52 protein-coding genes and 1 riboswitch (1 of these 53 cut by a window edge) are annotated in these 57,391 nt (G+C 67.5%); of the genes, 22 read left to right on the top strand and 30 right to left on the bottom strand.

The window, feature by feature from the left end; translation table 11 throughout:
* Positions 1-285: the start of an IclR family transcriptional regulator gene (locus tag MHN80_RS17705; RefSeq protein WP_239402828.1), read on the bottom strand. 477 nt of this gene lie to the left of the window's left edge; only the first 285 of its 762 coding nucleotides appear in the window; its start codon is at positions 283-285; its stop codon lies off the left edge, out of view.
* 117 nt (positions 286-402) lie between these two features.
* Between MHN80_RS17705 and MHN80_RS17700 the strand changes: the two genes are divergently transcribed.
* Together MHN80_RS17700 and MHN80_RS17695 are read left to right on the top strand one after the other, a co-directional pair.
* Positions 403-1,677, top strand: coding sequence for an aldolase/citrate lyase family protein (locus MHN80_RS17700; protein ID WP_101820281.1), 1,275 nt, complete (start codon positions 403-405; stop codon positions 1,675-1,677).
* Positions 1,674-2,489, top strand: coding sequence for a bifunctional allantoicase/(S)-ureidoglycine aminohydrolase (locus tag MHN80_RS17695; RefSeq protein WP_064571290.1), 816 nt, complete (start codon positions 1,674-1,676; stop codon positions 2,487-2,489). Before MHN80_RS17700 ends, MHN80_RS17695 begins: the two co-directional genes overlap by 4 nt.
* 12 nt (positions 2,490-2,501) lie before the next feature.
* Here MHN80_RS17695 and MHN80_RS17690 read toward each other — a convergent pair whose 3' ends face one another.
* From MHN80_RS17690 to MHN80_RS17640, 11 genes are all read right to left on the bottom strand, one after another.
* Positions 2,502-2,708, bottom strand: a complete 207-nt coding sequence (locus MHN80_RS17690) for a ferredoxin (RefSeq protein WP_239402827.1) — start codon at positions 2,706-2,708, stop codon at positions 2,502-2,504.
* Positions 2,709-2,736: 28 nt separating this feature from the next.
* Positions 2,737-3,210 carry a group 1 truncated hemoglobin gene (locus MHN80_RS17685; protein ID WP_086535395.1) on the bottom strand — a complete coding sequence of 158 codons (474 nt, stop codon included), beginning with the start codon at positions 3,208-3,210 and terminating at the stop codon, positions 2,737-2,739.
* 11 nt (positions 3,211-3,221) lie between these two features.
* A complete protein-coding gene (locus tag MHN80_RS17680) occupies positions 3,222-4,295 on the bottom strand; it encodes a phenylacetaldoxime dehydratase family protein (RefSeq protein WP_239402826.1) in 1,074 nt (357 codons plus the stop codon).
* A 62-nt stretch (positions 4,296-4,357) separates the two neighbouring features.
* Entirely contained in the window at positions 4,358-5,194 is an 837-nt protein-coding gene (locus MHN80_RS17675; protein ID WP_239402918.1) for a CbtA family protein, read from the bottom strand.
* A gap of 20 nt (positions 5,195-5,214) precedes the next feature.
* On the bottom strand, positions 5,215-5,445 hold the full coding sequence (locus MHN80_RS17670; protein ID WP_239402825.1) for a CbtB domain-containing protein: 231 nt from the start codon (positions 5,443-5,445) through the stop codon (positions 5,215-5,217).
* Between the two features lie 46 nt (positions 5,446-5,491).
* The gene (locus MHN80_RS17665; protein WP_239402824.1) at positions 5,492-5,908 is read right to left on the bottom strand and encodes a nitrile hydratase accessory protein; all 417 of its coding nucleotides are present in this window, start codon (positions 5,906-5,908) and stop codon (positions 5,492-5,494) included.
* Positions 5,905-6,510 carry a nitrile hydratase subunit alpha gene (nthA, locus tag MHN80_RS17660; protein ID WP_086535295.1) on the bottom strand — a complete coding sequence of 202 codons (606 nt, stop codon included), beginning with the start codon at positions 6,508-6,510 and terminating at the stop codon, positions 5,905-5,907. Before nthA ends, MHN80_RS17665 begins: the two co-directional genes overlap by 4 nt.
* Positions 6,507-7,238 (bottom strand): nitrile hydratase subunit beta, encoded by a 732-nt coding sequence (gene nthB, locus MHN80_RS17655; RefSeq protein ID WP_239402823.1) that lies wholly within the window; start codon positions 7,236-7,238, stop codon positions 6,507-6,509. Before nthB ends, nthA begins: the two co-directional genes overlap by 4 nt.
* A gap of 82 nt (positions 7,239-7,320) precedes the next feature.
* Positions 7,321-8,880 carry an amidase gene (locus MHN80_RS17650; RefSeq protein WP_239402822.1) on the bottom strand — a complete coding sequence of 520 codons (1,560 nt, stop codon included), beginning with the start codon at positions 8,878-8,880 and terminating at the stop codon, positions 7,321-7,323.
* 341 nt (positions 8,881-9,221) lie between these two features.
* Positions 9,222-10,595 (bottom strand): ABC transporter substrate-binding protein, encoded by a 1,374-nt coding sequence (locus tag MHN80_RS17645; RefSeq protein WP_239402821.1) that lies wholly within the window; start codon positions 10,593-10,595, stop codon positions 9,222-9,224.
* Between the two features lie 48 nt (positions 10,596-10,643).
* The gene (locus MHN80_RS17640; protein WP_239402820.1) at positions 10,644-11,018 is read right to left on the bottom strand and encodes a helix-turn-helix transcriptional regulator; all 375 of its coding nucleotides are present in this window, start codon (positions 11,016-11,018) and stop codon (positions 10,644-10,646) included.
* 118 nt (positions 11,019-11,136) lie between these two features.
* Between MHN80_RS17640 and MHN80_RS17635 the strand changes: the two genes are divergently transcribed.
* From MHN80_RS17635 to MHN80_RS17610, 6 genes are all read left to right on the top strand, one after another.
* Complete coding sequence (locus MHN80_RS17635) at positions 11,137-11,799, top strand: response regulator transcription factor (protein ID WP_239402819.1); 663 nt, start codon at positions 11,137-11,139, stop codon at positions 11,797-11,799.
* A 3-nt stretch (positions 11,800-11,802) separates the two neighbouring features.
* Positions 11,803-13,248: a HAMP domain-containing sensor histidine kinase gene (locus MHN80_RS17630; RefSeq protein ID WP_239402818.1), complete on the top strand. Its 1,446-nt coding sequence runs from the start codon at positions 11,803-11,805 to the stop codon at positions 13,246-13,248.
* 115 nt (positions 13,249-13,363) lie between these two features.
* Positions 13,364-14,755 (top strand): MFS transporter, encoded by a 1,392-nt coding sequence (locus MHN80_RS17625; RefSeq protein WP_004020228.1) that lies wholly within the window; start codon positions 13,364-13,366, stop codon positions 14,753-14,755.
* Between the two features lie 9 nt (positions 14,756-14,764).
* Positions 14,765-15,703 (top strand): TAXI family TRAP transporter solute-binding subunit, encoded by a 939-nt coding sequence (locus MHN80_RS17620; protein WP_239402817.1) that lies wholly within the window; start codon positions 14,765-14,767, stop codon positions 15,701-15,703.
* Positions 15,704-15,735: 32 nt separating this feature from the next.
* Positions 15,736-16,392: an LGFP repeat-containing protein gene (locus tag MHN80_RS17615; protein ID WP_239402816.1), complete on the top strand. Its 657-nt coding sequence runs from the start codon at positions 15,736-15,738 to the stop codon at positions 16,390-16,392.
* Positions 16,393-16,407: 15 nt separating this feature from the next.
* Complete coding sequence (locus MHN80_RS17610; RefSeq protein WP_239402815.1) at positions 16,408-17,367, top strand: alpha/beta hydrolase; 960 nt, start codon at positions 16,408-16,410, stop codon at positions 17,365-17,367.
* Here MHN80_RS17610 and MHN80_RS17605 read toward each other — a convergent pair whose 3' ends face one another.
* The gene (locus MHN80_RS17605; protein ID WP_239402814.1) at positions 17,368-18,771 is read right to left on the bottom strand and encodes an HNH endonuclease signature motif containing protein; all 1,404 of its coding nucleotides are present in this window, start codon (positions 18,769-18,771) and stop codon (positions 17,368-17,370) included.
* A 169-nt stretch (positions 18,772-18,940) separates the two neighbouring features.
* Entirely contained in the window at positions 18,941-19,333 is a 393-nt protein-coding gene (locus MHN80_RS17600; protein ID WP_239402917.1) for a helix-turn-helix domain-containing protein, read from the bottom strand.
* Positions 19,334-19,430: 97 nt separating this feature from the next.
* On the opposite strand from MHN80_RS17600, the gene MHN80_RS17595 reads away from it, so the two are divergent.
* Both MHN80_RS17595 and MHN80_RS17590 read left to right on the top strand, forming a co-directional pair.
* Positions 19,431-19,835, top strand: coding sequence for a hypothetical protein (locus tag MHN80_RS17595; RefSeq protein WP_239402813.1), 405 nt, complete (start codon positions 19,431-19,433; stop codon positions 19,833-19,835).
* Between the two features lie 162 nt (positions 19,836-19,997).
* Positions 19,998-20,405, top strand: a complete 408-nt coding sequence (locus tag MHN80_RS17590) for an STAS domain-containing protein (protein ID WP_239402812.1) — start codon at positions 19,998-20,000, stop codon at positions 20,403-20,405.
* A 28-nt stretch (positions 20,406-20,433) separates the two neighbouring features.
* Here the strand turns inward: MHN80_RS17590 and MHN80_RS17585 are convergent, their stop codons facing one another.
* From MHN80_RS17585 to MHN80_RS17570, 4 genes are all read right to left on the bottom strand, one after another.
* Positions 20,434-21,198 carry an alpha/beta fold hydrolase gene (locus MHN80_RS17585; RefSeq protein WP_239402811.1) on the bottom strand — a complete coding sequence of 255 codons (765 nt, stop codon included), beginning with the start codon at positions 21,196-21,198 and terminating at the stop codon, positions 20,434-20,436.
* Between the two features lie 91 nt (positions 21,199-21,289).
* Positions 21,290-21,982, bottom strand: coding sequence for a hypothetical protein (locus MHN80_RS17580; RefSeq protein WP_239402810.1), 693 nt, complete (start codon positions 21,980-21,982; stop codon positions 21,290-21,292).
* The gene (locus MHN80_RS17575) at positions 21,979-23,028 is read right to left on the bottom strand and encodes an alpha/beta hydrolase (protein WP_239402809.1); all 1,050 of its coding nucleotides are present in this window, start codon (positions 23,026-23,028) and stop codon (positions 21,979-21,981) included. Before MHN80_RS17575 ends, MHN80_RS17580 begins: the two co-directional genes overlap by 4 nt.
* Positions 23,025-24,557, bottom strand: coding sequence for an NAD(P)/FAD-dependent oxidoreductase (locus tag MHN80_RS17570; protein ID WP_239402808.1), 1,533 nt, complete (start codon positions 24,555-24,557; stop codon positions 23,025-23,027). Before MHN80_RS17570 ends, MHN80_RS17575 begins: the two co-directional genes overlap by 4 nt.
* Before the next feature lie 305 nt (positions 24,558-24,862).
* On the opposite strand from MHN80_RS17570, the gene MHN80_RS17565 reads away from it, so the two are divergent.
* Together MHN80_RS17565 and MHN80_RS17560 are read left to right on the top strand one after the other, a co-directional pair.
* Positions 24,863-25,723 (top strand): phytanoyl-CoA dioxygenase family protein, encoded by an 861-nt coding sequence (locus MHN80_RS17565; protein WP_239402807.1) that lies wholly within the window; start codon positions 24,863-24,865, stop codon positions 25,721-25,723.
* 55 nt (positions 25,724-25,778) lie between these two features.
* Complete coding sequence (locus tag MHN80_RS17560; protein WP_239402806.1) at positions 25,779-27,017, top strand: CdaR family transcriptional regulator; 1,239 nt, start codon at positions 25,779-25,781, stop codon at positions 27,015-27,017.
* A 27-nt stretch (positions 27,018-27,044) separates the two neighbouring features.
* Here MHN80_RS17560 and MHN80_RS17555 read toward each other — a convergent pair whose 3' ends face one another.
* From MHN80_RS17555 to MHN80_RS17540, 4 genes are read right to left on the bottom strand one after another with little or no spacing between them, the layout of a single operon-like run.
* Complete coding sequence (locus MHN80_RS17555; RefSeq protein WP_239402805.1) at positions 27,045-28,166, bottom strand: Zn-dependent alcohol dehydrogenase; 1,122 nt, start codon at positions 28,164-28,166, stop codon at positions 27,045-27,047.
* 49 nt (positions 28,167-28,215) lie between these two features.
* Positions 28,216-29,571 (bottom strand): NAD-dependent succinate-semialdehyde dehydrogenase, encoded by a 1,356-nt coding sequence (locus tag MHN80_RS17550; protein WP_239402804.1) that lies wholly within the window; start codon positions 29,569-29,571, stop codon positions 28,216-28,218.
* Positions 29,568-31,130: a class I adenylate-forming enzyme family protein gene (locus tag MHN80_RS17545; protein ID WP_239402803.1), complete on the bottom strand. Its 1,563-nt coding sequence runs from the start codon at positions 31,128-31,130 to the stop codon at positions 29,568-29,570. Before MHN80_RS17545 ends, MHN80_RS17550 begins: the two co-directional genes overlap by 4 nt.
* A complete protein-coding gene (locus MHN80_RS17540) occupies positions 31,127-32,281 on the bottom strand; it encodes a saccharopine dehydrogenase family protein (RefSeq protein WP_239402802.1) in 1,155 nt (384 codons plus the stop codon). Before MHN80_RS17540 ends, MHN80_RS17545 begins: the two co-directional genes overlap by 4 nt.
* 124 nt (positions 32,282-32,405) lie before the next feature.
* Here MHN80_RS17540 and MHN80_RS17535 point away from each other — a divergent pair, with 124 nt between their 5' ends.
* Both MHN80_RS17535 and MHN80_RS17530 read left to right on the top strand, forming a co-directional pair.
* Positions 32,406-33,029, top strand: coding sequence for a TetR/AcrR family transcriptional regulator (locus MHN80_RS17535; protein WP_239402801.1), 624 nt, complete (start codon positions 32,406-32,408; stop codon positions 33,027-33,029).
* A 148-nt stretch (positions 33,030-33,177) separates the two neighbouring features.
* Positions 33,178-34,656, top strand: coding sequence for an amino acid permease (locus MHN80_RS17530; RefSeq protein WP_239402800.1), 1,479 nt, complete (start codon positions 33,178-33,180; stop codon positions 34,654-34,656).
* On the opposite strand, the gene MHN80_RS17525 is transcribed toward MHN80_RS17530, so the two are convergent.
* Together MHN80_RS17525 and MHN80_RS17520 are read right to left on the bottom strand one after the other, a co-directional pair.
* Positions 34,631-35,353: an aspartate/glutamate racemase family protein gene (locus MHN80_RS17525; RefSeq protein WP_239402799.1), complete on the bottom strand. Its 723-nt coding sequence runs from the start codon at positions 35,351-35,353 to the stop codon at positions 34,631-34,633. The two genes, MHN80_RS17530 and MHN80_RS17525, sit on opposite strands and share 26 nt — an antisense overlap.
* A 16-nt stretch (positions 35,354-35,369) precedes the next feature.
* Positions 35,370-36,881, bottom strand: a complete 1,512-nt coding sequence (locus MHN80_RS17520; RefSeq protein ID WP_239402798.1) for an NCS1 family nucleobase:cation symporter-1 — start codon at positions 36,879-36,881, stop codon at positions 35,370-35,372.
* A gap of 248 nt (positions 36,882-37,129) precedes the next feature.
* Between MHN80_RS17520 and allB the strand changes: the two genes are divergently transcribed.
* The 4 genes from allB (at position 37,130) to MHN80_RS17500 (ending at position 43,680) form a co-directional block, all read left to right on the top strand.
* Positions 37,130-38,503 carry an allantoinase AllB gene (gene allB, locus MHN80_RS17515; protein ID WP_004020244.1) on the top strand — a complete coding sequence of 458 codons (1,374 nt, stop codon included), beginning with the start codon at positions 37,130-37,132 and terminating at the stop codon, positions 38,501-38,503.
* A 96-nt stretch (positions 38,504-38,599) separates the two neighbouring features.
* Entirely contained in the window at positions 38,600-40,948 is a 2,349-nt protein-coding gene (locus tag MHN80_RS17510; protein WP_239402797.1) for a helicase-associated domain-containing protein, read from the top strand.
* Positions 40,949-41,004: 56 nt separating this feature from the next.
* Entirely contained in the window at positions 41,005-41,934 is a 930-nt protein-coding gene (locus MHN80_RS17505; RefSeq protein ID WP_064571303.1) for an oxygenase MpaB family protein, read from the top strand.
* Positions 41,935-42,009: 75 nt separating this feature from the next.
* On the top strand, positions 42,010-43,680 hold the full coding sequence (locus MHN80_RS17500; RefSeq protein ID WP_338085706.1) for a DNA repair helicase XPB: 1,671 nt from the start codon (positions 42,010-42,012) through the stop codon (positions 43,678-43,680).
* Between the two features lie 21 nt (positions 43,681-43,701).
* On the opposite strand, the gene MHN80_RS17495 is transcribed toward MHN80_RS17500, so the two are convergent.
* A complete protein-coding gene (locus MHN80_RS17495) occupies positions 43,702-45,396 on the bottom strand; it encodes a protein kinase (protein WP_239402796.1) in 1,695 nt (564 codons plus the stop codon).
* A gap of 16 nt (positions 45,397-45,412) precedes the next feature.
* Positions 45,413-45,964: a pyridine nucleotide-disulfide oxidoreductase gene (locus MHN80_RS17490; RefSeq protein ID WP_239402795.1), complete on the bottom strand. Its 552-nt coding sequence runs from the start codon at positions 45,962-45,964 to the stop codon at positions 45,413-45,415.
* Positions 45,965-46,057: 93 nt separating this feature from the next.
* Between MHN80_RS17490 and MHN80_RS17485 the strand changes: the two genes are divergently transcribed.
* The gene (locus tag MHN80_RS17485; RefSeq protein WP_239402794.1) at positions 46,058-47,224 is read left to right on the top strand and encodes a pyridoxal phosphate-dependent aminotransferase; all 1,167 of its coding nucleotides are present in this window, start codon (positions 46,058-46,060) and stop codon (positions 47,222-47,224) included.
* 95 nt (positions 47,225-47,319) lie between these two features.
* On the opposite strand, the gene MHN80_RS17480 is transcribed toward MHN80_RS17485, so the two are convergent.
* Genes MHN80_RS17480 through MHN80_RS17465 form a run of 4 tightly spaced genes read right to left on the bottom strand, consistent with a single transcriptional unit; the run spans position 47,320 to position 53,135 of the window.
* Complete coding sequence (locus MHN80_RS17480; protein ID WP_239402793.1) at positions 47,320-48,303, bottom strand: LLM class F420-dependent oxidoreductase; 984 nt, start codon at positions 48,301-48,303, stop codon at positions 47,320-47,322.
* A complete protein-coding gene (locus MHN80_RS17475; protein WP_239402792.1) occupies positions 48,264-50,543 on the bottom strand; it encodes an ATP-binding cassette domain-containing protein in 2,280 nt (759 codons plus the stop codon). Before MHN80_RS17475 ends, MHN80_RS17480 begins: the two co-directional genes overlap by 40 nt.
* Complete coding sequence (locus MHN80_RS17470; RefSeq protein WP_239402791.1) at positions 50,540-51,514, bottom strand: ABC transporter permease; 975 nt, start codon at positions 51,512-51,514, stop codon at positions 50,540-50,542. Before MHN80_RS17470 ends, MHN80_RS17475 begins: the two co-directional genes overlap by 4 nt.
* Positions 51,515-51,524: 10 nt before the next feature.
* Positions 51,525-53,135 carry an ABC transporter substrate-binding protein gene (locus MHN80_RS17465; protein ID WP_239402790.1) on the bottom strand — a complete coding sequence of 537 codons (1,611 nt, stop codon included), beginning with the start codon at positions 53,133-53,135 and terminating at the stop codon, positions 51,525-51,527.
* A gap of 10 nt (positions 53,136-53,145) precedes the next feature.
* A riboswitch (cobalamin riboswitch) is annotated at positions 53,146-53,282 on the bottom strand.
* 62 nt (positions 53,283-53,344) lie between these two features.
* Between MHN80_RS17465 and MHN80_RS17460 the strand changes: the two genes are divergently transcribed.
* The 3 genes from MHN80_RS17460 to MHN80_RS17450 are packed head-to-tail and all read left to right on the top strand — an operon-like array spanning position 53,345 to position 57,187.
* On the top strand, positions 53,345-53,926 hold the full coding sequence (locus MHN80_RS17460; RefSeq protein WP_064572139.1) for a TetR/AcrR family transcriptional regulator: 582 nt from the start codon (positions 53,345-53,347) through the stop codon (positions 53,924-53,926).
* Positions 53,919-55,472 (top strand): NAD(P)/FAD-dependent oxidoreductase, encoded by a 1,554-nt coding sequence (locus MHN80_RS17455; RefSeq protein ID WP_239402789.1) that lies wholly within the window; start codon positions 53,919-53,921, stop codon positions 55,470-55,472. The genes MHN80_RS17460 and MHN80_RS17455 overlap by 8 nt, the downstream gene beginning before the upstream one ends.
* Positions 55,469-57,187 (top strand): GMC family oxidoreductase N-terminal domain-containing protein, encoded by a 1,719-nt coding sequence (locus MHN80_RS17450; RefSeq protein ID WP_239402788.1) that lies wholly within the window; start codon positions 55,469-55,471, stop codon positions 57,185-57,187. The genes MHN80_RS17455 and MHN80_RS17450 overlap by 4 nt, the downstream gene beginning before the upstream one ends.
* Positions 57,188-57,391: the final 204 nt, after the last annotated feature.

The raw sequence follows: 57,391 nt of genomic DNA, 5'->3' as shown, positions 1-57,391 counted from the left end.
GGTGACCAACGACGCGAGGACGGGTGCGGCCACTGCGCCGAGCTGCCGGTTGGCCACCTCACCGAGACGGATCAGCCGGGGGCCGAGGGCGTACGACCGGTTCGGCAGCTGACGGACGTATCCGATGCCCACCAGCGTCCGCAGGAGCCGGTGAATGGTCGGCGGCGGCAACGGCGATTCCGCCGACAGATGACTCAGCGAACACTCGCCACCGGCGCGTCCGATGAGTTCGAGCAATTCGAAGGCCCGCTCGACGGACTGCACACCGCCCGAGTTCCCTGGCATCGCCACCTCCATATTTCGGCCTCACGCTACGTTCCATCATGTGAAACCACAATCAGGGTGTAAACTCCGCCTTGCGGAATAGTTTTTCCACAATCCAGCGGATGGAGGGAACGCGTCGTGAGCGTGCAACCCGGTCGCCTCGGTGCGGCCTTCCTCGCCGGCGTCGACGCCGCCCTGGCACCGGCGGACGCCATCCTGTCCGATCGGTATCCGGGTGACGACGGCAGTCGGCAACCGGTTCACACGGTGTACGTCCCCGCCGACCGGTACACCGCGGACCTCTCCCAGAGATGGGGCCGTGCGGCGCTCGACACGGCCGCCTCGCACGGCGGGCTCGCCGCGATCGCGCGGGCGACCGTCGCCCACACCGACTCGACAGCCTCCGCGCTCGCGGATCTGGTGGAGGGCAAGCTGCGCTCCGAGCCCATCGAGGACCTGCGTATCGACTTCGAGGACGGCTATGGCGTCCGGCCCGACGACGAGGAGGATGCGGCGGTCGCCGCTGCCGTCGCCGCGGTCCGTCAGGCCGGTGACGCCTCGCCACCGTTCCTCGGCATCCGGTTCAAGTGCTTCGAGGCCGACGTCCGCGCGCGCGGCCTGCGCACCCTCGACCTGTTCGTCACCGGCCTGGCGGAGACCGGCGACCTCCCGGCGGGGCTGACGCTCACGCTGCCGAAGGTCACCTCGACCGATCAGGTCGCCGCGATGGTCACCGTCGCCCGCGAACTCGAGCGGGTCCACGGACTTCCGCAGGGACGCATCGGTTTCGAGATCCAGGTGGAAACGCCGCAGTCGGTGATGAGCGCCGACGGCACCGCGGCCGTGGCGCCGATGATCCAGGCCGGCGAGGGCCGGGTGACCGCACTGCACTACGGCACCTACGACTACTCGGCCTCCCTGGGCATCGCGGCGGCCTATCAGTCGATGGAGCATCCGGTGGCCGACCACGCGAAGGCCGTGATGCAACTCGCGGCGGCGGGTACCGGCGTGCGGCTGTCGGACGGATCGACGAACATCCTCCCGGTCGGGGACGCCGAAGCCGTCGAGGCCGGTTGGGCCCTGCACGCGCGACTGGTCCGCCGCCACCTCGAACGCGGTTTCTACCAGGGGTGGGATCTGCATCCCGCTCAACTGGTCACCCGATTCCTGGCCACATACGCCTTCTATCGCGACGGATTCGATTCCGCCGCAGTGCGTCTGCGGAACTATGCGCATCGCATCGAGTCGTCGGTCCTCGACGAGCCGGCTACGGCCCGCGCCCTGGCCGGCTTCATCCGGCGCGGCGAGGTGTGCGGAGCGCTCACCGTCGACGAGGTCGAGACCGCGACCGACCTGCCCATCGCGGAGGTGCGCGAACTCGCACTCCCCCACTCACAGAGGACGGCCCGATGAACGCGACACCGTACTACACCCCCGCCGGCGGACTCCCGCCGCAGACCGACCTGCTGAGCGACCGCGCGGTCGTCACCGAGGCGTACACGGTGATCCCGCGGGGAGTCCTGCGTGACATCGTCACCTCCGTCTTCCCCGAGTGGACCGACACCCGCGCCTGGGTGCTCAACCGCCCCGTACCCGGTGGCGCGCAGACCTTCGCGCAGACCATCGTCGAGGTCGCCCCGGGCGGCGGATCGGATGCGCCCGAACCACAGTCGGAGGTCGAGGGTTTCGTCTTCGTCACCGCCGGTGCGCTGACCGTGACCGTGGACGGCGAGGAACACACGCTGACCGACGGCGGGTTCGGCTACCTTCCCGCGGGGACGCCGTGGTCGGCGCACAACCGGGGCGACGTCCCGGCGTCGTTCCACTGGATCCGCAAGCGCTACGAGCCGATCGCCGGCCATGAGCCTGCCCCGAAGTTCGGCAACGAGCGCGACATCGAGCCCACCGCGATGCCCGACACCGACGGCGCCTGGCGGACAACGAGAATGCTCGACCCGCAGGACCTCGCCTACGACATGCACGTCAACATCGTGACCTTCGAGCCGGGCGCCTCGATCCCCTTCGCCGAGACCCACGTGATGGAGCACGGCCTGTACGTCCTCGAGGGCAAGGCCGTCTATCGCCTCAACGAGGACTGGGTGGAGGTGCAGGAGGGCGACTACATGTCCCTGCGCGCCTTCTGCCCGCAGGCCTGCTACGCCGGCGGACCGTCGAACTTCCGCTACCTGCTGTACAAGGACGTCAACCGGCAGATCGTGCTCTGAGCCCGGCGGTCCTCAGATCTCCGACACGGCGATGGCGTGCGCGGGGCATGCTTGCGCGGCGTTGCGGACGACATCGACGGCTTCGGCGGTGTCGATGGAGTCCGTCGTGGTCTGCGCGCGACCCTCGGTGAACTCGAAATGAGCCGGGGCCACTGCGACGCAGAGACCCGCGCCGATACACCGCAGAGACACTTCCGCTTGCCACTGTCGACGACTCACGACCATCTCCCTCGTCCTGGTCGCGGTATCAGCCGGCCGCGGGTGCCGGCCAGTGCACGCCCACGCTCTTCATGCCCTGCATGACGTCCATGTCAGGGTGTTCCCTGAGGACGTCCTTGAACGACGGGCTGCCGACCACCACGGACTTGAACGAGCGCAGGAAGGCATCGACCTCCTCTGCTTCCCGTTGCGGGATACCGAATTCGGCGTAGGCGGGGGTGACGATGTCGTCGAAGAGAGCGTCCCAATACTCTTCGGTGATGCCCATCCCCCGGTGCGCGGTGGCCATATCGGGTCCGTGGTAGGTGTGCGGACCACCCCAGTGCATACCCAGGAATTCGACGAATCCGCTGATCTCCTCCTGGACTTCGGCCTCGGTCTTGTGATTCCAGATGTGGCCGATCGTCGGGTTCAACATCGCCCGCACCACCAGGGTCCGGGCCAAGAACTTCACCGATTCGAGTCCGCCCAGGCGGTCATAGAGGCTTGCTTGCTCTGTCATGTCGGTTTTCCTTACGCGTCGACGGTTGCCGCGACGACCGCGTCGCGCATCATTCCGGTCGCCGGATGGCAGTTGATGTACTCGAAGAGTTGGCTGGCGCCGTCGGCCACCGACACCTCGTGGTACAGCCGCAGCTTGTCCAGGTCGGTCGCCACTTTGAAGAACGTGGTGAAGATCCGGAGATGGGTGGGGTGCGATTCTGCCCAGCGTTCGAGCTTCTCCAGTGACCGCCAGTGCCCGATGTTGTAGGTCTCGTCGACGGGATTGCCGTCCAGATCGATGTTCTGGACGAGACGGTTGCTGTAACAGCCCACGTCGGCACCGTTGTCGCGAAGGAAGTCCATACCCGCCTGCAAGGTCGGTTGGATCTCGTCGAGGTAGAGATCTCGCTCGGCCTGTCCGGCCTCGCGCCAGTCCTGGCCGGAACGGATCAGGGCAATGTTGTCATGCCCTGCGACGACGACGCGGCCGCCGTGCGCGGGATCTCCGTGGACCACGCGCAGCGACTCGTCGCGTCGCGGTTGCATCCAATCGTTCTGCGACAACGGGATTCGTTCGCGCATCGACCCCCAGTAACCGTGCTCGTTGATGTCGCCGCTGATCCCGTTCATCAGAGCGCCCACGCCGGGCAGTTGTTCCTGAAAGGCGTACAGGGTCTCGAACTGGTCGACTCGCGGCGACACGATCTCTCGGAAGTACCCGAGGGGTCCGGTCTCGCGGTCGGTGGACGACCACCAGGAGTCGATGTCGGGGCTGCTCATCCACCTGCCGAAGGCACTGGGATCGCTCCAGTAGCCGACGATCATGAAGTTGTCGTAACCCTTGTTGTCGGCGTGGTGCGTGATGTCGTGATGGGCGGGTCCGTCGGCGTGCTCGAGGCTCGCCGCGATCTGCCGGACCGCCGCGAGCGCCTCGGTCCGGTGTTCGGCACCGGATGACTGCACACCCAGGTACGCCATGGTGACCTGTTGTATCCGGTGGTCGGCGCGGCCCACCCACATGGGGAAGGGCGGTTCGTAGTCGTCGGGTACTCGCCGCGAGATACTGCGCGGACAAGTGAGGTGGGTGTCGATCGCTGATTCCATCGGGGGCTGATCCTTTGGCCTGTGAGTCGGGTCGGATTGCGGTGTCGAGCTGAGTGATCGAGTCAGGAAAGCGGTGCTCTGCGGGCGCCGGTGGCCGCGTCGACGGAGCCGTGATCTCGGGGCGCGCGGAGAACTCGGTGGGCAAGCAGTGCGAACGATGCGGCCAGAGTGGTCCACAAGAGTGCGTGATCGGCGATGGTGTACATCCGGAAGTCCCCCAGTACATCGGCGGGAAAACCCGGATAGGCGATGCCGGTCCCGTCCATGAGCGGCCGGGGGACCTCGTCGAAGCTCGGCAGGGCGAGAGCGGCGACCACGACGGTCGTCAGGTACAAGAGGACACCGACCAGCGACGAGGTCAGTCCACCCAGCCGCGGTCGCAGCCACACGACGACCACGGCCACCGCCGCGATGGCGGCGAGGACCGACACCACCGTGATGGTGAGGAACGCGCTGGTGCGCGACCCGATGGTCTCGCCGCTGCCGACCGCGGGCGGGTTGGCGGGAAAGACGAGGAAGGGAACCGCGAACACCGAGGTGAACCCGATCGCGCCGACCGCTGCCGCCACCCACCGCGGGTCGGTGCCGGGGTAACGCTTGCCGACGAAGCTCCAGAGAACGGTGAAGGCGACCGCGAACACCGCGCCCATGCACAGAGCGAAGGCGGCGGTGCCCACGGCGGCACCCAGATTGGCCTGCATCGCCCGGCTGAAGACCTCGCCGTGATCGTGCGAGTGCCCGCCGGCACCCTCGAGTGCCTCGTGCGCGGCCGAGCGGCCCTCCTCGTAGGAGATCGCCGCACTCACCTGTGGCTGAAGGAAGATCCGGGCGAAGACGTAGGTCACGATTCCCGAGATCAGGCCGGCGCCGAGACCCGCGCCGATGAACTTCTTCTCCATGGTCTGATGTCCGAGTGTCGTCAGTGGCACGGGAAGCCGAGGAAGTGGCGGGCATCGTGCACGAACTCGTGAACATGGGTGTCGGACCCGAAGATCGACACCGCCCCCTGGTCGTAACCGATGAAGTAGTACACGAGCAGGGCCAGCGCCATGGTCAAACTCAGTGTGAGTGCGACACTGGCGGTCTCGAGATGGGGTACCGCCCAGCTGGGCGCGGCAGAGCGGGTGGTGGTGGTTGCGGTGGTGGACATGACGTTGCTTCCTTACGATCGAGCGGGTTGGGCGATGGCAGTGGACTCAGGGCGCGGAGGCCGGGTCGATCGCGACCGGTTCGAGAATGGCTTTGTGGTGGTTGCGATTCGGCGGCGCGGCCAGAACCCGGGCGGTGCGTCCGGCAACGTCGCCCGGATGCACCGCGCCGATCTCGGAGAGGACCTGTTCGAGTGCGGTGACCCAGTGCCGGTAGTAGGACCAGGATTCATCGGACAGGTCCTCGACCGAGCTCTCCCACTCCTGGATCGACGCGATCAGCGCACCCTGGAACTGCGCCCACTCGTACTGCCCGCCCTGGTGGGCGGCCACGGCGAGGGCGAAAGCCCTGATCTCCCAGGGGCTGTCGAACGCGAGATCCTCGGGTCGGCCACCGGGCAGATCGCAGACGAGATCCTCGACGATCTGCCGCTCCCGGGTCGTCGCCGGTGCGGTGGCGCTCATGACGCCGACACCTCTTTGACCGGTCCGACACCGATCATCGAGTCCCGGGTCACCAGCTCGGCGAGTTGGTCTTCGGTCCAGCCGTCGGTGCCGGCGGGTCGCTGGGGCAGCACCCAGTACCGCATTTCCGAACTCGAGTCCCAGATGCGGATCTCGGTGGATTCGGGGACGTCGTACCCGAAGTCCTCGGCCAGGACCTTGCGCGGCTCGCGCACGATTCGCGACCGGTACTGCGGTTCCTTGTACCAGTTCGGCGGCAGACCGAGGACCGGCCACGGATAGCAGGAGCACAAGGTGCACACGATCGCATGGTGCACGGAATCGGTGTCCTCGAGCACACGCATGTCCTCGCCCTGCAAGCCGCTGATACCCAACTCCTTACAGGCCTCGGTCGCGTCGTCGAGGAGGCGTGCGCGGTACTCCGGATCCGACCATGCCTTGGCCACCACCTTCGCGCCGAGCTGCGGGCCGACCTCGTTCTCGTAGATGTCGACGATTCGGTCGACCATGGACGTGGTCATCACGCCGTTCTCGATGAGCATCGACTCCAGCGCCTTGACGCGTGCGGCGATCTCTTCCTGGCTCGGTACTCCGTTGCTCATTGTTGTGCTCCTTCTGTGGCGGATCTTTCTGTGGCGAATCCTTCTGGGGCGAATTCGATGTAGGGGTCCCACACGTCGAAGTAGACCGAGCTGTTCGGGTCGGCGTAACCGGCTCCCCACAGTTCCTCGGCGGCGAACTTCACCGTGTAGACGTGTTCGGGGTCCTCACCCAGCCCGTTGCCTGCGGTGTCCGGGTAGATGAAGGAACCGTGGTGCGCGACAATGGTTCCGGTCTTTCCGCGCACGTATCGTGCCCGTCGGGTGTGACCGAGCGGGCTGACGTCGGTCACCGTGACCACGTCACCCGCCCGGAACCGAGCAACCTTGTCGGTCTCGCGGATGGCGGTCGCGCCCGCAGGGACGACAGCATTGACGAACTCGATGAGCTCCTCGGACTGCTCGTGCTCGGGCAGCGGGGCATCCGGGTTCGCGAGGTAGTACTCGGTGCGACGATCGAGTTCGGCCGGATCGATCGCTCCGGCCGCGATGGCATGGTTCTCGATCGAATACAGCCAGTGCTCGTAGTACGGGGCCTTCAGATAGACCGCGGGGTCCATCTTCTCCATGCCGTGGCGAAACGAGTCGACCCCGAAGTACCCGGCGCGGAAGCACGCCGGGAACATGGTGAACATCGGCTTCTCCCATTCGGCGCGGAACACCGGCTCGTCGTCGACCACGACGACCGCACCGAGACCGTCGGTCCCGCCCAGATCGAAAACACCGTTCATGCGAACTCCTCCTTGGTTTCTGGCGATGGCGACGGGTTCGCACACCGCTCGAGCGTTGCGGTCGGCGTAGCGGCTTGCCTGCTCACGACGGGGCACTGACCGATGTCATCCGTGGGGTCGGGAATCCACCGACCAGCTGCTCGAATGCATACCCCACGCGCAGCACGGTCGCATCGTCGAAGTGCTTGCCGATGATCGTCATCCCCACCGGCAACCCGCCGACCTCGCCGGCCGGAATCGACAGTGCGGGATGACCGGTCACATCGAGAGGTGCGGTATTGGCCAGCATCCCCAGCGCTTTGGTGACGTAGGTGGCGCGATCGACGCCCGGTTCCGGGAGTTCGGTGGCGACATACGGCAGGGTCGGCATCACCAGGACGTCGTAGTCGCGCAGGGCCGCGTCGTAGGCCGCTCGGATCAGCGGCACGAGGTTGCGGGCCTTGCCGTAACTGGCGCCCCCGAGAGCCGTAACGCCGTGGTGTCCGCAGAGCGCGACGAGTTTGACCGTCTCGGACAGATCGTTCGCGTGCTCGATGCGGCGCTGGGCGAAGTAGGCCATCTGTTCGGGATCATAGAGACCACTCGCATTGAGGCCGTACCCGTTGCCGTCGAGCATCTGGTAGGCACCGCCGTCGGTGGCGATCACGTTCCAGACATGGAATGCGTCGCGATGCCACGCGACGCTCGTCTGCTCGACGACCGCACCGGCGTCGGCGAACCGTCTCGCCGCGTCCTGCACCACCGCGTCGACCTCGAGCTGAGAGGCATCGTGTCCGAAACCCTCGGTTACCACACCGATCCGCAACCCCTGGACCCCGTCGGCGAGACCCGACATATAGTCGCTCGGAGTGATCCCTTCGGGTTGGCGGGGGTCGAGTCCGTCAGCACCGGCGATCACCGACAGCATCAGAGCCGCGTCGGCGACCGTGCGGGTGATCGGCCCCACGTGGTCGATGGTGCGCTCGATCGGGAACGCGCCCGTGTAGGGCACCAGACCGAACGTGGGCTTGTGCCCCACGACCCCGCAGAACGAAGCCGGTATTCGGATCGATCCACCCTGGTCCCCTCCGATGGCGAGATCAACGTCGCCGTTGGCGACCAGGGCAGCGCTGCCGCCCGAGGATCCGCCCGCCTCACGTCCCGGATCCCACGGGTTGCGCACCGGTCCGGTGGCGGGCGTGAAGCTCGATCCGGAGAAGCAGAGGTCCTCGCAGACAGCCTTTCCGGCGATCTCGGCACCGGCCTCCAGCAGCCTCGAGACCACGGTGGCGTCTCGTGCAGGGATGAACCCCTCCAGTGAGCGCGAGCCGTTCATCATCGGCACCCCGCCCACCGCGACATTGTCCTTGATCGCCACCCGCCGACCTGCGAGCCGCGCGTCAGCCGGCTCGTCGGCGGTGATCGAGGTCCGTATGTACCACGCGCCCAACGGATTCGACTCCGCGCCGGAGGCCGCGACATATTCCCTCGTCGGCGCGACCGGTGCCGCCGATGCGGCATACAGATCGTCGACCACGTCGTAGGACCCCAGGGCGCCGTCGACCAGCTCAGCGAACTCGGCACGATCCGCAGCAGTCAGACTCAGGCCGAAATGCGTTGCTGCAGTACTTATCTCATCCACACCAGGACGACGAACCGACATGCTCTCTCTCCTTTTCGAGGCGGAACGCGAGACCAACTCCCCGCCAGTGCGCCTTCTCGCTGATGAACGATCCCGAGTCTAGGAACCCGTGGATGAATGAGTCAATAGGTATCGACACATCGACTTATTAAGATCGTGTTTCGCCGATGTTCTCCACCTCCCGTGGGCCGCTGACCGACCCGATGCGACTGTGCGGCAGCACATTAAGACGCACCACCAGCCCTCACGAGCCCCTCGTCCGGAGGTCCGGTTCAGAAGCCACCGTGGCGCGCGTCACATGGTCAAAACGTAGTACCCCGGGACAGATATGTCAATGAGTGGCGACGCATAAACTCTTTGGACTAGCGCGGATGCAGGGTTCCGTGTCGCGACTCCGCCAGGAGAATGGGCCGGGAGGGCGAGTGCCCGGCAGTGGCGGCATCCGCAATGAGTTTGCGCCGCAGCCCGTCTCTGTCCATGTCGGGATCAGTCGACATCTCCTGCCCGTACGCCTTGATGGCTTCGTAGGTCGTCTCGGACAACGAGCTCATCGGTGGCATCAGGCCGTGCAGCTCGTGCTGGTAGCGACTCTCGAGATCGCGATGGGCGTCGAGAGCACCCTGGAAGTACGCGAATGCCGCCCAGACACCGTCGGCAGCCGTGTCACCGATCAGCTGCAACGTCGCCTCGTCGAGCACGAGCGCAAGCGTTCTGGTCCGGGCCCGCAGTCCTCGCTCGGCGCATTGCCGTTCGAAGACGACCTCGTCCCGCCCCACCAGCGACGACAGGATCAGCTCCGCGCCGGACGCCTCGATGGCGTCGATGGTCGCGGTGAAGTCCTGAGTCCCCAGGGGGAGGTAGGTGTCCCCTAGAACCGACCCGTGGTTCTCGGCAACCACGCGGCGGGCCGCCCAGTGCGCTCCATAGGACCACGAGTAGCGGTGACCGACGAAAAACCATCTACGGCTACCTGTTTCAGCCATCAGCGCAGGCATCGCGGCTCGCGCTTGCGCCAGCGGCCGCTCTCCCAGTCGCAGTGTCGTGGGGCTCGGCCTCCCACCTTCGTTCAGGACGGTGTGCACCAGCAACACATCTTTGCCCTGCAGGACAGAGGCAGCAGCATTGAAGGTCGCCGAGGTGACACATGCGAAGATCACCCGGCATCCGCTGCGCAGCAACCTGGTGGCGGCGGTTGCTCCCGCCATCGACTCTGAGGCATCGTCACCGACCAGCAACTCGACGGGAACACCGCCGACGCCACCCCCGGCATTGATCTCATCGACGGCCAACTGGGCCAACATCTCGGTGGCCTGGGCGAAGACCGCCGCGGACCCGGACTTGCTGACCAGCAATCCGATTCGGTGCCGGTCCGGCCGGAGCGGTTCGGGCGGACCGAACCCGCGCTTGTGGGCCAGCCAGGTCACGCCGTCCCGATCCAGACTGGACTCCACGACCACGCGCGAGCCACTGCCGTCGGCGAAGAATCGTACGGTGAGCCGACCGCGCCACGGCTGATGGTGCACGATCACCACGGCCTTGCCCCACCGAACCGACGCGAGATGTCCCAGCAGGGTGATGGGCATTCCCGCGACACCTTGGCCGCCGCCGACGGGGAGGGACACCGTCACCGCCGCACCCACTTCCAGCCTGGTGCATTCCAGATCGAGCAATCCGCCGGCGGCGAATCGGCCGAATGCGACGTCGGGCGGATCAGCGGTGGGAATCTGGGCAGTCACGGAAAGAGTCGGCACACAACACCCCCGGATAGCCGGAACAGCGCCAGGCTACGCTTGCCGCCGCGCCTTCGCCTCGTCCTCACGGATATCGGGGGCCGCGGCGTCGCCGGTGGCTTCCCCCGCACCGAGCGCCCGCTCCAGCACACCCTGCAGGAACTGCAGGGCGTCGTTGGCCGGGCCGGCCGGGTCGATGGAGAAGTAGCGGTTCCGCCCCGCACGCCGCTCGACGACGACCCCGGACATCTTCAGTGCCTTGAGATGAGTCGATACGGTGGTGCGACCGACCGAGGAGATCTGGTCACTGATGAACCCGGCACTGCATTCGCCGTGGGACGCGAGTGTGTCCAGGATCTGTCGGCGAACCTGGTCGGCCAGGGCAGCAAACACCAGCTCACGACTCTGCTGATCGTTTGTCGTGCTCATGGTCGTTCATCCGTCCGCCGAGGAACCAAATCCGTCAATAAGTATCAACATATCGTATCGACGGACTCTACGGCTAGTCACGGCAGCCGCGGTCTGGGCGCATCGTACCGTGGACGCGATGCGTATCGCGGTGGTAGAGGACGACGACGGGGTCGGTGATGCGCTCGTCGACGCCCTGACCGAGGTCGGTCACGAGCCCCGCCGGATGCGGCGCGGCGCCGATCTCCTACTCGGTCATCGAGATGTCGACCTCGCGCTGCTGGACCTGGGCCTGCCCGACGACGACGGTCTGACCGTGTTGCGCCGCTTGCGGACCGTCAGCGAGCTGCCGGTGGTGGTGCTCACCGCGCGGCACGACGAACGGTCCGTGGTGCGGGCACTTCGGGCGGGCGCCGACGACTATGTGGTCAAGCCGGCGCGGCTGGGTGAGTTGATGGCGCGCCTGGAGGTGGCCGCCCGCCGCCGCGTCGTCGATGCGCCTGCCGTCGCCGAGCGACGGATCACGACCGGCGACATCGTGGTCGACCTCGATGCGCGACTGGTCACCGTGGCCGGCGTCGACGTGGCCCTGACCCCGAAGGAGTTCGAACTCCTCGGGCACCTCGTCGCGCGGCGCGGCGAGGCGGTCAGCCGCGAACAGTTGATGGATGCGATCTGGGGCGACGCCCATGTCGCGATCTCCCGAAGCCTCGACGTCCACATGACCGCACTCCGGGCGAAGCTCGGCAGGCCGGGCGTGATCGAGACGATCCGCGGGTTCGGCTACCGGTGGGGTTCCTGAACGATGTGGCGGCGCGTGCTGCTCGTGCTCGTCGCCTACTCGGCGATCGTGGTCCTGGGCCTGGCGGTCCCCCTCGCGACGACTGTGAGTCGCGAACGGCTGCAACGGTTCACCGAGAGCCGGACCGCGTCTGCGATCTACTTCGCCGACCTCGCCGATCGGGAACCGGAGATGCGGGGTACCGAGTTGCAGCGGGCCGTCGAACGCTATCGCGATCTCTACGACGAAGGTGTCGTGGTGGTCGACCGAGCCGGCACGACGCGCGCCTCGGCCGGCCTCTCGGCCCGGTCACCGGAGGTCGCCGAGGCCGTGTCCGGGGCATTGCGCAATCAGCGCACCCGGATCGCGTCGGGACTGACACCGTGGTCACCCGAATCGGTACTGGTCGCCATGCCGATAGGTACGGGCACCCAGGTCGATGGTGCGGTCGTCATCCAGGCGTCGACGTCGGCGGCGACACGCGATGTCGCCAGGACGTGGGCCGTGATCGCCGGCGGAGCCGTCGCGATGCTCGTGATCGGTTCCCTCATCGCGGTTGCGTTGTCGCGGTGGATGGTTCGCCCACTCACCGCGTTGACGGCACGGGTGCGATCACTGCGCGCCTCGGTCATCGACGGCGGTCCGACACCGGTCGGACCGGCAGCGGATGAAACGCCCCAGGGCGGACCGCCCGATCACCGGCACACCGGCCCGCCGGAGGTCCGCGAGCTGTCCCGGATCTTCGACGCGATGGCAGCCGACGTCGAGAACGCCACCGGCGCCCAGCGCCGCCTGGTGGCCGACACCGCGCACGCACTTCGTAATCCGCTCGCGGCCGTGCGGTTTCGTCTCGACACCCTCGGGCTCGGATTGACCGGCCGCTCGCTCGAATCACATGAGAAAACCATCGTGGAGATCGACCGGCTCGACCGCATCGTCGACGACCTGCTCGTCCTGGCCACCGCCGAGTCGCGGCCCGCCGGCTCCACCACGGGGGTCTGCGACGTCGCCGCCGTACTGGTCGAACGGCACGACTTCTGGGCGGATGCGCTCGCGGATGCCGGGCTGTCGGCGTCGATCGTCTCGCCACCCCGACCGCGGTCGGTGATCGCCGCGCTCGACGAGGACGACCTCATCCGGGCGATGGACGTCCTGATGAGCAACGCGGTCAGCCACGCCGGGAAGGGAGCCCACGTGGAGTTGGGTTGTCGGTCCGAGGGCGCGCGAACCCGGATCTGGGTCGCCGACACCGGCCGCGGCGTGACGGACGACGAGTTGCCGCGCGTCACGGAGCGGTTCTTCCGCGCGTCGACCGGCGGCGTACCGGGGTCCGGACTCGGGTTGTCCATCGCTGCGGCCCTCGTCGACGCGGCCGGGGGCGAGCTGAGGGTTGCTGCCGGACGTCCCACCGGACTGCGGGTGGACCTCTGGATCCCGGCAGCGGAGGTCGACGTGGAGGACCTCTCCTAAGGGAGTGTTAGGAAACGTCGATCGGCTTCCGTTTCGCCTGTGACTGCATTCACAGTGTTAGGGGCACCGACGCCGGACCGGGTCGGGAGCACGTTCGACGATCTGGAGGACCCCGATGACCGACTCGCCCACCCGGCAGCCCGCGGACGCCCGGAGCGCACCGCCGACCTCGTCGGCCGCGGCGACGCGCCGTGCCGTGCTCAACACCCTGCGCGGGTCCTCCGGCAACCTCGTCGAGTGGTACGACGTCTACGTCTACACGGTGTTCGCGACGTACTTCGAGAGCCAGTTCTTCGACTCGGCCGACAAGAACTCGACCGTCTACGTGTACGCCATCTTCGCCGTCACCTTCCTGATGCGGCCGGTCGGCTCCTGGTTCTTCGGCCGGTACGCCGACCGTCGGGGCCGACGGGCCGCGCTGACCTTCAGCGTGTCGCTGATGGCGGCGTGCTCCCTCGTCATCGCGCTCACACCGGGTCGCGAATCGATCGGCGTGTGGGCGGCGGTCGTCCTGGTGCTCTGTCGTCTGGTGCAGGGATTCGCCACCGGAGGCGAGTACGGCGCGTCGGCCACCTACATGTCCGAGGCGGCCACCCGCGAGCGTCGCGGCTTCTTCTCGTCGTTCCAGTACGTCACGCTGATCGGCGGACACGTGCTGGCACAGCTCACCCTGCTGGTGATGCAGGTGTTCCTCGACAAAGAGCAGATCTCCGACTTCGGTTGGCGCATCGCGTTTCTCATCGGCGGTGTGGCCGCGGTGGTCGTCTTCTGGTTGCGCCGCAGCATGGACGAGTCGCTCACACCGGAGCAGTTGGAGGCCGTGCGCAGCGGGGCCGACTCCGAGTCCGGATCGATTCGCGAACTCGTCGTGAACTACTGGCGTCCCCTGCTGGTCTGCTTCCTGGTCACGATCGGCGGCACCATCGCCTTCTACACCTACAGCGTCAACGCACCGGCCATCGTCAAGACCGCCTACGAGGACCACGGCCGCACCGGGACCTGGATCAATCTCATCGGTCTGGTGTTCCTGATGGTGTTGCAGCCGATCGGCGGAATGATCAGCGACAAGGTCGGACGCAAACCCGTCCTCATCTTCTTCGGCGTCGGCGGTGTCCTGTACACCTACGTCCTGATCACCTACCTGCCCCAGACGACCTCGGTGGCAACGTCGTTGACCCTGCTAGCCGTCGGCTACGTGATCCTCACCGGCTACACCTCGATCAATGCGATCGTGAAGGCGGAACTGTTCCCCTCGCACGTCCGTGCGCTGGGAGTGGGTCTGGGTTACGCGCTCGCGAACTCGGCGTTCGGCGGCACCGCCCCGCTGATCTACCAGGCGGCGAAGAACGGCGGTCATGTCCCGTGGTTCATCGCCTACGTCACGATCGTGATCGCCGTGTCGCTGATGGTGTACATCTTCGTCCTGCGCAACAAGGCGGAGACGCCGCTCGATCGCGAGCAGGGGCGGGCCTTCCTCGACGCAGGGGTCGGCGCGCGACGGGCCTAAGGTGGCACCATGTCGTTCGCGAGCGGGTCGGTGGGCCGGCGGACCATGCTCCGCGGTGCCACCGGCCTGGGCGCGCTGCTCCTAGTGTCCGCGTGTGGGACCGAGCGCGGGGCGCCGGTCCGCCTGGCCGCCGGCGAGTCGGGCGGGTTCTTCTGGGAGTTCGCCGGACTGCTCGCCGCGGCGGCCGACCGGTCGGGCGCGCCGCCGATCCGCCCGCGTCGATCCGGTGGCTCGGCCGAGAACCTCGACGCCCTGGCAGAGGGTTCCGCAGACCTGGCCATGAGCCTCAGTGACACGGCCATCGAACGTGCGAATCCACAACTGACCGCTCTCGGTTGCGTGTACGAGAACTACTTCCAGGTGGCCGTCCGCGCAGATTCCGGCCTCGCGACGATCGCCGATCTGCGCGGACGGGTGGTGAGTGTCGGCGCGCCGGGTTCCGGTGCCGCGGGACTCTCCGAGCGGGTACTCGTCGCGGCCGGCCTCGACGCCGACCGCGACATCCGGCCGGTTCGCCAGACCATGCGGGACGCCGGCTCGGCGCTCGCCACGGGAGCGGTCGACGCCGTCATGTGGGCGGGTGGTCTGCCGACCCCGGCATTCACCGACCTGCGCGTGCCGATCGCCCTCCTCGATCTCGGTGGAGTCGTGGCGGCCTTACGACGGGAGCACGGGCCGGCGTACGAGCCCGTACGCATCCCGGCCGACATCTACGGCCGACACCCGGCGGTCACCACCGTCGGGGTCGCGAACCTGCTGCTCGCCCGTCGGGATGTGCCGGACGCGACCGCCGCGGCCGTCGTCGATCTGCTCCTCGACGACTCCGCACACCTCGTACCGTCGCAGGCGATCGGCAGTCAGTTCCTCGACGCGCAGTCATTGATCCTCACCGGCCCCATCCCCCTGCATCCGGGTGCCGCGCGTGAGTATCGCCGTCGGCACGGGTGAGCACACCTGCCGTTCACCGTTAGGGTGAGCACATGAAGCAGATGGCTTCCCGCCGCACCGAGTTCGTTACCGGATTGTTCGTGGTCACGCTGATCGCCGCCGGGTGCGGCACCTCAGATGCCGACGACTCACCCACAGGAGTCCCGACGACCGGGTCGTCGACGACGACCGCAGCGGCCGGCGACACGACGGCCCCCTCCCCTGTCGCGCAGAATGCCACGCCCGAGCCCACCGAGGTGACGGTGATGGGCGAGGACGACGTGGAGGTGACCCTCACCGGTCCGATCGCGGTGAAGTACGGGTCCGCGACGGGGGCACAGCGAGAAGCCCTGGGCAAGCCGCTGACCGGGGATCACAACGCGGGGACGCGCGAGAGCGGCGTTGTCTATCAACAGTTCCGCGGGGGTGTGATCATCGCGAAGAACAGTGACGCCGGAACGCCCGCCTACATCGTCACCTCCGGCAAGATCCGCGACGCGTGGAACACCGAGCGCGGGCCGGACGGGGTCCCGTTGCTCACCGGCACCAACGGTTCGGCCGGACCGCTGGGTGTTCCCACGAGCGACGTGACAGTCGACGGAGACCTCGAGGTGGTGACCTTCGAACACGGCAGGATCACCGAGAACACATCGACGGGCGAGGTGACCGTGACGGTCAACGGCGAGACTGTTCCGGCGGGTCTGAAGTAGCCGATGGGACGCCGGATGGTCACGATCGCTGTCAGCATGGTGGTCGCGGTCGCCGGCGGTGGATGCTCGACGCAACCCGAGCCGTCGTCGTCGCCGACTTCGAGCAGCACACCATCTGCGGCAACCGCTCCCGCTGTCCCTGCGGGAACGGAATCGGTCGACGTCGTCCGCGTCGAGTATCTCGATGACGCCGATGCCGACCCCGCCGAGAACTGGGCGAATCTGTACCTGCCTACCGGTGAGCAAGCCGACGACTCGCTGCCGCTCGTGACGATCATCCACGGTGGCGGTTGGGAAAGCCGTGCGGGCGCCGAGCAATTCGACGAGATGGCGAGGGATCTCGCCGATCGCGGGCTGGCGGTTTACAACGTGGAGTACCGACGCCTGGGTACGGGGGGCGGGTGGCCCACCACCTTCCACGATGTGGCTCGCGCATTGGATCACGTGCCCGCGTTGGCAGAGTCCTACCCGCAGTTGCGAATCGACGACGAGTTGGTGATCGGTCACAGCGCCGGTGCGCAATTGGCCGTGTGGGGCGGCACGCGTCATCGCCTCACCGACGATGAAGTCGGCTCGCGTCCGGCCTTCATTCCATCGCGAGTGGTGTCCATCTCGGGTCCCCTGGACATGCGCTATGCGGTCGGCCACGGCAACAATCGCGTCATCACCCACATACTCGGCGGCACACCTCAACAAGTCCCCGACCGCTACGACTCGGTGGATCCCATCCGCAATCTCGACCCCGCGCTACCGGTCACCATGTTTCACGGTCTGGCCGACACCGATGTCGATCCGAACAACTCGCGCCGCTATACGCGCGCCCTCGACGCCGCCGGCGGCTCGACCGAGCTGCAGCTGTTCGACGGCGAAACCCACACCTCACTCGTGCATCATCAGTCTCCCGCCTACAACCGCATCCTCGACCGGCTCGACGAGATCGCTCGGGCCGACATCGATGAGCTGCGCGACGAATAGCTACGCCGCGGCTCGGACGACCGGCCCCGATCGAGTTGCGTTGCGTTCCCTCCATTCCCACACGGCGTAGAGCACCTCGGTGGTGTATCCCAAGTCCATCCGCCCGCCACCGACCGGCACCGTCGCGTCTGCACTGATGCGGGAATCGGGCACCCAGCCCACCGGCTTCGAGGTCGGCGGGGCTGCCACGATCTCGACACCGTCCGGACTGCGAAAGGTGAACCGCTGCTCACCGTGCGCGGTGATCGAGAACTCACCCCGATGCAACGACCGATGACACGACCCACACAACAAGATCAGATTGTCCGGATCCGTCCGCCCACCCGCCGACCAGAACCGCACATGATGGGCATGCAGATGACGCGTCCGACCACACCCCGGCATCTGACAACACCGATCACGTAGGAACAACGCCCTGATCAGGGCCTTGTTCGGCGCCCGCGACTTACGCCCCAGACCCAACAACGCCAGCTTCCCAGGCTGCCCGGGAACCCTGCGGCTCACCACTTCCCGCGTCGACGCCCCGCACCGAGCTTCGGCCACCTCGACCTCCGACAACCCGGGACCGTCATCGAGATGAGCGTGCTCCATCCCTGCACCGGCATGAACGAGGATCTCCGCACCGGGTGCAAGTTCAGGCATCGCGATCCCGTCATGCACCATGCCGGCCATCACCACCACCGCCGGCGCCACATTCGACGGCACCTGCCGCCACAAATCCCGACGCCGCGACGGAACCACCTCCGACTCCACCACCGAATCCTCGACAACCGAACCCGATTCAGTGTTCCGCGGAACACTCCGCACCGTCGGCAGATCCGCATCCGCGCAGGTCCGGGTCCGTTCATACTCCGCACGCACCGCCCCGGCCAGAAACCGCGCACCATCCAACGGACTCAACCGCAACGACACCGACAACGACCCATCAGCATTCCACTTCCACCGACCCGTCGACTCCACCGGCGGCCCACTCCCCTCGACACCACGATCACGATCGATCTGAACCATCGCCCGCACCGCCCGATCCAACTGGCTCGCCGTGCACGACAACGCCAGATTCACCAACTCGGCCTCCCGCTCCGGGGTGGCCACCCGCGTCAACGCCCGAACCTTCGAATACGACAACCGACCCTCACCAAAAGCGTTGCGGATCATCGGCAATCCTCGGATCGCCTTCGCGACCCTCACCTGCTCATGCGCCGTTCGCGGCGCAATCCCGGCCTTCCACGACAACCAGTGCGCCAGCGAATGAATCCCCGGCCCCCGCCACGACTCCCGCTCAGCCAATTCCGCCACCAGCTCAAGGAACCCCGCAGTCAGCGCCGACATCTGCGCGGCATACCCCAACACCCGCCCCTCGAGCACCTCATCCGACAGCGACACCGGATTCGCACCGTCGAACATCGACGACACATCACCACCCGAACGAAAAGCACTGACCCCCACCGCAACCCCCTGAACCAGACGAACGGAACAGGACAAACGTATCGGCCGCCACCGACAATCCCCCGGGTCTCAACCCGAGGTCATGAGTGTTCCGCGGAACACTCCGTCTGTCGGGCGGTTCCGCCGGTCAGCTCGCCACTGCCCCCTGGCGAGCGACCTTCGGCTCGATGACCTCGGCCACGTAGGTCTTCCCCCACTCGTTCAGTGCCGACACGAACGGGCTCAACGCGCGGCCCTGCTCGGTGAGCGAATACTCGACCCTGGGTGGAACCTCGGGATAGGCAGTGCGTTGCACGATGCCGTCGCTCTCGAGTTCACGGAGTTGGCGGGTGAGGACGCGAGGCGTCACCGGGCCGACCGCGCGTCCGAGGGCGCCGTACCTCATCGGTCCCTCGAGGAGGTTCTTGACGATGGTCATCTTCCAGGAGCCGCCGAGCACGGCAACACTCACCTCGACCGGACACACCTCGTAGGCGCGTCGGACCGGGTCCCGCAGGGTGGACTCGTCCTCGCTCTCCATCGTCGACCTCCCGCCGGCTTTCGCGTGGACATTGTCGTCCATATGGACGATATTGTGCATACTACCGTCGATGCACGTAGTGCGTTAGACAGAAGTCATGCGCAGTTCCGTCGAGCAACTCGAGAACACCTCGGTAGACCGCGACTTCGCGCGTTTCACGTCACCGACGATCCGGGCGTTTCTGGGCACGATCGCAGTCCTGGCGACGCCGGTGACCGCAGCCCTGTTCGACGTCGGTTCCGTCCCGGGGTGGATCGCGACGGGCTGCGCCGGAGCGGTCCTGACACTCACCCACCTCGGGCTGCAGTTCCAGGCCGCGATCTTCGTCCTGCGAGACAGTCGATGGCTTCCGGCAGTCCTGGCCGCGGCTCTGTGCGCCGCGACGCTGGCCGCGCTCTACCTGCTGGCCCTTGACCACGGCGAGGGGTGGTGCCTCCTGCTGATCAGTGCTGTGGCGGTGTCCGCGTACGTCTCCTCGGTCGGGCCACCGACGCATCGGTGACGGTGGCCCGACCATCCGTGTCGTCTGCGGCGCCGAACGCCATACCGGGAGACACACTCCGAAGGCCCCGGCGAAGCCAACTGCCGTAGCCGCACAGGCGAATCTCGATGCGCTGCCATCTCGCCGATGGTCGACGTCGAGCGGACAGGGAGGCAGCGCCACATGAAGGCAGACAGCTTCGAACCGGTGGTCGTCGACGACGACCGGGACGAGTCCCCGGCAGGTCGGGCATTGGCAGTGATCTCGACACAGCGCGATCAGCTCACCATCCTGACCGCTCACGGCAGCCTCGACCTGCTCACGGTTCCGCGGCTGGGTGCAGCTGTTCTGGAGGCGGTGAGCGAGCAACCCCGCGGGCTCATCATCGATCTCACCGCCACCGACTTCCTCGCGTCCTCCGGCATCGCTGCACTCCTCGCCGCCCACGCGGCCATCACCCCGGGCGGCCGGTTCGGCGTCGTAGCCGAGCATCCCGCGATCACGCGGCCCTTGCAGCTGTCCGGCCTCGATCGGACACTCTGCGTCTACCCCACCCTGACAGACGCTTTCGCGGCGATGACTCGATCCTGAGCAGGCGCGGGCGCGAGAAGCCGCACGCTCATTCCGCGCCGAGAAACTGCACGAGCACCGCGTTCACCGCCTGCGGCGCCTCGATCGGGATGAGGTGCGTACCGGGGATGACAGCCAACCGGGCGCCCGCGATGGCCGCGACGACGTCGCGGCTGTGCTCGAGGGTCACCTCGTCCTGGTCGCCCTGCATCACCAGCGTCGGCACGGTGATCGCCGCCAGATCACCGAGAACGATCTCGGGTTCGGTGTTGATCATGGCCATCGTCTTGGCGAAGATGACCGGGAAATGCTCTGCCCCGTCCGGGGATTCGGATGCGTACTCCGCGGCGAAGAATCCCATCAGCTCGTCGTCGGCAGTATCGAGCGCATCCAGGATGCCGCCGACCGCGCGCCCGGAACTGTTGTAGTACTGGCCGATGAGGACGAGATGACGGACCAGATCGGGCCGACGGAGCGCCACCATGACTCCCACCACCGCGCCGTCGCTCCACCCGACGATCTCGGCAGGTCCGCCGACGACCTCATCGAGATAAGCGATCGTCTCCTCGGCCATGTCCGCATAGTGGAACTCGTCCATCACGTCCGGGCTGTGGCCATGGCCGTGCCGCTCCGGGCAGAACACCTTCCAGCCCGCCTCGACGAGAGCGGGCACCTGGCCACCCCACGACGACGCGCCGGAGAACGCGCCGTGCAGCAGAACGACCGGTTGCCCATCACCCTGGATCTCATGCCACACACGAGTGTTCGGCCCGGGATGACTGATGGTCGTGTACTCGCGAATCGGAGACGTCACGGGACCAGGGTACGGGGACGTCGGCGCGCAATCCGCGGACTCGCGAAACGCCGCCGATCCGCCCGTCGAGGTCGAGGAAGCGGTGACGCCCTCAGCTTCCGATCAGAGCCGAATCCGAACTGCGCGAGAGCTGTTGCCGGTGCTCGTCGAGGACGCGGTAACCGTGGTAGTACGTCACGAGCATGAGAGCCCAGACCGCCATCGCGACGCTGTAGAACAGGGTGCGGTCGGCGTCGTCGCCGGGAATTCGGATGACGTCATATGACGCGGCGACGAACGCGCCGAGCACGGTCGCGACCGCCACCCAGGCGCCGGGGCGCCGTTCGCCGATACGGACGAGGCGCGCGGCGACGTAGAGCATGAACGCCGCGGTGGCGAGGTTCGCGACGGTGTAGAAGACCGTCCACCCCATGGTGACCGGCCGGACGTCGAGGGCACGGTCCAGCCCCACAGCGGTTCCCGCTCCGATCACGAGAGCCTCGACGATCCAGCTTGGGCGGTACCGATGGGTGACCACCAGCATCCCGAGGATGAACATGACCGTCATGCCGAACGACCGGGAGAACGCGTCGAAGAACACCATCAGGTGGTAGCTGACGCTGTCGTGGGACACCCCGGTGGCCGCGAGGACCAAGATGTTGGTGCCGGACACCGCGATCACCAGCCATTCGACGCCCAGCAGCAGATTGCGATGGCGCCGTAGCAATCGGACACCGTAGACATAGCCCGCGCCCAACATCGCGAGATTGGCGATCAACACCAACGTCATGTGAATCAAGCTCATGGCAACTCATCTCGGGTTGGTCCGGCGTCATGTCGAAGTGCGTCGGCGATGGCGTCTGCGACACGGTCGACGGCCTGGCGCGACGCCTTGCTGATGCGTGTCAGGGAGATGTAACCGTGGACCAGGCCGCCTTCGCGCATCACGCGCGTCGGTACGCCTGCGTCGATCAGCCGACGGGCGTACGCGATCGCCTCGTCGCGCAGCGGGTCGAATCCGGCGACGGTGATCAGCGTCGCCGGCGCCCGGGACAGATCGTCGGCGTACAGCGGCGAGACTCGCGGGTCCGTCGCGGGATGGCCGTCGGGGACATAGAGTTCTGACAGCCAGTCGATCTGCTTGGCCGACAATGCGGGATTGTCGGCGAACTCGGTACGTGACGGATGAGCGCCGACGCCGTCGACCACCGGATACATCAGCACCTGCATGAGGGGCCGGAGCGGTTCGTCGGCGAGATCGTTGGCGAGCACCGCACACAGGTTGGCCCCGGCGCTGTCACCGAGCAGCACGATCCGTTCCGGATCGACTCCCCACTCGGAAGCCTGATCGACAGCGAAACGCCACGCGTGCAACGCATCATCGACCGGGATGGGAAACCGCGCTTCGGGCGCGCGCCGGTATTCGACCGACAGGACGGCCACGCCCGCGCGGTCGGCGATGAGGCGGACCGGTGCGTCGTACCCGGCTCGACTGCCGAGCACGAAACCTCCGCCGTGCAGGAACACGACGAGTCCATCGGACCGGCCGGGCGGGCGATACAGGCTGGCGCGTATCCCGTTCGGCAGAGCGAGATCGTCGACGTCCATCGCCGGGGCGTCGTCAGCGAAGACCCGGCAATCGTTGTCCATCGCGACCCGTGCCTGCGCTACGGTCCCGTCGCTGAAGTCCGGACCGGAGGACGAGACCTTCATCAAGACAGCGATTTCCGGCGCCATGACGTCACCGTCGGAGTTCATGACGGGCGGCACGACACGGCTCAGCACGGTGTCGGGCAGACGACCGACAGCGGTGAACGCCGCGCGTTGACATCGTTCGAGAACCGTCATCATCGTGCAGCTTCCACCGCGGCCGGCCTGCCCACTTCCCGTTCGAGACGCGAGGAGAAGGTGAGCGCATCGCTGATCACGGGTTGGCGGAACATCTTCCGGTCCTCGAGGAAGACGCTCTTCATCTGCCACGGCATCTCATCACCCTGTCGAGGCAGTGTGTGCTTGGCGCGAAGCATGTAACCGGCATCGAGGTCGATGACCGGACGGGTGCCGGTGCCGTCGGGGGCAACCGCTGTCGCGGTGTCGAATCCGTGGGTGTCCATGTGGTGGAGCAATTCGATGAAGCTCTTGCCGAGCAGCCCGATCTTCAGCGTCCAGGACGATTTCGTGTAACCGACGGCCATGACCCAGTTCGGCACGCCGGACAGCATCATCCCCCGGTAGACCACCGACGACGGCAGGTCGACGGGACGACCGTCGACGCTGAGGTCGATACCGCCGAGGAGCCGCATGTTGAGTCCCGTCGCGGTCACGATCAGGTCGGCCTCCAGCTTCTCGCCGGATTCGAGTTCGATGCCGTCCGGGACGAACCGCCGGATGCGGTCGGTGACGACGGACGCATCGCCGGTGCGGATGGAGGTGAAGAAGTCACCGTCCGGCGCGAGGCACAGGCGCTGGTCCCACGGGTCGTAGGGCGGGTTGAAATGCTTGTCGACGTCGAATCCGGCGGGCAGCTCTTTGGTGTTGAGGTAGCGGATCATTCGCCGCGACGCCTTCGGGAACGTGGTGAGCGTCTTGACGACTGCCCAATCGGCCCACACGTTCTTCCATCGAGTCGCCAGGTATCCGCGACGCTCGCCGAGCAACTTGGTCAACGTGAGGCTCAGTCCGTCGATCCGCGGCATCGTCATGATGTACGACGGCGTCCGCTGGAGCATCGTGACGTGCGACGCCGCACCCGGTCCCTTCAGCATCGACGGGATCAGCGTGATCGCAGTGGCACCGCTGCCGATCACAACCACCTTCTTACCGGTGTGGTCGTAGTCCTCGGGCCAGTGCTGCGGGTGGATGATGTCACCCGCGAAGTCGTCCCGGCCCTCGAACTCGGGGGTGTAACCCTCGTCGTACCGGTAATAGCCGGTGGCACCGAAAACCCAACCGGCCGTGATGATGTCGTGCCGGACGGCCCCGTCCGTGTCGGTGATGTCCACCGCCAGCGTCCACCGCGCGTCGCTCCCCGACCAGTCCGCGGACGTGACGTGGTGGCGATACCGGACGATCGCGTCGAGGCCGTATTCGTCGACGGTCTCGGCGAGGTAGTCCTTGATCAGCGGCGCGTCCGCGATGGCGGTCTCGTGCCGCCAGCTCTTGAACTCGTAGGCGAAGGTGTGCAGGTCGGAGTCCGACCGAATACCGGGGTAGCGGAACAGGTCCCATGTCCCGCCGATTGCGTCGCGACCCTCCAGGAGGGCCACCTTCTTCGTCGGGAACTCCTGCGTGATGTAGACGGCGGCACCGATCCCTGAGATCCCGCCGCCGATGATGACGACGTCGAAATTCTCCGGTGAGGTGGGTGAGTGTCCGGGCATGATCCTCTGCCTCCCTTGCGCGCCGGGGAGCCGACGACTTGGCTTGAACGACTGTGTGATGGGCATAGCCTGCCGACGCGGGTGTAACGCGCGCCACAGCAGATGTGAGCGTCTTCGACGATCGGAGTGTGCATTTCTCACACACTTCGCTCGCCCGTCGCCGCCGGCAGCGCACCGACCTGCGGGACCGGTGCACTCTGCACCGCGGCCACCCCGGAAACGCTGAAACATGCGGATGGGCAACGGGCCCGGAGATGTCGATAGTGAGACCTGCGCCACATTCGATCGGACAGACAGGAAGTGCCATGACCAGCCTCGACACCGCCATCCAGCGAGTCCCGAGTACGACACCCGCCGCCGACATCCTCGCTATCGTCGCGCGAGACGGAGGCGTCGTCATCGAAGGACTGCTGTCCCCTGAACAGGTCTCGCGCTTCAACGCCGAGATCGACCCCTCGGTCGCGGCCCTGGCACCGGGCAGCACACACGAGAACGAGATCGTGCAGGAGTTCCACGGCGTCAACACCAAGCGGTTGACCAACCTGGTCAACCGCAGTGACGTGTTCCGGGACGAGATCATCGACCTCGACCTGGTCCACGGACTGTGCGACGCGCGGTTCCTGGAAGAGTCGGGAACCTACTGGATGACCACCGCCCAGGTCATCGAGATCGGGCCCGGCAACCGTGCCCAGATGCTGCACCGCGACCTGGAGAACTGGTACCCCTTCGTCGGGATGGGACCGGCCGGACCCGAGATCACGTTGAACTTCCTCATCGCGCTGACCGATTTCACCGAGGAGAACGGGGCCACGCGGGTCATTCCGGGCAGCCACCTCTGGAGCGACTTCGAGGATCGCGGATCCCCGGAGCAGACGATTCCGGCGACGATGAAGCCCGGTGACGCACTGTTCATCAGCGGGAAGACCGTGCACGGCGGTGGTGCCAACGTCACCGCCGATCAATATCGGCGTGCGGTGTCGTTCGCGTTCAACCCCGGCTACCTCGTGGGCGAGGAGGCCTACCCCTTCCTCGTGTCGCGGGACGTGGCCGCCGGCCTGCCCGAGCGCGTGCAGCGCATCCTCGGCTTCCGTTCGCAGTACCCCCTCGGCTCGCCGGGACTCTGGCAGGTCGACTACGCCGAACTCGCCGACTACCTGGGCCTGTAGTCGAAGTCTGCCGGAATCACTGATGCCCGAGGCTCTCGCGAGGAGACTGGCTGGCATGACGACGCCGAATCAGCCGTGGCCCGACCCTTCCGAGTCGGTGTCACGGTTGATCCGCGAGCTGGCCGAGACACTGCTCGCCCGGTTGGACGAGGTCATCGCCGACGCGACCGCCGCGTCCATCGCGGAGCCCCAGTACCGGACGATCGCCGACGACCCGACACTCGCCGACGCAGACGCACGCCTGGTCGTGTCGCTCGTCAAGCACTGGGTGACGTCCAACATCACCGAACCGGGCAAGCGGGTGCGGCCACTCGGCGGGGCCGAGATGCGCACGTTCGCACGCGATGTCGTGCTGCGCGGTCTCGTCGCCGACGATGTGGGCGCCTGGCGGTCGGTACAGCGCGTCTGCTGGAAATGGTGGCTGACAGCGTGTTTCGACGCCACCGACGATCCGGCGGAGCTCCGTGAACTGTGTGAGGTCTCGGGCAACACGCTGACCACGTTCACCGACGACGCGATGGCGGAGCTGAGCGAATATGTGCGGCGGATCTCCGACGAGCTCGCCGGCGGTTCTCAGTTGCAGCGATACGCCACGGTCGAGTTGCTGCTGCAGGGTGCGGACATCTCTACCGCGCATGCCGAGGAGCAGCTGGGATATGCGCTGACCGGATCACACCTCGGTGTGGTGGTCTGGGTCGATTCCGAGGACGACGTCGGCTCGCTCGACCGCGCTGCCGAACAGGTGATGCGGGCGTGTGGCGCCGATCGTCGTCTCACCGTGGTCGCCGGAACAGCGACGATGTGGCTCTGGATTCCGACGGCCGTCACGCCGTCGCCGGAGGCTGTTGCTGATCGACTCCGTGGACATCGGCACGTCCGCGTGGCACTCGGACGGCCGGCGCGAAGCGCGGCGGGCTTCCGCCGGACGCATATGGATGCCGCTGCAGCGCAGCGCCTTCTGGTCCGTCTGGATTCTCAGTTGACGGTGGTGCGCTACGAAGACGTCCATCTCATCGATCTCATCTCGGGAGATGTGGCCGCCGCCGATCGTTTCGTGGCAGATGTCCTCGGCGACTTCCTCGACGCGAGTCCCGTTCTCCACCGGACCGTGCTCGTCCATGTGGAGGAGGGCCTGAACCGGACCAGCACGGCCGAACGGCTGTACACCCACCGCAACACCATCGACCGGCGCCTGGCCCGGGTCGACGAGCTGCTCCCTAAACCGTTCGCACAGAACCCGACCGAGGTGGTCGTCGCGCTCACCCTGTTGAGGGTCCGGCGGGGCGGTGAGTGACCGTCGCACTCGGCCCCGCCGGATCGCTCAGTACGCGACCACCGTGCGAATCCCTTTGCCGTGCTTCATCTCCTCGAATCCGTCGTTGATCTCGTCGAGCCCGATCACGCCGGTCACCAGCGAGTCGAGGTCGATGCGTCGGTGCAGATAGTGGTCGACGAGATTCGGGAAATCGATATCGGGCCGGCTCGAGCCGTAATTGGACCCGACGAGTGACAGCTCCTGATCAGACATCACGAACGGGTCGATCGACACCCGGACACCATCTGCCACCTGCCCGGCGACGATCGCCCGGCCGCCCCGCGCGAGCACGCCGTAGGCCGCCTCGATGGTCTGCGGCAGACCGATGGCCTCGACGGCGACCTCGACGCCCCGGCCGTCGGTGATCTGCGCGATCCGCTCCCCGAGATCCTCGGTGGTCGTGTTGATCACCTCGTGGGCGCCGAACGCTCTGGCCTGTTCCAGCTTCTGATCACTGATGTCGGCGGCGATGATGCGTCGGGCGCCGACGAGCCGGGCTCCCTGGACCGCGTTGAGGCCCACCCCGCCACACCCGATGACCAGTACCGTATCGGTCGGGCGGACGGCAGCGGTGTTCACCACCGCGCCGATCCCGGTGGTCACCGCGCAACCGACGAGCGCCGACTGCTCGAACGGCGCGGCCCGGTCGACGGCGACGGCCGCGGATCGGGGCAGCACGGCGTACTCCCCGAACGTCCCGAGACCGGCGAAACTGTAGACCGGTTCTCCGTCCGCGGATGTGACCCTGGTACCGCCGTCGAAGGAAACATGGTTGGCCGAGTGCTCGGCAGCTCTGTCGCACAACACCGGTCGACCGCTGACGCAATACCGGCATCGCCCGCACGAGGGAGTCCACGTCAACACCACGTGGTCGCCCACATCGAGATCGGTGACGCCATCGCCGACCGCTTCGACGACGCCGGCACCTTCGTGTCCGAGGATCGTGGGTGTCGGGATGCCGTCCCACTCGCCGACGATCACGTGCAGGTCGCTGTGGCACAACCCGCTCGCCTTCAACCGCACCAGCACCTCCCCGGGCGGCGGGGTGGCGGGGATCGACACCGTCTCGACGGTGAGCGGTGTGTTCGGCGCTCGGAAGACGGCGGCCTGGAACTCGATGGTGGTCATGGTTGTGCTTCCCTGTCTGGGTTCAGATGTCCGAATGCTCTGTGGCACTTCAGGCCCCGGCGATACGGATGAGTTTCTTGTTGGCGAACTCCTCGATCCCGAGGTTGCCGAGTTCGCGGCCGAAGCCCGAGCGTTTGACGCCGCCGAACGGCAGCTCGACGCCCTCGATGCCGACGCCGTTGACGAAGACCATCCCGGCCTCCAGCCGGTCGGCGACACGCATCGCCTGGATCGGGTCGGAGGTGAACACGTAGGAGCCGAGCCCGTAGGGCGTCGCGTTCGCGAGGTCGACCGCCTCGTCCTCCGAGTCCACCCGGTACACGGTCGCGACCGGGCCGAACAGTTCCTGTGCCGCGGACGCCGACTCGGGGGCCACGCCGGTCAGGACGGCGGGCGGAAAGAACGCCCCGGATCGGGTGCCGGTGCGGACCAGGGTCGCCCCGTCGGCGACGGCGTCGGCAACCTGTTGCTCGAGCCGTTCGGCCGCGGCGACCGACGACAGCGGGGCCACTCCGTCGGTGTGGGCGAGCAGTCGCTCCGTGAACGCGGCGAGGAACTCCTCGTACAGATCGTCGACGACGATCATCCGCTTGGCGCCGTTGCACGCCTGGCCGGTGTTGTCCAGACGGGCCTGGACGGCGGCATCGACCGTGGCGTCGAGATCGTCGGTGGACAGCACGATGAACGGGTCCGACCCGCCCATCTCCAGCACCACTTTCTTCAGATGCCGGCCAGCTGTCTCGGCGATCTGCGCGCCCGCCCGCTCGGACCCGGTGAACGACACTCCCCGGACCCGCGGATCGGCGATGGCATCGGCGATCTGCTCGTGTGTGGCGTAGACGTTGACGTACGCGCCGGCAGGCAGCCCGGCGTCGGCGAAGATCCGTTCGATCGCGGCCGCCGACTCCGGACACTGAGGCGCGTGCTTGAGGACGATCGTGTTGCCGAGAACGAGGTTCGGACCGGCGAAGCGAGCGACCTGGTAATAGGGGAAGTTCCACGGCATCACCCCCAGCAGGACTCCGATGGACTCGCGTCGGACGAGCGCGCTGCCGTCTCCGTCGAGGAGTTCGATCGGCTGGTCGGCCAGGAGGCGTTCCGCGTGATCGGCGTAGTACTCGTAGATCGCAGCGCTGAAATCGATCTCGCCGACGCACTCCTCGAACGGTTTACCCATTTCCCGATGAATGATCTCGGCCAGTTCGTCGCGGCGTCGCGTGTGCAGCGACGCGACCCCGCGGATGAGTTCGGCGCGCTGTGCCACGGTCGACCTTCTCGACCACTCCCGGTGGGCCTGCCATGCCGCGCCGAGGGCGGCGTCCATCTGTTGATCGGTTGCGGCCGGATAGGTCCGCAGCGTCTCGCCGGTCGCGGGGTCGGTGACCGCATATGTCGGGTCGGTCATGATCGGATGCTCCTCGATGTCGGCAGAGTGGGTTCTCGGGTCAGTTCCGCTCGTAGGGTGGTGCGGTCGACCTTCCCGGACGCGTTCAGCGGGAGGGTGTCGCGCACGATCCAGCGATCGGGAACGGCGTAGTCGGGTAACGATTCCCGTAGGTGAGACCGGATGGCGTCGGCGTCGAACACGACCCCGTCGCGGAGTTCGACAGCCGCGGCGATGCGCTCGCGCAGGATCTCGTCCGGGTAGCCGAAGACACACGCGGCCGCTATGCCGTCGTGCTCGGCGAGGTACGACTCGACGAAGGCGGGCATGATCTTCTCGCCGCCGCGGTTGATCACGTCGTCGACCCGACCATGCAGCCAGAGGAGGCCGTCGGGGTCGATGTGTCCGACGTCCCCGGTCCGCAACCACGGCCCGGCAAACTTCTGCGCGGTCAACTCGGGTTGGTTCCAGTAGCCGAGCATGCGAGTCGGTCCCGACACCCAGACCTCACCCGTATCGCCCGGTGGGACATCGCGACCGTCGTCGACGACCCGCATCCGGACGCCGGGCAGCGGCCTGCCCGCGGATTCGGCTGCGGTCGAGGCGAGTTCGCTCGGGAGGACGGTACACACCGAGGTGAACTCGCTCAGTCCGTAGGCATGTACGAGCCGGACGTGCGGCCATCGCCGGTGCATTTCGCGCACCCACGCCTCCGGGATGGCGCTGCCGCCGTACATGACGGTGCGCACACCCGCGAAGACCGCATCGGCGTCGTGGTGGAGCATCAGCATGCGCAACATGCTGGGCACTGCGGCGAGGAAAGTGACCGGCCGAGCGACGAGTTCGGCGACGGCGGCGTCGGTGCGATACCGCCGCAGCAGCCTCGTGGTGGCTCCCGCGGCGATCATGTGCGCGAGCTGATCGGCGAATCCGGTGTTGTGGAAGATGGGGACGACGACGAGTGTGCTGTCGTCCGGACGGGTGCCGAAGTACTGCGCGAACCCCTGTCCGTACGCGGCCAGGGCCGACCGTGAGACGGTCGCGCCTTTCGGGGTTCCGGTGGTCCCGGAGGTGAAGCTGATGAGCGCGGGGGCATCATCGGCAACCTCATCGTGCGGGTCGTCCGGAAGGTCGCTCGTGTCGATCACCGGTGCATCGGCTGGTGCGCCGGCGCGGACGGAGGCGACGAGCGCGCCGAGTTCGACGCATGCCACCCCCTCGAGCGGCGGGATGTCCGAATCGGTATCGACCAGCACGAGCGCGGCATCCACCACACGGACCTGCTGCGCGATCTGTGCCTGCGCGAGCCGGGTGTTCATCGGCACGACGACGGCTTGTGCGCGTTCGCAGGCGAGGAACGCCACGACCCATTCCAGGCTGTTCTCTCCCAGCAGGGCGACGCGGTCCCCGACACCCACACCGCGGGAACGCAATTCACCTGCGAATCGGGTCAGCGCGGCATCGAGTTCGGACCAGGTGACGGAGTCGCCCGCTGACTCCACGGCGATGGCGGTCGGGCGGTCCTCGGCCCAGGCGGAGACGGCACGCGACAGGGTCGGCCGGTTCGACCGGGCGGTCATTCCGGCACCGAGACGATCGACGACTGGATACCCGGGCCGAAACCACCCAGCTCGAGACCGATCCGCTCGTACTCGCCGAGCGCGAACTGCCACGGGAGCACCTCGGGTCCCCACGCGCCGGCGGGCGGGGGTTCGCGCAGCGCGGCGACGGCGGCGACGGCGGCGCCCAGACCCGTGCCGCGGGACATCGGCGCGTCGTCGACGACTGCCAGCGAGCCGAGGACTTCGGCGTCTGAACCGCCGAGCACCTGCACCAGCAACGCGGTCAGGGCCACGCCCTCATCCCGACGCAACCCGGCGGAGTGCCTGGCCCACATCATCTTCCACAAGAACTCCGCGGGTTCGACGTCGTGCCCCGCGACGTCGATCGCGAGGTCGTGGTATCCGAAGCCGATGCGGCCGAGGGTGGAGAACGCAGCGTTGGCCCATGCCGGCCGCAGAGATCCCTTGCAGCTCGCGTTCCGCAGGCGCGGGTAGGTACGGGCAAGAGTGCGGGGTTCCGGGTGAGCGGTGTCGTAGGCCTCGATGCGGCCCAACGGTTCCGGGAAGTCGAACTCGGCCGCGGTGGCCGGGACGAACCCCGGCGACTCGACCCACCGGCCGTCGGACCACACCGGGCAGGGGCTGACCGCCATGTGCAGCATGTGCCGCAGCGGCGCGAGCCCGCCGGGGTTGCGTTCGTGCGTCGCCCACACCACCTGGACACCGTCTGCATCCGGGTGCTCGTCCAGCAGCCGGGCGGCGCACCAGTTCGTCACGCCGGGAGACCAACCCGCGCCGGTGATCAGCGCGACACCAGCCGACTTCGCGGCCGCATCGAGAGCGAGGATGCTGTCGGTGGCCTCGAGATCGTCACCGATGTCGATATAGGTGGTGCCGGACCGGAGGGCGTCCTGGGCCAGGCTTCCCGATCCGGCGAAAAACGGGCCGGACATGTTGAGGACGAGGTCGACCCCGGCGAGATCGACCTCCTCGGTTGAGACGTCGACAACCCGGCCGCTGACGCGCCGGGGATCGAGTGCTTCGGCGCGCGCGAGCGCCTCCGGCGCCCGGTCCATGGCCACGAAGCGCGCGTCCGGCAACTCCTCCAACAGAATTCGCAGGGCTGCGCCACCCATCTGACCGACCCCGACGATTGCCACTGACACCATTTCCAGCCTCCACGAGCGTGCGAACGAATATTCGTTAAGCTAGCCGCTGAAGGGCCATCGGTCAACGCCCCAGGTCGGTCGGTGATTGTCGGACACGTTCGGACATCGCGGTACTGTTGCGACCATGCCGTCGACCAGAGGTGCGGAACCCACCAGTCTCGACCGCGTCTTCGACCAGAACATCGGGCGCGAACGGATTCTGGCGGCGGCCGTCACGATCGTGGCCACACGCGGATTCGGTGCATGCACCGTGCGCGAGGTCGCCGAGGCCGCGGGCATCAAGGCGCCGGGCCTCTACAGCCACTTCCGCTCCAAGGAGGAGATCCTCACCGAGGCCGTCTCGCGGGTACTGGCCGACTTCACCGAGAACGCGGCCGCCGTCGGCGACGGCACACCGGAAGAAGAACTTCGCGACACCGTCCGCCGGCATGTTCTCTATCAGATCGAGAACGTGCATCTCGCCCGCGTTGCGGACATGCTCCTCGACACGGCGTCAGCCGGCGATTTCGTCTCGCACGAGGACTACGACCGACTGCTCGAACAGCAGCGTGACTATCTGGAGTTACTGGGTCGACGAGTGGCGGCGTACGCGCCCAAACTGCCTGCGCCAGAGGTGGACATTGTGACGATGGCGATCCTCGCCATGTGTGACCGCGTCGCCATCTGGTACGACGCCGACAGCGCGCTGACTCCCGATGACGTCGCGGAGCTGCACTGGCGCCTGGCACGCCGGATGCTCGCCGACTAGCGCGGAGATCGCACCAAGTCATTGACACTCGTCTCCGCCCGGGGTTAGCGTTGCCGCACTCGAGCGAACGAATATTCGTTTCCCCTGCTTGAGGCCGTCGATTCCGCACCCCACCCGGCCCCGCCGGTGTTCAGATGGGACACAACTGATGACTTCCGATGAGGACCTCGATCTCGAACGTTTCGGGTACGCACAGAAACTCGATCGTTCCGTCACCCCGTTCGCGAGTTTCTGTGTGGGATTCGCGCTGATCAGCGCCACCACTGCCGTCTACGCCGGATTCGGTTTCGGCATCGACACGGTCGGCCCGACGTTCGTCTGGACCCTGCCCGTCGTCGTTGTGGTCTTCGCACTGTGGGCGATGATCGCCGCCGATCTGGCGGTGAAACTGCCGCTCGCGGGCTACGCGTATCAATGGACGAGTCGCCTGGTTCACCCGAACCTGGGATGGTTCACCGGGTTCATCGCGTTGATCGGGTTCATCTCCGGGTTCACCGGCGTCGCGTTCACGTTCGCGACCTACTTCGCCGGCCTCGTCGGGTGGGACGCCTCCACACCGCAGCTACTCGGGGTGACGGCAGGCGTGTTGCTGCTCTGCGTGTTGATCAACGTCTACGGCATCAGGCTCGCGACCGCGGTCAACAACATCGGGGTGATGCTCGAGATCTTCCTGACCGTCGGGATCACCGCTTTCGTCCTGATCTACGTGGTCCTGGTCAAGGAGTCCGGGCAACCTCTGAGTTACCTTGCCTCACATGGGAACACCGTTGACGCGACGTTCGTCTTCGCATGGATGGTGTCCAGTCTCGGCGTCATGTTCGGATTGCTCGGTGTGGAGGCGCCCGCCGACATCGCCGAGGAGACCAAGTCGGCGCGGCGCGTCATCCCCCGGACGATGTTCCTCGCACTCGGGACGGCCGCGGCGATCGAGTTCTTCATGTACATCACGTTCTTGCTGGCAACCGCCGACATCGGGGCGACCTCCGAATCCTCGGCGCCCATCCTGGAGATCATCTCCGCCCAGGTGTCGCCACAGTTCGCGAACTTCGTCGTCGCAATCGCGCTGACCAACATCCTGGTGTGCGTGCTCGCGAACATGCTCGTCGCCACCCGACTGCTGTACGCGATGGCCCGCGACAACATGGTTCCCTGCTCGCGGGCGCTCGGCGCCGTCTCGCCCAAGCACAGGATTCCGACGACCGCGGTGTGGGGATCGGCAGCTGTGTCAGGGTTCTTCCTGGTCACCGCCTTGTTCAGCGAGAAAGCGTTCTCCTACATCCTGGGCATGGCGACGATCGGGTACGTCGGCGTGTACATCTTGACCACGGCCGGGATGATGGTCGCCGATCGTCGCGGAACGTTCCCGTCGTCCGAACCCGGCTTCTTCGACCTCGGACGCTTCCGGCGCCCCGTCCACATCGTCGGGTTGCTCTGCTTCTCGGTCGTGATGGGCGCGCTGGTCCTCCTGCCGGAATTCCGGCCCAACGTCGTACCGCTTGCGGTCCTGCTGGTGCTGGGCTTCCTCTGGTGGGCCGTCGTCCTCCGTACACGCATCGCAGCCGGCACGGCCGGGCCGGGCGTGGGTCGGCCCATTCGCCCCGTCAGATCCGGAACGGCCAGCCGGTGATCTTCTTCTCTCGCGGCGGGGCGTAGGTCCGCACCTTCGACGTCGAGAGTCCCATCCGGACAAGACCTTCGGCGATCGTGACGGCTGAACGCACGCCGTCGACGATCGGGACGCCGGTCGCTTCGCGGACCTGCTCCTCGAGCTCGGCCATCCCGCCGCAGCCGAGGCAGATCACCTCGGCGTGATCGTCGACCACGGCGCGCGTCGACTGTTCGACGATCGCCTTGACCGCACGCTCCGGGTCCGACTCCAGTTCGAGCACACCGAGTCCCGAGGCCCGAACCGATGCGCAGCGCTGATCGAGGCCGGCGAGCTTGAGCCGGTCCTCGATGAGCGGGACGGTCCGATCCAGCGTCGTCACGACCGAGAAGCGGTGTCCCAGATACATCGCCGTCGACGCCGCGGCCTCGGTGATGTCGACGACGGGGACCTCCAGAAGTTCCTGCAGTCCCTCGCGGCCATGCTCGCCGTACCCGGCCTGGATCACCGCGTCGTACGGCTCCGGGTAGGCGAGGATCGCGTCCATCACCGCGATGGCGGCGAGGTAGGACTCGAAGTTGCCCTCGCACGAGTCGGCGCCGAATCGCGGTGTGATGCCGACAATCTCGGTGCCCGGTGAGGCCACCGATCGAGCCGAATCGGCAATGGCCTCGGTCATCGACTCGGTGGTGTTCACGTTGGCGACGAGGATGCGCATCAGATCTTCTTCCTGATCAGTGGGTGCTGGCGACGGAGATCGGCTCGCCCGAGACCTCGGCGAACGGCCCGCGACGGTCGGCGACCACCAGGTAGACCACCGCCCCGAGACCGGCGCCGATGAACCAGGAGAATTCCGAGATCACTTCGAAGGCCGGGACGAACGCCATCACCAGGGCGATGGCGGCGGTCGGGACCAGCGCGGCGACGGCCCGCATGTTCACCCCGCCGCGGTAGTGGTAGGCGGCGTCGGGAGCCTCGCTGAACAGCGCGGGTACATCGATCCGAGCACGCCGGACGAGCCAGTAGTCGGCCATCACGATGCCGAACAGCGGTCCGAGAAGTGCACCGAGCCCGCCCAAGAAGTAGTTGATCACCGCGGGTGAGTTGTAGAGGTTCCACGGCAGGATCACCAACCCGATCACCGCGGTGACCAGCGCCGCGCGCCGGAAGTCGAGATGCCGCGGGAAGAGGTTCGACAGCGCATAGATCGGCGCGACGAAGTTGGCCATGAGGTTCACCGCGACGGTGAGAATGAGCAGCGCGAGGCAGGCCAGCACCAGCAGGAAGGTGTTGGGCACCGTCTGGACGATGTCCGCCGGCGATTCGATGACCGTGCCGTTGATCCGGAACTGCGCGCCGGCGAGGACGACCACGATGCCGCCGAAGAGCAGCATGTTGAGCGGGATGCCCCAGAAGTTGCCGCCCACGATGGCTTTTCGCGATTCAGCGTTCCGGGTGAAGTCGCAGAAGTTGAGGACGAAGGTGCCGTAGATCGCGACCCACAGGCTGGCCCCTCCGATGATCTCAGGCCACATGTCCACGCCGGTCAACGAATCGGGCGTCGACCACGCGATGGTCCAGTCGGCGTTGCTGAGCATCCAGATGGCGAGGGACACCATCGTGATCAGGATGACCGGACCGGCGAACGCCTCGTAGCGGCGGATCATCTCCATGCCGTAGCTGACGATGATCACCTGGATCACCCACAGGGACACGAAGGCGATCCAGCCCAGGGTCGACAGCCCGAGGAAGCGGTTGGTGTCCAGATCGGCCGCGCCGGGGAACAGGGCCACCAGCATGATCCGCAGGACGACGGAGGCGAGGTAGGTCTGAATGCCGAACCACGCGATGGCCACTCCGCCACGGATGAGGGCGGGGATCTGCGCGCCACGGATGCCGAACGAGATGCGGCTCATCACCGGGAACGGCACACCGGTCTTCTCCCCCATGAACCCGGAGAGGTTCAGCAGCAGGAAGAGGAAGACGCCGCCCAGCACCAGCGCGGTCAGGATCTGCCAGCCGCCGAGTCCGAGCGCGAAGAGTCCGATGGCGAAGGCGTAATTACCCAGGCTGTGGACGTCGTTGGCCCACAACGTGAAGATGTTGTAGCTGCTCCAGCGTCGACCGACACGGCTCGTGGGCGCGAGGTCGTCGTTGTAGAGCTTCGGACTCAGCCCGTCCGGGACGACGCCGGTGGTACCGGAGACATCCTCACCGACGGGAACTGTGTGCTGCTCAGTGCTCATCTCTGCACTTTCGGTCGGACGGTCGGCGATGACCGCGCTCCTACACTTGCGGGAGTTCCGTGATGTGGAATCGGATTTCCGCGTTCGTGACAGTTAGCCCCACGCTCAGGGTCGTTGTCAATAGCATGACCCTGCGCTACTCGCGAGTTACGTTCCGAAATAACAGCACGGGATTCCATGATGAGGAATAGTGTGAGCTAGTCTCTGGATCGACCCAGGACACGGCGACCACCAAGGAGTCCCGCCCCATGACCTCAGAATCCGGTGACCAGGCCCCCGTCTCCGACACCCCGTTCGACCTGGTCGTGCGTGGCGAACAGACGCTGACGACGGCGGGCATCGTCGCGCGTGAGATCGGCATCCGCGACGGTCGGGTCGTCGCCATCGAACCGCTCGGGAGCGGACTCGTGGGCGCCGAGGTCATCGAACTCGCCGACGACCAGGTGATGATCCCCGGACTGGTGGACACCCACGTACACGTCAACGAGCCCGGCCGCACCGAATGGGAGGGCTTCGACTCGGCCACCCGCGCGGCCGCCGCCGGTGGCGTCACCACGCTCATCGACATGCCGCTGAACTCGATACCGCCCACCGTGAACGTCGACGCACTGGCCGAGAAGCGCGCTGCGGCGCAGGGCAAGACGCACATCGACGTCGGTTTCTGGGGCGGCGCCATCCCCGGCAACGAGGACGACCTGCGGGGACTGCACGACGCCGGCGTCTTCGGCTTCAAGTGCTTCCTGCTGCACTCGGGAGTGGACGAGTTCCCGCACCTGACGGCCGACGAGATGGAAGCCGACATGGCCAAGCTGGCCGAGTTCGACTCGCTGATGATCGTGCACGCCGAGGACTCCCGCGCCATCGACAAGGCTCCGTCACCCGAAGGTGACGAGTACGGACGTTTCCTCGCCTCGCGGCCGCGCGGGGCCGAGAACCTGGCCATCGCCGAGGTGATCGAGCGCGCACGCTGGACCGGGGTCCGCGCCCACGTGCTCCACCTGTCGTCGTCGGACGCCCTGCCGATGCTGGCAAGCGCGAAGCGCGACGGCGTGAAGATCACCGTCGAGACCTGCCCGCACTACCTCACCCTGCTGGCCGAGGAGGTGCCCAACGGCGCGACCGCCTTCAAGTGCTGCCCGCCCATCCGGGAGGCCGGCAACCGTGAGTTGCTGTGGGAGGGACTGCTGGCCGGCACGATCGACTGCATTGTCTCCGACCACTCGCCGTCGACCGTCGACCTCAAGGACCCCGAGAACGGGGACTTCGGGGTCGCGTGGGGCGGCGTCGCCTCGCTGCAGCTCGGGCTCTCGCTCATCTGGTCCGAGGCCAAGAAGCGCGGCATCGACCTCCCGCAGGTCATCGAGTGGATGGCGTCGAAGCCCGCCGACCTCGCCGGGCTGCCGACCAAGGGCCGCATCGCCCTCGGTTGCGACGCCGACTTCGCCATCTTCGAGCCGGAGTCCGCGCAGATCGTCGACGTCAACCGGCTCCACCACAAGAACCCGGTGAGCCCGTACGACGGTCGTGCGCTTGCCGGTGTGGTGACGGGCACCTGGGTTCGCGGACAGCGGGTGGACTTCGAGACCGCCCGGGGCCGCATGCTCCGCCGCGGCGACGTCTGATTCCTCGTCCCTCCTGCCTGGGCCCCGGTCCCTGCTGCCTGAGCCCCGGTCCCTGCTGCCTGAGCCCCGTCGAAGGCCCCCGGTAAGCTCGATCGAATGAGTTCGGATGACCAGCACACCGGCCTGGCCGATGAGTTGGCCGCGCGTTCCGACGACGCACTGACCGAGCTCCTCCTCGAACGTCCCGACCTCGCGTCACCGACACCGTCGGGTACCCGAGTGCTCGCGCAGCGGGCGTTGTCGGCGGCGTCGCTGTCCCTGGCGGGCGAGGATCTCGACGTCCTCGCCGTCGCGGTGCTCGAGGTGGTCAGCGCGCGCCACAGCCGTAGTCCGGACAAGAAGAAGCGACCGTCGGTCACGACGGTGGTCAAGGCCTTGTCCGGACGGGCCTATGCCGACTCCGTACGTGCCCGGATCGATCTCCTCCGTCGACGCGCGGTGCTGTGGGGCGATGACTCCTCCCTGTGCGCCGGCGAGCACCTCGAATCCGCGATGCCATGGAAGGCGCGGCATCTCACCGGACCTCTCGTCGGCCGGTCCGGGGAGGAGATCGCGGCGATGATCGCCGGTCTCGACGAACGCCCTCTCGGTCTGCTGCAGACGCTGGCACGCGGACCGGCCTTGGGCCGCAGCCGCGATGCGGCACCCGACGCCGATCCGGAGTCCCCGGTCGCGCGCCTCATCTCGTCGGGCCTGCTCGCCCGCGTCGACAGTCAGACCGTCGAGCTCCCACCGATGGTCGGCGCCGTGCTTCGCGACGAACCACCTTGGCACACAGATGTTCTCACGCCACCACCGTTACACGAGTCCGGCGCCAAACCCCGTTTCGGGGCCAAGGCGGTCGACGCCGCCGCAGGGGGTGAGGCACTCGAACTCATCCGTCATCTCACCCAGCTGATCACGGTCCTCGGGGCGACCCCGGCGGCGGTGCTCCGCTCGGGCGCGCTCGGCGTGCGCGAACTGCGGCGCCTGGCGAAGCTGACCGGCCTCGAGACGCAACGGGTCGCGTTCCTGATCGAGCTCGCCGCCTACCTCCGGCTCATCGACGCCGGCTTCCCGGAACCCGCGCCGCCCAACGATTCCGGCGAGCAGTCCTTCGCACCCACCTCCACCGCCGACACCTGGCTGCACCAACCGCGGGAACGTCAGTGGCTCGCGCTGGCAGATGCCTGGCTGCACATGCCGCGCCGGGCCTGGCAGGTCGGCGAACCCGACCGGGACGGCAACGCGTTGGCCACCCTGGCCGCCGACCTGCACGATGCGTACGCGCCCGTGCAACGTCAGCTCATCCTGTCCACGCTCGCCGACGCCGGCACCGCGGTCGGGGTACCCGCCGACACGGTCCTCGCGAACCTGCACTGGCACCGTCCCCGCCAGATCCGACGTTTCAGTCGCCGCGTCGTCGCCGAAACACTCCGTGAGGCACGGGAGTTGGGTCTCGTCGCGCACGACGCCCTGACCACCGTCGGCCGCGCGTACACCGTCGAGGAATCACCGGACACCGACCCCGCCGATGTCGACGCGGCGGTGCTCGCCGCGATGCGCAAGGCGTTGCCCGAACCGGTGGATCACTTCTTGACGCAGGCCGATCTGACGCTGACCGTCCCCGGCCCGATGACCTCGGAGCTCGCGGAACAGGTCGAACTCGTCGCCGATCTGGAGTCGGGCGGCGCGGCCTCGGTGTATCGGGTCTCGCCGGAGAGCGTGCGCCGGGCATTGGACGCGGGCCGCAGCAGCAACGAGCTGTTGTCGATGTTCACGACGCATTCGAGAACCCCGGTGCCGCAATCCCTCACGTATCTCATCGAGGACGTGGCCCGCAGACACGGCCAGTTGCGGGTGGGCGTGGCGTCGGCGTTCATCCGATGTGAGGACCCGACGGTGCTGGCCGCCGTGCTGCGCAGCGCGGCTGCCGAGCCACTCGCGTTGCGCGCGTTGGCGCCGACGGTCGCTGTGTCGCCATCAGAGGTGCGCGACGTCATCGACCAGTTGCGAGCGGCGGGATTCGCTCCGGCGGGTGAGGATTCGTCGGGCGCCCTGGTCGATCTGCGCGAGCGGGGCAGTCGGGTCACGGTGTCGCGGGCGCGGCGACAGAGCCAGCCGCGCCGAAATGCGCCGTCCGAGGACCAACTACGGTCGGTGGTCACCCGGATCCGCTCGACCGACCGGGCGGCGGCCGCCACCCCGGTTCGCGGTGCGGCCACGACGACCCCGGTCCGGGCCACCGGCGGGGGCGAATCCGCGACCGCGCTCATCCAGCTCGCCCTGCGTGCCAACCGCAGGCTGCGTGTGGGGTATGTCGACGCCCAGGGCTCGGCGAGCCGGCACGTGGTGACGCCGAAGATCCTCGGCGCGGGTCAACTCGTGGCCGTCGAGGAGGGCCGCGACGACGAGCAGCGCTTCTCGCTCCATCGACTCACCAGCGTGGAACTGCTCGACGCCTGAGCCCTGGAGACAGAGACATCGGAGTGATTTCCGTCTCATCCTTGGTACCCTCGGGTATGACCGCGGCTCGCGAGATCCCCGCAGGAGAACCCCCCGGTGGCGTCGCTGACACCTATCAGCACGACCTCGTCACCCGGATGAAACCCTCGCGCAAGCGCCCCCGGGTGACACGACCGGCCGACCTCGTCACCGCCATCGGGCCTTCCCTCGCCGGCGCGAACGTGATCATGCAGCTCGCCAACCCGAAGGTCGGTTACGGCGTACACGAGAGCCGCGTGCCGTCGGGCAACGCGATCAAGCGGCCCATCAAACGAGGCCGCACGACGGGGACGTTCCTCGCCGTCGCACTCATGGGCACCGACGCCGACAAGGCCTACATCCACGACGCCGTCGGCCACATCCACGACCAGGTGTACTCGACCGCGACGAGTCCCGTCCGCTACAGCGCCAACGACTCACGCCTACAGCTGTGGGTCGCGGTGTGCCTGCTCAAGTACTTCATCGACCAGTACGAACTGCTCTACGGCCCCCTGAGCGCCGAGGAGAAGCAGATGGTGCTCACCGAGTCGCATCCGTTGGGCACCGCGCTCAACGTGCCGCGGGACAGATGGCCGAAGACCTACGACGATCTGCTCGTCTACTGGAACACCGAGCTGACCGCGCTGCGCATCGACGACCCGGTCCGTGAGGAACTCCGCAGCCTCGCCGACCTGTCGTTCCTGGAGTACCGGGTCGGGGCGCTGGGAACCCTCGCGCACATCACGATCGGCCCCTCACTCGCCTACGCGATCAAAGCCGGGCTACCGCCGGAGTTCCGCGAGATGATGCGGTGGCGGTGGTCCGATCGCGACGAGCGCCGGTACCAGCGGGCGCTCGCCGGCTTCCGACTCGTGGACCCTCTGGTGGCACCCGTGCTGCGCGGGATCTTCCGGCTCAACCTGGTGGATCTGCGGGTCCGACGCAAGCTCGGCATCCCCGTCTTCTGAGGCCGACGGGGTCTCACGCGTTCCAGAGCAGGCCCGACGCTGACAATCGTCGGTGCTTTCTGGACAATGGAGCGGGTGACCGATGGACCCCTGATCGTGCAATCCGACAAGACACTGCTGCTCGAGGTGGATCACCCCGACGCCGCGGCGGCGCGCGCGGCGATCGCACCCTTCGCCGAACTCGAACGTGCCCCCGAGCACGTCCACACCTACCGCGTCACCCCGCTCGCGTTGTGGAACGCCCGAGCCGCAGGTCACGATGCCGAACAGGTCGTCGACGCGCTCGTGACGTACTCGCGCTACGCGGTGCCCCAGCCGCTGCTGATGGACGTCGTGGACACGATGGGACGGTTCGGCCGACTGCAGCTGGTGAAGCATCCGGCACACGGCCTCACCCTCGTCAGCCTCGACCAGGCCGTCCTCATCGAGGTGATGCGCAACAAGAAGGTCGCGCCGATGCTGGGCGCCCGCATCGACGACGACACTGTCATCGTGCATCCGTCCGAGCGCGGCCGACTCAAGCAGGTTCTGTTGAAGGTCGGCTGGCCGGCCGAGGACCTCGCCGGGTACGTCGACGGTGAGGCGCACGCCATAGAGCTCGCCCAGGACGACTGGCAGCTGCGCGACTATCAGGAGATGGCGGCCGACTCGTTCTGGGCCGGCGGCTCGGGCGTGGTGGTCCTCCCCTGCGGTGCGGGCAAGACGATGGTCGGCGCGGCGGCGATGGCCAAGGCGGGCGCGACGACGCTGATCCTGGTGACCAACACGGTCGCCGGTCGTCAGTGGAAACGCGAACTCATCGCGCGGACGACGCTCACCGAGGAAGAGATCGGCGAGTACTCGGGTGAGCGCAAGGAGATCCGACCGGTCACGATCGCGACCTACCAGGTGATGACGCGGAAGTCGAAGGGCGAGTACCGCAATCTCGACCTGTTCGATTCGCGCGACTGGGGTCTGATCATCTACGACGAGGTCCACCTGCTCCCCGCCCCCGTCTTCCGGATGACGGCCGACCTGCAGTCGCGTCGTCGACTCGGCCTCACCGCGACCCTGGTCCGCGAGGACGGCCGCGAGGGGGACGTCTTCAGCCTCATCGGCCCCAAGCGGTACGACGCGCCCTGGAAGGACATCGAGGCCCAGGGGTGGATCGCCCCGGCCGACTGCGTCGAGGTCCGGGTGACCCTGACCGACGAGGAACGTCTGCAGTACGCGGTCGCCGAGCCGGAGGAGAAGTACAAGCTCTGCTCGACGGCGCACACCAAGGTCAACGTGGTCAAGGCGATCCTCGACAAGCATCGCGGTCAGCAGACCCTGATCATCGGCGCCTACATCGATCAGCTCGAGGAACTCGGTCGCGAACTCGACTCCCCGGTGATCCAGGGCTCGACGAAGAACAAGGAGCGCGAGGTGCTGTTCGACCGGTTCCGTTCCGGCGAGCTGCAGACCCTCGTGGTGTCGAAGGTGGCGAACTTCTCCATCGACCTCCCCGAGGCCTCGGTCGCGGTTCAGGTGTCGGGGACGTTCGGTTCCCGCCAGGAGGAGGCGCAGCGCCTCGGCCGGCTGCTGCGCCCGAAACGTGATGGCGGGCAAGCACACTTCTACTCGGTGGTGTCCCGCGACACCCTCGACGCCGACTACGCGGCGCACCGCCAGCGGTTCCTGGCCGAGCAGGGTTACGCCTACCGCATCACCGACGCCGACGACCTCCTCGGCCCGACGATCGGTGACTCCACCTCCGCGGACTGAGCCCCTCCGCTCCCTGCGGCCTCAGGTCTCGATGAGGCAGTACCCGATCGACTCCGGTTCGAAGAAGACCCACTTGGTCTCGTCGCCGGAGCAGGTCACGGTTGCGTCCGACCGCGTGGTGACACGCGCGAGGACCGTCTGCGCCGTCGCCGAGCTCGCGCACGGGGCCTCCCGGTAGTCGGCGAGCGAGCCACCCGAGAGCGGGACCAGGTAGCAGAGGTCCTCGTAGAAATTCGGTGTGAGACAGAGCTTGTCCGTGCTGTCCGGGAACGTGAGCGTCGAATTCTGTGGGCTCGCGCACGACGTGGACGCGGCGATCTTCGACGCGGCGTAGAAATTGAGACCGGCGGAGTCGCAGTCGACCTTGGAGGCATTCACACTCGTCGACGACCCGGAATCGGTGGCGATGCCGACGCATTCGCCGACCTGGACGTCCCCCGGTCCGTTCACGGCCGGCGTCGAGGAGTCGGTGGTGCGAGGAGCGGAGGTGCCGGCGGCGGAGGTCGTGGTCTCCGGCCCGGCGACCGGGGTCGAGCGCGACGTCGAGGTGCCGCCCGCGGTCGGTGCACTCGACACCTGTGTCGCGACGTACACGACCCCGGCGGCGATCGCGAGGACGAGGATCACCGCGAGCGAGCCGAGGGCGATCAGCAGGCCGGACCGCTTCTTCGGCGGTGGCGGCGCGTACCCGCCCTGCGAGGGGTAGCCGCCCTGCGAGGCGAACCCACCGGGATAGGTCCCCGGTTGCGACTGATACGGCGAATGCTGCTGCGGCCCTTGCGGATAGGAAACCGGACCCACCGGGGCGGGCGGGGTCACCGAAACCGGCGGCGCGGGAGTCGGCGCACGCACCGTCGGCTCCTTCGACAGCGGTGGTGCCGCGAGCGCGCGTTCGAGCTCGGCGGCGAACTCGCGGCAGGATCCGTACCTGCGGTCGGGCTCCTTCGCGAGGGCGCGGCCGAACACCGGGTCGACGCTGCCGGAGATGCCCGGTCGCAGCGTCGACGGGCGCGGCGGCATCGACTGCAGGTGGCCGGCGATGATCGACGCGGTGCCGGCGCCCTGGAACGGCGGCCGGCCGGTGAGGAGTTCGAAGACGGTGGCCGCAAGCGCGTATTGGTCCGCACGCGCGTCCACCGGATCGCCGAGCAGCTGCTCGGGGGCGGCGTAGGCGACCGTGCCGAGGAAGACATTCGTCGACGTGAGATGGCTGACGTCCTGCTCGGACTTGGCGATCCCGAAGTCCGCGAGCAGGACTCGCGGCTCCGGGCCGCCCACGCCCTGCAGCAGGATGTTGGCCGGTTTGACGTCGCGATGCAGGAGTCCCGTCGCGTGCGCACGGTCAAGCGCGGCACCGACGGCGCGCACGATGGCGATCACGGTCGGGGTGTCGAGACCCTGTGGGGTCTGGCGGAGCAGTCGCAGCGCGTCGATGCCGTCGATGTACTCCATCGCGATCCACAGGTGGCCGTCGTACTCGCCGGAGTTGAAGATCGTCACGATCGACGGGTGGACGACGCTCGAGGCGTGCTCGGCCTCTTTGACGAACCGCTGCCGGTACATCGGGTCGCGGCTGAGTTCGGCGGGCAGTACCTTCAGCGCCTCGTTCCGCGGCAGGTGCGGGTGTCTCGCGAGATAGATCTCGCCCATCCCACCGCGGCCGACGAGTCGGATGATGGTGTAGCCGGCGAAGTGCTCGCCTGGATTGCGCGGCATCGCCCCTCCTCGCGCGTCAGGCGTCTCCCACCGAGGTCATGCAGAACGCGCGTGGTTCGGGCACCTCGTACGTGGCCTTGAGCTGATCTTCGGTGCACTCCAGCGAGCCGTCACCGCTGGCGTCGACGCGGTAGATCGCCGATCCGGATTCCGCGGTGCCCGCGCAGTCGATCTTCGCGAAGTCGACCAGCGACCCGCCCGCCGACTGTGGGATCTGGTAGCACTGGCCGTCGGCGAAGTTCGGCATCAGGCACAGCTTGTCGGAGGTCTCCGGGAAGGTCAGGTAGTTCTCGAATTCGCCGCATTCGCCGGGGATCACCTGGGTGGCGACGAATGTCATTCCGTCACCGTCACAATCGGTCTTCGTCGCCTCCACGGTGGAGCTACCGTCGGCTTCGCGGACCTCCACGCACTCCCCGATCGCGACGTCCGAGGGCTCGGAGACGTTGTTCGTGACGCGCTCGACCGACGAACAGGCCGCCACGGCGAACAGTGCAGCGCACCCCGCGATCGCCGCCAGCACCCGAACCCGTCCGGCGGGCTTCTTCACCTCTGCTGGGTTTTTCATGCACGGATCGTACGCCCCGGCGGGGTCGTCGACCCCGTCATTCGGACGAGGTCCGGTGTCCGCACACAGTGGACCTGTGCCACTGTGGGATCCATGTCATTCGAGGACAGGACAACCTGCAGGCTCCGTCCATTCGCCACGACGATCTTCGCCGAGATGTCGGCGCTGGCGGTCGACCACGACGCCGTGAACCTCGGCCAGGGCTTCCCGGACACCGACGGGCCGGCGTCGATGCTCGACGCCGCGCGCCAGGCCATCACCGACGGACGCAATCAGTACCCGCCGGGTATCGGGGTGCCGGAGTTGCGGCGCGCGGTCGCGCGAACGCAGCACGACCTGTACGGGCTGGATTACGACCCGGATCGCGAGGTGCTGATCACGGTCGGCGCGACCGAGGCGATCGCGGGTGCGGTCGTCGGCCTGGTGGAACCGGGTGACGAGGTGATCATGATCGAGCCGTACTACGACGCCTATGCCGCCACCGTCGCGATGGCCGGCGGCGTGCGACGCGTCGTACCGCTGGTACCCGACGGCGACGGCTTCCGCCTGGACCGCGAACGGCTCGCCGCGGCCTTCGGGCCGAAGACATCGATGGTGCTGGTCAACAGCCCGCACAACCCGACGGGGACCGTCCTGTCGCCTGGCGACCTCGCCGAGATCGCCCGACTCTGCGTCGAACACGACGTCGTCGCCGTCACCGACGAGGTCTACGAACACCTCGTCTTCGACGGACGGACCCACACCCCGCTGGCGACGCTGCCGGGTATGCGGGAACGGACGTTGCGGATCTCCAGCGCTGCGAAGACCTTCAACTGCACCGGCTGGAAGGTCGGCTGGGTGAGTGGGCCGCCCGAACTGATCGCCGCGGCACGGACGGCGAAGCAGTACATGTCCTACGTGGGCTCCGGACCGTTCCAGCCCGCGGTCGCGCACGCCCTGGAACATGAGATGGGTTGGGTACGCGAGTCAGCTCTCGCACTACAGGCTAAACGCGACCTGATCTCGACCGCCCTGACCGACGCGGGCTTCGCCGTACACCGAAGCGAAGCAACATATTTCGTCTGCGCCGACCCACGGCCGCTCGGCGTCGACGACGGCATCGAGTTCTGCCGGTCGTTGCCGGAGCGCATCGGCGTCGCCGCGGTGCCGGTGAGCGTCTTCACCGACGACCGCGAACCCTGGCACCACCTGCTCCGGTTCGCCTTCGCCAAACGCGACGAGGTCATCGCCGAGGCCGCCGAACGACTTCGGCGGCTCTGATCTTTCGCTGATCGAGCGGGCCCCACCCCCGCTGGTTGAGCCGGCACCGAGCGAAGCGAGGCGCCGAGTCGAAACCACCAGGCGACCGAAGCCACTCAGCGCAGCGCCGGAACCACTCGCTCCTCGAACAACTCGAGGTCCTCGCGGTCGACGGCGATGTTCGGGAAGTAACAGATCCCGTATGCCAGACCGGCATCGGCGAGGCCGCGGAGGTTCTCCGCGACCTGTTCCGGGGTGCCGACGCCGGGCATACCGCGGAACGCGCCCATGCTGCCGGCAGCCGCGTCAGGCCCGACCGTCTTGCTGAGCCGGGCTTCGAGGTCGGCGAGCTTGCGTTCCACCTCGGCTTCGGTCTCGCCGAGCATGATGTTGTAGTTGGCCGAGCGGGTGATCGCCTCGAAGTCGCGTCCGAGGTCGGCGCAATGCTGTTGCAGCACTGCCGATTTGTGCACGAATCCGTCGGGTGTGCCGTCGAAGTTGGTGTAGTCCGCGTACTTCGCCGCGATCCGCAGCGTCTTCTTCTCCCCGCCGCCGGCGATCCACAGCGGCAGCCGTCCGGCCGTGGGCTGCGGGGCGCAGATGGCGTCGTCGACGGTGTAGTGCTTGCCGTCGAGCGTCGCGCGGCCCTGTTCCCAGGCCTGTTTCATGATCTGCACGCCCTCGTCGAGCCGCGCGAGGCGCTCGCCCGCCGACGGGAATCCGTATCCGTATGCGCGCCATTCGTGTTCGTACCAACCGCCGCCGATTCCCATCTGCACGCGGCCCCCGGAGATCAGGTCGGCGGTGGCGGCGACCTTGGCCAGGTACATCGGGTTGCGGTAACTCATCGCGGTGCACATCTGGCCGATCTCCACGCGGCTGGTGGTTGCGGCCAGTGCGGCCACCAGGGTCCAGGCCTCGTGGGTGGCCTCGTCCGTCGGCAGCGGCACGGTGTGGAAGTGGTCGTAGACCCAGACCGAGTCCCATCCGCCCGACTCGGCGCGGTCGGCGACCGAGGACATCACCCCCCACTGGTCCGCGGGGTCCACACCCACGAGATCTAGACGCCAGCCCTGCGGAATGAAGAGTCCGAATCGCATGCCGTCCAACTTACGCGGCCGTCGATCATCGTCCGGACCTGATCGGCCATCCGCCGCACGGTCTGCGCATCGTGGGAGATCAGCAGCATCGAGGTTCCCGTCGCCCGGAGTTCCTCGAGGATCCTCAGGACCGCATCCGCGGCCACCTCGTCCAGCGACGACGTGATCTCATCGCAGATCAGGACGTCCGGACCGCCGGCGAGTGCCCGTGCGATCGCCACGCGCTGGATCTGGCCGCCGGACAACTCGCCGGGGCGGCGATCGAGCATCTCCGGGCCGAGGTGGACCGCCGCCAGCAATGACGCGATCTCGCGGTCCGCGGCAACGCCGTCGAGTCCGCGCAACACCCGGAGTACCCGGCGCAGTTCCCGGCCGACCGTCCGCCGGGGGTCCAGGCTGCGTCGCGGATTCTGGTAGACCATGCTGATCGCGCGCCGCTGATCGATGCTGCGGTCACGGGCGGTCGACGCCAGGCGCGCGCCGTCGAGCAGCAGCTCACCGTCGGTCGGGGGATGCAAACCCGCCAGACACCGCGCGAGCGTCGACTTTCCGGCGCCCGAACGTCCGACGATCGCCAGACACTCGCCCCGCCCGATCTCGAACGAGACGTCGTGCAGCACGGTGGCGCGGCCATGGTCTGCCGTGATGCCGCGCACGACGACGCGTGGGCTCGCGTCGTCGACGAATCGGGCCGCGGGCGCCACCGCCGCCGGAACATGCGATGCAGGCAACTCGTCGGCCTGGCACTCGCCGGTGATCCGCCCGCCGTCGAGCATCACGACTCGATCGACGATACGCGAGATACGGTGCAGGTCATGGGTGATGACGATGACCGTGCGTCCACTGCGGAGACGGTCCAACACCCCGACCAGTTCGTCCGCCGTGGCCGCGTCCAGACCGCTCGTCGGCTCGTCGAGGACGAGCACGCCCGGGGAGCCGAGGAGGGCGATCGCGAGGAGAACCCGTTGTTGCTGGCCGCCGGACAGCTGCGCCGGATACCTGCGGAGGAACTCGCGGTCCGTCGGCAAGCCCAGTTCGGCGAGCAGGATATGGATGTCCCGGGCACGACGCGACCGGTGGGCGCGTCGGACTTCTCGGAGGGCCGAACCGATCCGCATGGACGGGTTGAGCGAGGTACCGGGGTCCTGCGGTACGTATCCGAGCCGTCGACCGCCGTCGGCGGGAGCCTGCACACGCACGGTCCCGGCGGTGACGAATCCGGGTGGCAGCGCGTCGACGAGAGCGAGTGCCGTCGTGGTCTTTCCGGCACCGGAGGGCCCGACGACGGCCAGGGTCTCGCCACGGCGGACCTCGAGGGCGTCGATCGCGACGAGCGGGGTGCCATCCGGTGCCGCCACCGTGAGCGCCGACACCGATATCGGGTTCCCGGCGGTGGCATCCGGACGGTCCAGCGGCCGCCGGACACGTTGTCGCGGACCACGAGGTGAGGGCTCGGGAGGTTCGGACAATCGGTCGACGAGCAGGTTCACCGCCACGACCAGCGCTGCGATGCATACGGCAGGCACGACGACCGGCCAGGGGGTCAACGCCATCCCGCCCTTGTTCTCGGTGACCATCAATGCCCAGTCCGGCTGTGGCTGAGTCACTCCGAGACCGAGGAAGCTGCCCGCGGTGACGAGCGCGATGGTTCCCGAGACCCGTATCCCGGCGTCGGCCAGCAACACCGGCCGCAGGTTCGGCAGTACCTGGGCCACCGCGATCCATCGCAGTGTCTCGCCGCGGGCGATCGCGGCTTCGACGAAACCCGCGTCCATGAGTTCGATCGTCGCCGTCCGCACGATCTTCGCCACCCATGGCACCGTCGCGACTCCGACGGTGAGGCACACCGCGACCGGGCCCTTCCCCATCGTCGTCGCGATGACCACGAGCAGGAGGAACCATGGCAGGACGGTGATAGCGTCGACCGGGCGCATCACCCAGCCGTCGAGCCGGCGTGACATTCCCGCGGTGACTCCGAGGAGAACGCCGACCACGTACGACACCGACAACGCGACCGCGGTCATCAACACCAGCCGGTGACCACCGTGCAGGACTCGCGACAGGACGTCGCGTCCGACGAAATCGGTTCCGAGCCAATGGTTCGACGACGGTGTCTCGAACGGTACCGAGGCGATCGCGGTCGGCGAGAACGGTGCGACGAACGGCCCGAGGACGATGACGATCACGAGGACGCCCAACACCGCGGCGGGGCCGACGAGCCGTCGACAGCGCGTGCTCATGACCGGCCGCGTCCGATGACACCCCGTGCGGCCGTCGACGAGCCGAGCGCCACGAGGTCGGCGAGGAGATACACGAGCAGCCCGTACGCGGCCAACAGCACCGCCACCGACTGCACGAAGATCAGATCGCGTCCGGAGATGGCCCGCAGGAGTTCGTGCGCCACACCCGGGTACGCGAACACGACCTCGATGACCGCGATACCGCCGACGAGCCCGACGACGGCTCCCGCCAGCGGTTGCACCGACGCGGAGATCGCGTTGGGCGCCGCATGACGCACGACGAGCCGGAATTCGCCGACCCCGTTCGCCCGCGCCGCCGAGATGTACGGCGCGCGCATCACTTCCGCCATCTGGGCGCGGACGAGTCGCACCGGATGCGGCGCCAGCCCGATGAGCAGGCACAGCACCGGTAGCACCAGCACCTCCGGACGGTCGAGCGCCGATGTGCCCGTCGGTACGAGCGACACCGCGGGCAGCACCCCCATCCCGATCGCCACCCAGGCAATCAGTACGACACCGACCACGAACGCGGGGACGGATTCCGCCGCGAGCGCCGCAGTACTGAGCAACCGGTCCCAGCGCGAACCCGGCCGTGCGCCGGCGGCGACGCCGATCGCCAGCGCCGCCGGGACCAGGACGACGACGGTGACGATCGCGAGGATCACCGAGTTCGCGAGTCGCCCGTCGAGGATCTCGGCGACCGGACGGCCCGAGAGTTGCGACACGCCGAGGTCCCCGGTGAGGAAACCGCGTGCCCAGTCGACGAACCGTACGACTGCCGGACGATCGAGACCCAGCTCCGCGCGCAGAGCGGCCACCTGAGCCGGATCCGGTTGGCCCGCGGCCCCTCTCGACAACCGGGTCGTGGCGGCATCACCCGGGAGCAGTTCGAAGAGCACGAAGATCGACACCGCAACGACAGCGAGCGCGGCCAACGCCCCGGCCAACCGGCCCGCGACATACCGCAACACGACGAGTCCCCTAGCGCTGCTGGAGCCAGGTGCCCGTGAAGGAGGCCCACTGCCCGGTGCCGGGCACCCCGTCGGTGATGCCCTGCACGGTGTTGCGGACGCCCGTCGGCTGCAGGGCGAAACTGTGGATGAGGTAACCGCTGTCGTTCCAGAGTTCGTCCTGCAGTTCCCGGTACAACTCACCACGGCGAGCCGGGTCCATCTCGGCGCGAGCCTGGGCGAAGGTGGCATCCCACGCAGGACGACGCCAGGCGGTCGCGTTGGCCGGGGCGTCCGAGGTGAGGGTCTGCCCGTAGAAGTAGTCCAGACTGTAGTTCCACCAACCGGACTGGGTGAGGGGCTTGGACCCGACGACCTGGGAGAAGTAGGTGTCGCCCGGCTCGACGGCGAGGTTCACGGTGATCCCGGCGGCCTTGGCCTGCTCGGCGAAGAGGGTCGCCGAGGCCAACTGGCCGGGACTGACGTCCGCGGTGTGCAGGGTGACGACGAGGTTCTCCTTGCCCGCCTCTCGGAGCAGGCGGCGAGCTCGTTCCGGGTCATACGCGCGTTGCGGCATGTCGGCGTAGAACGGTGCGCCCTTGCCGTACAGGTCGTTGCCGACCTCGGCGAACCCGTAATACACCTTGTCGACCATCGCCTGCCGGTCCACCGACAGCTTGAGGGCCTCGCGTACTCGCGGATCGTCGAACGGCGCGAGGTCGGTACGCATCGTGAACGAGCTCATCGTGCCCACCGGCGGCGTCACGAGGTAGACGTCGGACTGCGATCGCAGGATGTTGCCCTGCGCCGGCGAGAGTTCGTAGACGACGTCGGCCTCCTGCGAGCCGAATGCGTTGAATCTGGCGTCGGCTTCGGCGACCTGGAGGATCTCCAGCCCGTCGAGGTGCGGCCGCTGATCCCAATGGTTCTCGTTGCGGGTCAACACCGACCGGTCGCCCGGCGACCACGACTCCAGAACGAACGGGCCGGTCCCCACGGGAAGCGACGACGGCGTGAACTCCGACGTACCGTCCTTGATCACGTAGACGTACCAACCGGCCAGCACCGAACCGAAGTCGGCGACGGGTTCTCTCATCGACACCACGACGGCGTGATCGCCGTCGGGCCTGGTGCGGGACAGGTCGATGATGTCGAGGTCACCGGCCGACGGCTTCTCCTCGTCGAGCATGCGCTCGAGACTCCACATGACATCGCGAGACGTGAACGGCGAACCGTCACTGAACTCGACGCCCCGGCGCAGCGCCATCCGCCACTGCGAGCCGTCGGCGTTGGGCTCCAGGGACTCGGCGAGCCGATAGTCGAGGGTGAGGTCGTTGTTGTAGTCGACGAGGTGATCCCACACCGCCTTGGACAGTGCGCCACCCGCCGAGTGGCCGACGACGTGCGGGTCGAGGACATCGGCGGTCGCCGAGGTGCCCGCGAAGACGACGCGCAACGTGCCGCCGGGGACCGGGGTACCGCCGCTCGGCGCGCCTGCCGGGCTCGGCCGGTCGGCACAACCGGAGAGCAGGCCCACCGCGCCGAGACCGGCGAGGCCGGCGATCCCACCGGCTCCGCGTAGCAGCCGGCGCCGGGTGAATTCGGGAGCTGCGTGCGCAGCTGTCGATCTTGAATTTTTCATGTCCATCCTCGTGGGTCGCGAAGACGCAAGCGATCTGGCTTCCCGATCGAGGTCGGGTCACAGTTGCGGGACAGCCCCGGATTCGCACCGGGTTCCCTTGCGTCCCGGTCATCGTACGGAGTGGACAATCACGACATCGCATGCGGCGTGCGGTGGATGATCCCCGGAACTTACAAGCAGTCCGGACTGTTTGTGCTATCGTCGTCGATGTGACCGAGCCCACCCGAGCCCCGCGCCGACGCACGCAGGCCGAACGCACCGCGACCACGCGTGCGCTCATCCTCGACGCGACCGTCGACGCCCTGGTCGACGTCGGCTACGCCGCCACCACGACGCAGGAGGTCAACCGCCGGGCAGGTATCTCCCGCGGCGCTCTACTGCATCACTTCCCCACCCGGGAATCACTGGTGGTCGCCGCGGTCGGACACCTGGTCGAGCGTCGGCTGGCGGAGATCCTGTCGCGGCCCCGGACGGGTGACGAGGGACTCGAGATACTCATCGAGGCGTTCAGCGGCCCGCTGTTCGACGCCGCTCTCGAGCTGTGGGTCGCCGCCCGCTGCGACGTCGGATTGCGAACCGCGATCATCCCGCTCGAACAGCAGGTGTCCGACGCACTCGCCGTCGGTTGTGCCGAGTTGTTCGGCGACCGGTACACCGCCGCGGAGCTCGAACTCTCCATCGAACTCGCACGCGGACTGGCGGTGTCGCGCATCCTGCGCTCACCCGACGCCGACCGCGCGCTGCTCGACCACCTCCTGCCCGTATGGAAGGAACTCCTGACCCATGACTGAACCCAGTCCGACTCTCCCGCAGCAGAACACGCTGCCCCGGCGCGTGGACGTCCTCGTCGTCGGCGTCGGGTTCGGCGGTCTCGCCGCCCTGCATCGTCTTCGCACGGATCATCCGCAGCTGCAGACGCTGGCCATCGAACGTGGCGACGGCGCGGGTGGGGTCTGGCGCGAGAACGACTACCCGGGCGCGGCCTGCGACGTCCCGACGTCGCTGTACTCCCTGTCCTTCGCCCCCAACCCGGACTGGTCCAACACCTACGGTCGCCGCCACGAGATCCACCAGTATCTGCGTTCGGTCGCAGCCGATTTCGCCGACCAGATCCGTTACAACTGCGCACTCACCTCGGCTCACTGGGACGGCGCGGCGCAGGAATGGGTCGTGGTCACGACGGATGGCGAGATCCGCTGCCGCTACCTGGTCGCCGCGCCTGGTGCGCTGTCCGAGCCGGGTCTGCCACCGGTCGCCGGAGCCGATGAGTTCACCGGCACCGTGTTCCACTCCGCTCAGTGGGACCACTCCCACGACCTCCGCGGACGTCGCGTCGCGATCGTCGGCACCGGCGCGTCGGCGATCCAGATCGTGCCCGAGATCGTCGACGAGGTCGGACATCTCACGGTCTTCCAGCGCACTCCCGCTTGGGTCGTGCCGCGTCTGGACCGCACCATCGGCTCCCTCGAACGCGCACTCTATCGCCGCGTCCCCGGTGTCCACCGGCTCGTCCGGCGGATGGTGTGGACCTATCGCGAGGCCTACGTCCTGATGATGGCCCGCAACCCCAAACTGCTCCCGATCGCCAAGACCATCGCGCTGGCGCAGCTGCGGATCCAGGTCCGTGACCGCGACCTGCGCCGTCGGCTCACCCCCGACTACACCATCGGCTGCAAACGGATGCTGTTGACCAACAAATGGTTCCCCGCATTGCAGCGCGACAATGCCACCGTGACCGGCGCGATCACCCGCCTCACCGCGCGCGGCGCCGTCGACGACCAGGGCCGCGAACACGAGGTCGACACGGTCGTGTTCGCCACCGGGTTCACCCCCACCGAACCGCCCATCGCGTCGGCGATCACCGGACGCGACGGACGCACCCTGGCCCAGGCGTGGGCGGGTTCGCCGCGCGCCTACCGCGGGGTCGAGATCCACGGCTTCCCCAACCTGTTCTTCCTGTACGGCCCCAACACCAATCTGGGTCACAGCTCGATCGTGCTGATGCTGGAGCCGCAGGCGTACTACATGAGCAAGGCGCTCTCCGAGCTGTCGCGGAGTGGCCGGTCGACCTTCGAGGTCACCGACACCGCCCAGGACCGGTACAACGCCGACCTCGATCCCGAACTCGAACGCACCGTGTGGAATTCGGGCGGATGCTCGAGCTGGTATCTCGACTCCACCGGACGCAACTCGGTGATGTGGCCGAAGTTCACGAGCGACTTCCGCCGGATGATGTCGTCGTTCGACCCGGCCGATCACCGATTCGACGCCGCGATCCCACCCGCGGCCGCCACCGACGCAACCGAACCCGACACCGAGAGGACCGTCGCACCGTGAGTTCGACCCCAGACCATTACGACGCCATCGTCATCGGCTCCGGTTTCGGCGGTTCGGTTGCGGCCCTGCGTCTCACCGAAAAGGGCTACCGGGTCGCGGTTGTCGAGTCCGGACGGCGTTTCTCCGACGGCGACCTGCCCAAGACGAGCTGGCGCCTCAAGGACTACGTCTGGGCGCCCGCGCTGGGACTGTTCGGCGTACAGCGCATGCACCTGCTGCGCGACGTGCTCGTGATGGCCGGTGCCGGCGTCGGAGGCGGATCGCTGAACTACGCGAACACCCTGTACCGGCCGCTGCCCGCCTTCTTCGACGACCCGCACTGGGGGTCGATCACCGACTGGGCGTCCGAGCTCGACCCGTACTACGATCAGGCGTCGCGAATGCTCGGTGTGACCACGTACCCGAAGGTGACGCCGGCCGACCGCGTGATCCGCAAGGTCGCCGAGGAGATGGGGGTCGGCGACACCTTTGTCCACACCCCCGTCGGCGTGTTCTTCGGGGAGGCCGGCAAGACCGTCGAGGACCCCTTCTTCGGCGGCGCCGGTCCGGCACGCACCGGTTGCACCGACTGCGGCGCATGTATGACGGGATGCCCGGTGGGGGCGAAGAACACGCTCGTCAAGAACTATCTGTACCTGGCCGAGCAGGCCGGCGCGGACATCATCCCGATGACGACCGTCGACACCGTCCGTCCCCGTTCGGGCGACGGATACGTCGTGGAGGCGCACCGGTCGGGCCGCCGCTGGTCGCGCCGCGGGCGCCGCACGTTCACCGCCGATCACGTGGTGTTCGCCGCCGGCACGTACGGCACCAACAAGCTCCTGCTGGACATGCAGCAGGGCGGACACCTGCCCGGGCTGTCGTCGCGCCTGGGCAAGGTGGTCCGCACCAACTCCGAGGCGGTACTGGCCGCCACAGCGCGCGACCTCGAGACCGACTACACCGAGGGTGTGGCGATCACGTCGTCGTTCCATCCCAACGAGCACACGCACATCGAGCCGGTGCGATACGGCAAGGGCAGCAACCTGATCGGATTGTTGCAGGCGATTCTCGTCGACGGTGGTGGTCCGCTGCCGCGGCTGCTGCAGGCACTGATCGAGATGGTCCGCCACCCGGTGATCACGATGCGCGGCCTCTCCGTACGGCGCTGGTCGGAGCGCACCATCATCGCGCTCGTCATGCAGACTGCCGACAACTCACTCGAACTGTTCTCCCGGCGAGGCCGTTTCGGCCCGATGCTGCGAAGCAGGCAGGGCGACGGCGATCCACCACCCACGTGGATCCCGGAGGGACACGACGCGGTCCGGGCTGTCGCACGCGAGATCGACGGCGACGCAGGCGGTTCCATCGTCGACCTGTTCAACATCCCGATGACCGCTCACTTCCTGGGCGGTTGCGCGATCGGACGGTCGGCACTGGACGGCGTGGTGGACCCCTACCACCGGGTGTTCGATCACCCGGGCCTGCACATCGTCGACGGCGCGACCGTCTCGGCCAACCTCGGCGTCAATCCCTCGCTCACGATCACCGCACAGGCGGAGCGCGCGCTCGCCATGTGGCCCAACGCCGGGGAGGCCGACCCGCGCCCCGAGCTCGGAGCGTCGTACCGTCCCGTCGAGCCGGTGGAACCCCACCGTCCGACCGTCCCCGCACACGCCCCCGGCGCGCTGCGTCTGCCGATCACGCCGGTGTCCGACGCCACCCGCGCCGGTTGACCCGGAAGCCCCCCACTGCTGGTTGAGCCGGCCCCGAGCGAAGCGAGGCGCCGAGTCGAAACCACCTGGCGACAACCCCCGCTGGTTTCAGTGTCACTGTTGTTTAGCCACTTCGGTGGTGGTTGGGTTCTGAGCACCAGGCATCTGGCTCTCCCGCTGGTTACCGCCCTGGCTGTATCGGGCTGGTGTTGGCTCATTGTGCCG

The organism is Gordonia sp. McavH-238-E, from assembly GCF_022348225.1.
Lineage (GTDB): Bacteria > Actinomycetota > Actinomycetes > Mycobacteriales > Mycobacteriaceae > Gordonia > Gordonia terrae.
The sequence above is the reverse complement of the archived record's forward strand: the minus strand, read 5'-3'. Positions and strand labels throughout refer to the sequence as shown.

Excerpts from the sequence above, each read along its gene's own strand:
- MHN80_RS17695 (WP_064571290.1), top strand. The coding sequence starts at position 1,674 with ATGAACGCGACACCGTACTACACCCCCGCCGGCGGACTCCCGCCGCAG.
- MHN80_RS17685 (WP_086535395.1), bottom strand. The coding sequence starts at position 3,210 with ATGACAGAGCAAGCAAGCCTCTATGACCGCCTGGGCGGACTCGAATCG.
- MHN80_RS17680 (WP_239402826.1), bottom strand. The coding sequence starts at position 4,295 with ATGGAATCAGCGATCGACACCCACCTCACTTGTCCGCGCAGTATCTCG.
- MHN80_RS17675 (WP_239402918.1), bottom strand. The coding sequence starts at position 5,194 with ATGGAGAAGAAGTTCATCGGCGCGGGTCTCGGCGCCGGCCTGATCTCG.
- MHN80_RS17670 (WP_239402825.1), bottom strand. The coding sequence starts at position 5,445 with ATGTCCACCACCGCAACCACCACCACCCGCTCTGCCGCGCCCAGCTGG.
- MHN80_RS17665 (WP_239402824.1), bottom strand. The coding sequence starts at position 5,908 with ATGAGCGCCACCGCACCGGCGACGACCCGGGAGCGGCAGATCGTCGAG.
- nthA (WP_086535295.1), bottom strand. The coding sequence starts at position 6,510 with ATGAGCAACGGAGTACCGAGCCAGGAAGAGATCGCCGCACGCGTCAAG.
- nthB (WP_239402823.1), bottom strand. The coding sequence starts at position 7,238 with ATGAACGGTGTTTTCGATCTGGGCGGGACCGACGGTCTCGGTGCGGTC.
- MHN80_RS17650 (WP_239402822.1), bottom strand. The coding sequence starts at position 8,880 with ATGTCGGTTCGTCGTCCTGGTGTGGATGAGATAAGTACTGCAGCAACG.
- MHN80_RS17640 (WP_239402820.1), bottom strand. The coding sequence starts at position 11,018 with ATGAGCACGACAAACGATCAGCAGAGTCGTGAGCTGGTGTTTGCTGCC.
- MHN80_RS17635 (WP_239402819.1), top strand. The coding sequence starts at position 11,137 with ATGCGTATCGCGGTGGTAGAGGACGACGACGGGGTCGGTGATGCGCTC.
- MHN80_RS17630 (WP_239402818.1), top strand. The coding sequence starts at position 11,803 with ATGTGGCGGCGCGTGCTGCTCGTGCTCGTCGCCTACTCGGCGATCGTG.
- MHN80_RS17625 (WP_004020228.1), top strand. The coding sequence starts at position 13,364 with ATGACCGACTCGCCCACCCGGCAGCCCGCGGACGCCCGGAGCGCACCG.
- MHN80_RS17620 (WP_239402817.1), top strand. The coding sequence starts at position 14,765 with ATGTCGTTCGCGAGCGGGTCGGTGGGCCGGCGGACCATGCTCCGCGGT.
- MHN80_RS17615 (WP_239402816.1), top strand. The coding sequence starts at position 15,736 with ATGAAGCAGATGGCTTCCCGCCGCACCGAGTTCGTTACCGGATTGTTC.
- MHN80_RS17610 (WP_239402815.1), top strand. The coding sequence starts at position 16,408 with ATGGTCACGATCGCTGTCAGCATGGTGGTCGCGGTCGCCGGCGGTGGA.
- MHN80_RS17605 (WP_239402814.1), bottom strand. The coding sequence starts at position 18,771 with ATGTTCGACGGTGCGAATCCGGTGTCGCTGTCGGATGAGGTGCTCGAG.
- MHN80_RS17600 (WP_239402917.1), bottom strand. The coding sequence starts at position 19,333 with ATGGAGAGCGAGGACGAGTCCACCCTGCGGGACCCGGTCCGACGCGCC.
- MHN80_RS17595 (WP_239402813.1), top strand. The coding sequence starts at position 19,431 with ATGCGCAGTTCCGTCGAGCAACTCGAGAACACCTCGGTAGACCGCGAC.
- MHN80_RS17590 (WP_239402812.1), top strand. The coding sequence starts at position 19,998 with ATGAAGGCAGACAGCTTCGAACCGGTGGTCGTCGACGACGACCGGGAC.
- MHN80_RS17580 (WP_239402810.1), bottom strand. The coding sequence starts at position 21,982 with ATGAGCTTGATTCACATGACGTTGGTGTTGATCGCCAATCTCGCGATG.
- MHN80_RS17575 (WP_239402809.1), bottom strand. The coding sequence starts at position 23,028 with ATGATGACGGTTCTCGAACGATGTCAACGCGCGGCGTTCACCGCTGTC.
- MHN80_RS17570 (WP_239402808.1), bottom strand. The coding sequence starts at position 24,557 with ATGCCCGGACACTCACCCACCTCACCGGAGAATTTCGACGTCGTCATC.
- MHN80_RS17565 (WP_239402807.1), top strand. The coding sequence starts at position 24,863 with ATGACCAGCCTCGACACCGCCATCCAGCGAGTCCCGAGTACGACACCC.
- MHN80_RS17560 (WP_239402806.1), top strand. The coding sequence starts at position 25,779 with ATGACGACGCCGAATCAGCCGTGGCCCGACCCTTCCGAGTCGGTGTCA.
- MHN80_RS17555 (WP_239402805.1), bottom strand. The coding sequence starts at position 28,166 with ATGACCACCATCGAGTTCCAGGCCGCCGTCTTCCGAGCGCCGAACACA.
- MHN80_RS17550 (WP_239402804.1), bottom strand. The coding sequence starts at position 29,571 with ATGACCGACCCGACATATGCGGTCACCGACCCCGCGACCGGCGAGACG.
- MHN80_RS17545 (WP_239402803.1), bottom strand. The coding sequence starts at position 31,130 with ATGACCGCCCGGTCGAACCGGCCGACCCTGTCGCGTGCCGTCTCCGCC.
- MHN80_RS17540 (WP_239402802.1), bottom strand. The coding sequence starts at position 32,281 with ATGGTGTCAGTGGCAATCGTCGGGGTCGGTCAGATGGGTGGCGCAGCC.
- MHN80_RS17535 (WP_239402801.1), top strand. The coding sequence starts at position 32,406 with ATGCCGTCGACCAGAGGTGCGGAACCCACCAGTCTCGACCGCGTCTTC.
- MHN80_RS17530 (WP_239402800.1), top strand. The coding sequence starts at position 33,178 with ATGACTTCCGATGAGGACCTCGATCTCGAACGTTTCGGGTACGCACAG.
- MHN80_RS17525 (WP_239402799.1), bottom strand. The coding sequence starts at position 35,353 with ATGCGCATCCTCGTCGCCAACGTGAACACCACCGAGTCGATGACCGAG.
- MHN80_RS17520 (WP_239402798.1), bottom strand. The coding sequence starts at position 36,881 with ATGAGCACTGAGCAGCACACAGTTCCCGTCGGTGAGGATGTCTCCGGT.
- allB (WP_004020244.1), top strand. The coding sequence starts at position 37,130 with ATGACCTCAGAATCCGGTGACCAGGCCCCCGTCTCCGACACCCCGTTC.
- MHN80_RS17510 (WP_239402797.1), top strand. The coding sequence starts at position 38,600 with ATGAGTTCGGATGACCAGCACACCGGCCTGGCCGATGAGTTGGCCGCG.
- MHN80_RS17505 (WP_064571303.1), top strand. The coding sequence starts at position 41,005 with ATGACCGCGGCTCGCGAGATCCCCGCAGGAGAACCCCCCGGTGGCGTC.
- MHN80_RS17495 (WP_239402796.1), bottom strand. The coding sequence starts at position 45,396 with ATGCCGCGCAATCCAGGCGAGCACTTCGCCGGCTACACCATCATCCGA.
- MHN80_RS17490 (WP_239402795.1), bottom strand. The coding sequence starts at position 45,964 with ATGAAAAACCCAGCAGAGGTGAAGAAGCCCGCCGGACGGGTTCGGGTG.
- MHN80_RS17485 (WP_239402794.1), top strand. The coding sequence starts at position 46,058 with ATGTCATTCGAGGACAGGACAACCTGCAGGCTCCGTCCATTCGCCACG.
- MHN80_RS17480 (WP_239402793.1), bottom strand. The coding sequence starts at position 48,303 with ATGCGATTCGGACTCTTCATTCCGCAGGGCTGGCGTCTAGATCTCGTG.
- MHN80_RS17475 (WP_239402792.1), bottom strand. The coding sequence starts at position 50,543 with ATGAGCACGCGCTGTCGACGGCTCGTCGGCCCCGCCGCGGTGTTGGGC.
- MHN80_RS17465 (WP_239402790.1), bottom strand. The coding sequence starts at position 53,135 with ATGAAAAATTCAAGATCGACAGCTGCGCACGCAGCTCCCGAATTCACC.
- MHN80_RS17455 (WP_239402789.1), top strand. The coding sequence starts at position 53,919 with ATGACTGAACCCAGTCCGACTCTCCCGCAGCAGAACACGCTGCCCCGG.